Source organism: Shewanella sp. UCD-KL12 (assembly GCF_001957125.1).
GTDB lineage: Bacteria > Pseudomonadota > Gammaproteobacteria > Enterobacterales > Shewanellaceae > Shewanella.
In genome coordinates this window covers 173015-230685 of record NZ_MPHJ01000007.1, presented here as the reverse complement: position 1 = coordinate 230685, position 57671 = coordinate 173015, and the positions used below count along the sequence as shown (strand labels likewise).

The following is a 57671-nucleotide window of genomic DNA, read 5'->3' as shown; positions in this document are numbered from 1 at the left end:
TTAAAAACCCATGTGGTGATGAGTGAGTGGATTGATAATCAGGGTTAGCGAATTAGCCTTCCAAAAGCAGCTAATTTGCATTAACGAGTAGCAGCTCCCATATTCCTTTGACTACTTCTTCTGCCAAGGTGAAGTGAGTCTAACTGTTTAGCTGATAGAATCAGTCTCTCAGCCATATTCAATACCTTAGGATCGCTGCTCTCTTTTTGCATTGTTTGAGCATATCGCCTGCTAACTTGAATAGTCAGATGCTCTGCTTGGGAGAGCCCTCCATGCTCTAACTCCTTTATAAACAACAGCAGATAACAATCAAACAGAAGTAAGAACACAGACTCACTATGTAGATTATTTTTAACTAGTTGAAGCTTTTCTTTATCTTCAATCAGAGCAGCTATCACATGAGTGAGCGTTTCTATATTTGTTGCACCACTAAACAGCTCCCTTAACTCTAAGTCTTCAGCAAAGAACTCTCTAAGGTGCTTAGCAAATTCTGCCTTTTCCCATTGCGTGCCTACAGCAGCGATCACCCCCATGACATTTCCTTACTTAAATAAACGAGTGGCGACAGGGATAATGTTAAACTCTGAAGTTAATTCAGCTTGAAAATCCAATGCCAACAAAGCGATACCTTTATAAAAATCGGTTTGTGCATGCTCAACAGCTAGCGCTAAGCAGCGCCCTGACCAAGGCAGCATATGTTGCTGTATTAAGATCACCAAAGTGTCTTGCGCAGCTTTATTATCTGGCTCTGTGATTAGCTGACCTAACAACTGATCGATCACAGCATAAAAAAGGGCAATATGATCCAGTGGTTGCTTATGTGCTAACTCAAAGCTAATCCCGTTCGCTTTATAAAACGCCATCAAGGCAACGGTAGACTTATCATTCAGCAACTGCTCTTCACCTAGATATACTGAGCCCCACGGCATTGCTGCTGGCTCTCCTGGGCCAAAAAACAGCTGACCGTAATCCAGTTTTAACTCATTAATCTGCTCAGCGTTCCACTTTGCCAGAAAACCATTAAGCAGCGCTCTCCCCTGCTGATTCTCATTAGATTTGGTTAGTTCAGGCCAGGTCTCACCGAGTTTATTTTCAGCAAAACTGTCAATCGAAGCTTCACAGGGGTAATCCAATAAAACATTATGCAGCACTCGTGAAATAGCCTGCAGCTCTGAATAAGTATTTACGCTATCTGATATCACAATTACATCTCATTAAAAATGGCGCCCTATGGGCGCCATAAACAATTAAACTTCCGATAAGTTTAAGATCTGTCCTTCACCGCTGCCAGCTGGGCGGCCATTGACGTTTGCCTTGATAATCAAGTTAGGCGAAGTGATTGAAGGTGAAGGTAGCGGCGCAATATGCCCGTCACCATCGCCATACTTAGCACGCAGGTTATCCATAGTATCGAAATCCAGTGCTCGTAGTGGGCAAGACTCGATACATACAGGCTTACGACCATCGGCAATTCGTTCGAAACAGCCATCACACTTAGTCATCACCTTACGTTCACGATCTATTTGCGGTGCATCATACGGGCAAGCACGAGCACAGCTCTCACAGCCAATACACAGCTCAGAAGCTACATGTACTAGGCCATCTTCACGACGCTTATGCATAGCGCCCGTCGGACAAGCTTTAACACATACTGGCTCAGAGCAGTGGTTACAGCCAATAGACATATAGTAAGCAAATACGTTTTGCTCAAAACAGCCATTGTTACCTTTGGTCCACTCTCCGCCGCCATACTCATATACACGGCGCCAAGTTACGCCTTCAAGTGCAGGCAGGGTATTACCCTCTGGGTTGCTATTATTACGAATTTCATTGCTTTGACGGTCTTTGCAAGACACATGACATGCTTTACAGCCAGTGCACTTAGTGCTGTCTACATAAAAACCATATTGAGTTGGTTGAGTCATAATTAACGAGTCTCTTAAATCTTTTTAATGGCAACACGGTTGGTGTGCTGTGGATTGCCTTTAGCAACTGGGCTTGGCTGATAGCGAGTAAGTGTATTGATCGCCCCGCCTTCATCTATGATGTGACCTGTGCTGCCAACGGTATTGCCTGGGTTAAACCAAGCACCTTGACCTAATGCAAACACCCCAGGTGCCACACGTGGCGTAATACGGACCTTGACGGCAATCGAACCACGCTCGTTGTACATCTCAATTTTATCGCCAGAACTTAACCCGTTCTCAGCGGCATCCATTGGATTAACCCAAACGGCATCTTCTACCGCTTCACGCAGCCAAGGGACATTATGATAACTAGAGTGGGTGCGACCCTTAGTGTGATAACCCGCTAACTGAATAGGGTAATCGGTGCTAGTGTCTTCATCTTCATAACCATCCCAAGTGACTGTGTACTGAGGAATAGCTGTGATGGTGTCACCCTTAACGTCAGTGGTCGCCTCTTGATCCCAGTTAGCAGCGCGCCATGCAAGCTCGGCTGAATAGATCTCAATCTTGCCACTTGGGGTCGATAGGGCTGTTCCACCTTTGATATAGCTTTCTAGGGCAACATGATTGTCATTCATGTTCTTACGGAAGAAGCCGACCTCTTGCGCCTCTTTATAGGTCGCAGGGAATGCTGGTACAACGCCTAAGTTGTTGCTGTTATCTCTGGTCTTTTGATACAGCTCCTCAAGCCACTGCTCTTCGGTTTTACCTTCGGTAAACTCAGCTTCACAACCCATGTATTTAGCAATTAATGCTGCCGCCTCATACATAGACTTACAGTCCCACATAGGCTCAATCGCTGACTTCATCGCGGTGATATAACCCAGCGCACCTGATGCGTAGCTATCATTCACTAAGTCATTTGACTCTAACCAGCTAGTATCTGGCAGAATGATATCGGCAAATTTTGCCCCCGGCGTCATCCAGCAATCACAACTGACAATCAGCTCAACACCTGTTTCATCTTCTAAGATCTTAGCGGTGTTATTGATCTCGGCATGCTGGTTCAGCAGTGAGCTGTCTGATGCTGAGATGATGACCTTAATATTGGTACCTAGCGGCGCGTCTAAATCATCTGTACCGCGAACACCATGACTACGTGCCGTCATCGTTTCGCCGTTGTGGATAGCTTCAGACCAAGTAAAGAATGAGATGCTCTCTTTTACTGGGTTGCTACCTGCAGGAATACCTGAGCGTGACATACTGCTCATAAACGGTAGCTCACCGTTCGATGAACCTAAGGTACCTAACTTGCCTGTTAATACCGACAGCATATACAGAGCGCGCATGCTTTGCTCACCGTTAGCCTGACGGTTAACACCAGCGCCAACAACGATGTATGGCGCTTGAGCATTTTGTAGGTCGGTAGCAATCTGCCCAAACTGAGCCGCTGGGATACCGGTGATATTTTCTGCCCATTCAGGCGTTTTTAACGGCTGATCGGCGTATATACCCTGACTTAAAATATAATCACGATAGTTCTCTTCAGGCTTCATCACCTTAGCGTATTCTTGCTTAGTGGCATCACCGCTGGAAGCAAAAATCTCTTTTTGCTGCGCAATCGAAGCAGCATCGAAACCTACTGCATACTTATTGATGAAGTTAAGTGAGTTATTATCAACCCAACCTGAACTGATCATCTGGTAAGCAATCGCTTCAGCAAAGGCTGCATCGGTACCTGGACGGATTGGTAACCACTTAGACTCTTTACCTAGCATAGAATCTGTATAGCGAGGATCGAGCATCACCACTTTCAGACCGTTACTTTTCTGCAGTGCTTTAAGGTAGTCATAACCTTCGCCTGAACCCGACTGACGGATCTCACTTGGGTTATAAGCCACACCTAATAGGAAATCACTGTTTGCCAGAGTCACCGTCGATGAACCCGAAGTACTCCCCGTACCGAAGGTATGCTTAGCCGCTTCCATCTGTTGCGCCCAAGAGTAGTTTCCATAGGCATTAAGGCAACCGCCATTAAGGTTAAACAGACGGTTAAAACAGGCATTAGAAGCAAAACCATAGTAAGCACCCGAGCCGTAGCTGCGGAAAATAGCCTTGTTACCATGCTCAGCAATCACAGAGGTGAGCTTAGTACCGATAGTTTTAGCCGCTTCATCCCAGCTGATAGGGACAAACTTACCTTCGCCGCGCTTACCAACACGCTTCATCGGTGTTTTTAAACGATCGACGGCATAGGTACGCTGGCGCAATGAACGACCGCGAGCACAGGCTCGTACCTGATAAATATCATCACCATCTACGACGTCATGGTCAGTTTCAACGCGGGTGATAACACCATCACGACTAAACACTTTAACTGGACAGTTAGAGCCACAGTTAACCAGGCAAGATGACCAGGTGATCTGCTCTTCACCTACTGGCGGCTTTGGCGGTACAACATTGGCGTCATCTGAACTGGTTTTACAACCTGTTACGCTTGCTGCACAACCCATGGCTGCACTCATTTTTAAGAAACTTCTACGTTCCATTAATATTTCCTCTTACGATTGCTCTAACGCAACAAATAGCTAAACGACAACATCACTTGGTGCGCGTTATAGTCATGATTAAGCTCACCTAACGTGGTTAGCCCCGGCACAGTATTGGTCGCGACTTGAGCCGCATCTGTGTCGTAATAACGTTCATATTGATAACTCAGTTTCAATGCCATCTGCTTGCTCAAGGCATAGTTGGCATACATACGCACGCTGTGGTTATAGGAGAAGTAATCACCATATGGCTGGCTGCCATTAGTCGTGACAAGGCTGCCTCCGACCGAGGTGTCATTGATTGAATTGCTAAACAGGTAATCACCACCTAGGGTGAGTTGGTCCTGCATCAGGCCGCCATAACTAAAGCCAGCACCAATGTTGATAAACTCATCTTCGATATCGGCGTTCCAGTCTGGGCTCGAGAAACTCTGGCTACCGGCTTGTGCCGAGTTGATCCATTGCTGACCCGCAAAACCATACGCCGACAGATGTTTGCTCATCTGCAGGCTTAAGTTGATGTCGTAACCAAAATCTTCTGACTCCGTCAGACCTATCTCAGTAGCGTCATAATCATCTTTAGCGTAGCGGCCGGTAACGTCGATACTCACCCAAGAGAGCGGCGTGTGATTCACCTTTAGCTCGACAGCATTACGTTTACGATCCGCAAGGTAGTACTTACGCATCAGCGCATTATCTTCAGAGGAGGTAACTTGATTCACTTCATAGTCTGAGCCACCACGATTACCATGGCTGGCTTTTAGATTGACATTGAACTTGTCAAAGGCTCGGACATTCAGCTTGGCCCACAGGCTATCTTCATTGGTCTGCTCGCGTTCACTATAGGTACGATCAATCTCTTTGCGATCGTACCCCGCTTGTAGGCGGTAACCGCTGGCGATGCGATAACTGGCATTGACCTTATAAGTATTGCGTTCAATATCCTGTGGCACATTTTGCTTAAAGGCGCCGCTTAAACCGTTGTAACTATACTGCGCGAACTCCCATACTGAGCTTTGGTTATCTCGCTTGCTGTAATCAACACTACCGCCTAAACGTAGCCGGTTACTTAACATCGAAGTCACCGCAAACCGGCCATCTAAAGTATCTATCTGTCCATCCCAACTCTGCAGTGGGTTGCCACTCATCTGAATAAGCGCATCGTCCTGAATCATTCGCCCAGTCACTAAGCGACCGCTCATCACAGTGCGGTTGAGCTGATACTGACCCGAAAGAGACACCTGATGGGCCTCATTATCTGGCGTCGCTGAGTAGACATCATTCATGTGAGGAAGACTAAGATCTGTGATGTTATTACTGTAATAACTGCCGAAGTAGCTCAGCTCAGTTATCCAGTTATCACCAGTCAACGAAGCGCCAGAATCTAACTGCTTAGTCCTGGCATCGACAGGTAAGCCAAAGTTAACCGGGCTTGGGGCAACAAGACTCGTCGATTGATGGCCTGTTTTATCTTCCTGGCTATAGCGGATGAAAGTGTTATAAATCCCCTCCCCGTAACTGAAACCTATGGCAGACTTCTCACGTTTTAACGCCAGATCGAACTCATTGGTATAAGGGCTGGGAGTCAACATCCCATTGTTGTGCCAAAGCTGACTCTGCACATCGCCCGCCTGATAACTCTTAAGCGATTGATAATCCAGCTCCAGTTCATAGAGACCAGATTTGCCCACCTTGAGGTTGGCAAAGCCATTATCCATCCCCAACTGATGAGCTTGAACTTGGGCTTGATAGCCAGTTTCATTTTTATAACGGATATCACCACTTACGGCTGCAATTGCACCATCTTCAGCGGTTCCCAGAACATTACCAGCATGGATATCGTCCACAGAGTTGTAACCTGCCGAGACAGTCACCTCACCGTTGTAGCCATTGGTCGATACACAGCGTTTGCACTGATACTTATCCATGTTGAGCGAGTCAGTATTAGCATTACCAACACCGAAGTTTGTCGCCATGGCCGAGCTTGATACGGCTAGGAGCGACACTGTAATGATATTGAGTTTAAACTTCATGATATTGCTCCCTATTAACGCTGCAGCAGGCTGCCTGACGGATGATTAGAACCATGGATCTTGCTGTGGCAGTTTAAGCAACTCTTACCACCACCGAACGCATCCATTCCTGGCTCTTGCACGACTCTGCTGGCATGACCATCAGGAGCATGACACTGCTGACACAGCTGAGGTGCACGGCTATTAAGCATGCCTTCATTAACGCTGCCGTGAGGGTTATGACAGGTAACACAGTTCTCAGTTACTGGCGCATGCTCCCACAACACAGGGCCACGCTTTTCACTGTGACAGGAGTAACAGGTATCATTTATGGTTGGTTTATTCAGGGCGCTTTCACTCATAGAGCCATGAGGAGAGTGGCAATCGATACAGGTCATCTGGTTCCATTTCAAAGGATGAGATGAGCGCTTGTTCATATCGGCTTTCTCTTTGGTATGGCACGAAGTACAAGTGTCATTGACGCTGAGCTTATCTAGAGCAGGGTCTTTAGCGCTATGCACCGTATGGCAGTCGGCACATGCAATCTCTTCAAGGTTATGGGTACTGCTATGCCATGCCATCTGTTTAGGATCGTTATGACAACCTTGACATACACTATTTTGCGCGCTCGCTGATAACTTGCTTTGAGGACCAAAGCTAATCATCGGCTCTTTTCCACCTCGGTTATGCTTTCCTTGAGGGCCATGACAAGCTTCGCACTGTAAGCCAGCCATTGGTGACTGTTCATTGCTCATCTTGCCGTGGGTGCCATCAAAAATGGCCATTACAGCGTCGCTTTTTCGGTGACACATCAAGCAGGAATCAGCGCCTTTCGGTGAATATTCACCCGCCGAAAACTTTTCAACTAATATTTTTTCAAGTTGTTCACCTGGTAGATGATTCCAAGGAGTAGCATTTACGCTAAGAGATAAACACATAAGTGTGGCTACCCCAACTAATACCTTATTAAAGAAATGAGAGATCATTAATCGAACCTTACATAATTAACACAACAATTAACTCACCACTTGAATAGGAGCCAACCAGTTAAGATGATCAATATTCTAAGGTAAACAACTACTAATTTATGATTGTTAAATAGGTCAAAAATGAATTTGAGATAGGTTCAATGAATAAACAAAAACTGTGAACTTAAACAGGTTATATTTATAAACCATCAATATTCATCACATAAATCAAAACACTGCAACCATATGAATAGTAAGGTTATGCAAAAAAAATAAACGATGTGTAACGAGGGGATTGTTAATTTACAAGCATTAGTATGTTAAATGTTGAATTGTTACCAATGTAACTATAAACGATAAGCTTCAAACTTTTTAAAATTAATTATAAACTGCACTACTTGCAACTACACACATGCTTAGACAGTCAATATCTAAATAATACCTACAACTTAGATATAAGACATTTGAGAGAAATGTATATTTAGTTCTACATCTAAATAAACAAAAATATAATTAACCAAGTTCAATTATCCTTGAATAATCCTAATTATATAAAAAACCATATACAATACAATTAATGCATTTCACTTACCTCTTTAATATTTTAATTAAACAGACAACTCATTATTCCAACAAACCATCACATCACCTGCCCCTTAGTAAAAGTCACCGCTTAATGTTTCACTTAGCCTGATATTAGGGCTAATTATTTTCCTTTAAAGTGAATAGGGGTACACTATGACTACAAAATCTCAGGTATTTATCCATGCAAATCGAAAAGACAGCTGAACTGAACTTGTTATGGGGCACGCTTATCCTCGAAGAGCTAGCTCGCCTTGGTGTACAACACGTATGTATGGCTCCAGGCTCACGCTCAACGCCCTTGACGTTAGCTGCAGCAAAACAGATAAAACTCAAACAGCACCTGCATTTCGATGAACGTGGCTTAGGCTTTATGGCACTTGGCTTAGCCAAGGCCAGCCAAGCGCCTGTTGCGATAATTACCACCTCTGGCACTGCGGTTGCCAATCTTTATCCTGCGATTATCGAGGCATGGCTAACCCAAGTTCCTCTCATTGTCTTATCCGGAGATAGACCACCAGAGCTTATAGATTGCGGCGCGAATCAGGCGATCATTCAACCTGCTATTTTTGCTCAGTACGCTAAGCAGATAAACCTGCCGACACCTGAGGTATCAATTCGGCCAGAAGCACTACTCACGACATTAGATGATGCCATTAGCAATCAGACTCAACCCGTTCATATCAACTGTATGTACCGTGAGCCCCTTTATCCTTCGACTATGAGTGCCAACTTTACCAAGTACCTCAGCACACTTGGAAATTGGCAGCATGCCTCTCATCCTTACGTGCAATACGGCCACGCTAAACAGCAAAGTTTGCCGAGCCAGGATGGTTTAGCGCGTTTTGTCCACGGTAAAGGGGTGATCATCGCAGGAACCCTTGCGCCAGAAGAGTGTCCTGAAGCATTAGTACTCTTGTCACAAAAGCTTGGTTGGCCGCTATTAACAGATGCCCAGTCTCAACTGAGACAGCACCCAAGTGCCATAGGCAATATCGATCAGCTTCTGCATCACCCAAAAGCGAAAGCTATTCTGCAGCAGGCGGAGCGTGTGCTTATCTTTGGTGGACGCCTACTCTCTAAAAGGCTGATGACTTATCTTGCAGAGCAGAAGTGGAAGAGTTATTGGCAGGTATTACCTCATCAAACTCGTCTAGACCCCAGCCATAGTGCTAAGCAAGTATGGCATTGCGAGCTAGCAACATTCGCTTCTCAGCCTTGGCCACGTTCCTCTGAAGTGAATTGGGCGCTAGAGCTAATCCAACTCAATGACAAACTTGAGACACTGTTTCAGCAACAGATAGATAATGGTGAATTCGGTGAAGCGCTAGTCATTCGCACAATCGCAAAGGCTCAGCAAAAGACTCAACAACTCTTTATAGGTAACAGCTTACCTGTACGCCTATACGATATGTTTGCCCCAATCACTCCAGAGCAAGGTGTGACTTACACTAACCGCGGCGCCTCGGGTATCGATGGCCTACTAGCCACCGCTTCTGGTGTCGCCATGCATAAAGGGTTAGCGACCACCTTAGTCATTGGTGACATATCTGCACTGCATGATCTTAATTCCCTTGCTATAGCGCGCACGGTAGCCAGCCCTTTTGTGGTAGTCATATTAAACAATGATGGCGGCAACATCTTTAACCTACTGCCCGTTCCCGATGAGAAACTCAGAAGCGAATACTATCGACTCGCACACGGATTAGAGTTTGGCTATGGCGCAGCTATGTTCGGCCTGCCTTATAATCAGGTCGATGATATTGAAAGCTTTAAAGAAGCCTATCTCGATGCCCTTAGTTATGATGGAGCCTCAGTGATAGAGGTCAGCATAGCCCAAGATCAAGCGAGTAGTCAGATAGCTAAACTCGCCTCATGGGTTAAACAAAACTGATGCTATCTCTCTCCACTCATGGTGATTGCAATAATCCAACTCTAGTCATGCTACATGGATTTCTGGGCAATAAAGAGGATTGGCAACAACTGCTTCCAGAGCTGACTCAAACGTTTTATTGCGTCTGTGTCGATCTACCGGGTCATGGTGACAGCCCAATATTAAGCTTGAATACACCCGGTTTTGCGCAAGTAGCTAATGCAATACAGCAGACTTTGCTTCAACTTGATATTGAGTATTATCACCTACTGGGTTATTCACTTGGCGGCCGTATCTCTTTGCATATGGCAGAGCTATTTCCTCAACATCTCTTAAGCCTTAATATTGAATCAGCCCATCCAGGACTTATCTCTAGCAAAGATAAAGATATCCGCATCAAGAATGACAGCAAGTGGAACGATAAGCTGGCCTCGCAATCAATAGAGGTATTTCTTACCAAGTGGTATCAGCAAGGGGTTTTTGCTGAGCTCTCAGCCTCAGCCAGACAGTCACTTATAGATAAACGCAGTAACAATGATCCACAAGCTCTGCAGTCAATCTATCTGCCGACTTCACTTGCCGTACAGGGCGAACTTTGGCAAGTACCCAATCAGCTCTCAGCTCCTTGTCACTACTATGTCGGTAACGATGACAGCAAATTCTTAAATGTAGCCCTTAAGTGGCAAACGCAATCATCTATTAAAGTACACCAATTTAATCATGCTGGGCATAATGTCCATCTGGCAGCCCCACGTGAGTTTTGCCATCAACTGATAAAGCAACTAACCGAGAATGCTAAATGATCATCTCCTCTGCACAGCTTTACGCCTATAAAATTCCCTTAGATAGACTACTTCCTGTGGGTAAGCAGCGAATTGAAACGCGCAGTGGCTTAGTACTCAGTGTCGAAGCCACTCAAGTTGCTGAAGATGAGCACAATGAGGCCAATACACGCTCAGAGCAGGTTGAGATATCGCCTCTCTCAGGCATTGATATTGACGGCTGTCCACTTCAAGGGTTTAGTAAGGAGAGCCTACAGCTTGTCAGCGATAAACTTGAAAGCATGCTTGATGCCTTTATCGGTAAGCCAATCGCGCATCTGCTTGATGCTGCAGAAACTAGCCTTTATCCATCACTCGCATTCGGACTTAGCTTACTCCATGCAAAATTAGCTGGCCAACTTGATGGTCACAGCCTTCCATTGCGTAACCTCAAATCCGTGCCACTCATCTATCGCGCTGCTGACGAGGGTACAGAAACACTCAATGAACGCATACGCTCACTGCCTCTGCATACCCACTCGGTAAAGGTAAAAGTGGCTCAAACCTCATTAGAGGAGGAGATCAGGCTAGTTCATCAGGTGTTAGCCATAAGGCCCGATCTCAAGCTCAGGTTAGATGCCAACCGTGGATTTACCTTAGAGCAAGCCATCGAATTCGCAGCCTGTATTCCACTGGCTTCGGTAGAATATATTGAGGAGCCATGCATTAATCATCAAGACAATAGCGCGCTTTTCAACGCTATTGAAATACCTTGGGCACTCGATGAAACACTCAATGACCCAAGTTATCAATTTAGTATGCAGCCAGGTTTAACAGCGCTTGTTATCAAGCCTATGCTGCTAGGTACTATTGATAGATTACAAGCGTTACAAAGCCAAGCGGATCATCATGGTGTGCGTACCATTTTAAGCTCTGGCTTAGAGGGCAGTTTAGGCATTGAAGCTTTGGCTAAGTTAAGCCGCATCATCACACCAGATGAGCTGCCAGGGCTAGATACCTTAGGGGCATTTAGTCAAGATCTGCTTATTGACTCCGGAAAAGAGCGCCGCCTCACACTTAACCAGCTCACTGAAATAAAATCTGCTAAGTAATGGAGCGCTTATGAGTTACAGTGATTCACTCTCTCCAGTACATCAGGCAGCACAGGCGCACCCCAAAGCACTAGCTATTAACTGGCATGCTCAAGGGGCTCGAAAACAGCTAGATTATCGAACGCTCAGCCAATGTGTTATTTCTGTAGGCCAACAGCTCATATCAGCGGGACTGGCTCCTGGAGACAAGCTCGCTTGTATCGGCAAAAACTCAGCTGAATTGATTGTGCTTTATTGGGCCTGTATCGATCAAGGAGTGTTATTTTGCCCTCTCTCTCCGCGTTTTCCTTTAACCCAGATAAACCAACTCACTGAGAAGTATCACCTCAATGCGATTTGGGCACCCGAGCTAAACAGTGAACAGCTAACAGCCACTTCACTTCAATTATCCTTCTCAAGCCCGGCGCTTTTTAGCGAGAAAAAACCACAAGTCATCGATACTCAGCAGCCGGCAAATATTATTCTCACCTCAGGCAGCAGTGGCTTCCCAAAAGCTGCTGTGCACAGCCTAAGTAATCACATTGCCAGTGCTAAAGGCTCTCGTACATTAATCCCACTTCAGCTAGGTGACCATTGGTTATTGAGCCTGCCCATATTTCATATTGGCGGATTAGCCATAATCAATCGCTGTACCTTAGCTGGTGCAACTCTGGTACTCGAAGACAAGCACACCCCACTCGCCCAGCAAGTTTCACGAGATGATATCTCTCACCTCTCCTTGGTTTCAACTCAACTTGTTAGATTATTGGAGCAAGATGCCAGTAGCCTGAAAAGAGTCAAAGCCCTGCTGCTCGGTGGCGGTGCAATCCCGCAAAACCTACTTAGCAAACTAGCAGAGTTAGGAGTTGTCAGTTACACCAGTTACGGCATGACCGAGATGGGCTCACAGATCACCACAGGCTTTGCCAAATCAGACGGTAGCAGTGGCAAACTACTGCCAGGCCGCCAGCTTAAAATTGTGAAGGATAATATTCTCGTTAAGGGAGAAACACTATTTTTAGGTTATCTCAAGCCCGGTACCACTGAGCACACACTGATAGAACGGCCACTCGACGCCGATGGCTGGTTCAATACTAAAGATCGTGGTGAGTGGAATAGCGATGGTAACCTTCAGATCTTAGGTCGCAGTGACAACATGTTTATCTGCGGTGGGGAGAATATTCAACCAGAAGAGATAGAGGCGATTCTAAAACTGCACCCTCAAGTTGAAGATGCAATTGTCTTCCCTCAGGCTGATGATGAATTTGGCAATCTGCCAGCGGCAATCGTTAAAGGTAACCTTAGTGCTATACACGAGTATGAAGCGCTAGTCTGCCAACATGCTGCACGCTTTAAGCGTCCTCGCCACTATTACTCTTGGCCAGAAATTGAAAGCAACAGCCTAAAGGTCTCACGTAAGCAGGTAATAGAGGAAGTTTTAAAATCCCAGAAACTCGTGCCTAGGAACTAGGTTCTAGCCATTAATGTTCCAGACATAAATCCCCTCAATCGCTGTCCCTGCGATCGGGGATAAGTATATCCATATACAAAAAAACCTGCCGTGGCAGGTTTTAATTCAACTCAATCAAAAGGAAGGTTAGGCCTCCATTCGACCTTTAAGTTTATTCATCGCATTCTTCTCAAGCTGCCTGATACGCTCGGCTGATACTTGATAAGTTGCGGCCAACTCTTGCAGAGTTGTCTTATCTTCATTTAACCAACGCGCCTGCAAAATATGCTGACTACGCTCATCAAGGGTTTTAATCGCCGATAAAAGACGAGCTTGATTGCTTGCTTCTAAGTTATCTGTTTCAACTTGAGCTGCAAGATCTGATGAGTGATCTTCAAGATAAAGCGCTGGCGCATAATCTTGGCTATCATCATCACTATCACTAGTTAGGTCGAATGCTGGGTCTTGAGCAGCCATTCGTGATTCCATTTCGGTCACGTCAGCTTTTGAAACACCTAAGTTTTCAGCAACCATGCCGACTTCAGCATCACTAAACCAGCCAAGGCGCTTTTTCGATTTACGCAGGTTAAAGAACAACTTACGTTGTGCTTTAGTTGTAGCAACTTTAACTATGCGCCAGTTTTTAAGCACATACTCATGAATTTCTGCTTTGATCCAATGAACAGCAAATGAGACCAAACGTACACCCACATCAGGGTCGAAACGTTTAACCGCTTTCATCAGGCCGATATTACCTTCTTGAATAAGATCAGCTTGCGGCAAACCATAACCCGCATAGCCTTTAGCAACATGAACAACGAAACGTAGGTGAGACATAATAAGCTTTTTCGCTGCCTGCAGATCACCAGTTTCTTGCAAACGTTTCGCCAACTCATGCTCTTGATCAGCTTCCAACATTGAGATGTTGTGTGCCGAATGAACATAAGCTTCTAGGCTACCGCTTCCTTGAGGAACCACTAATGCCATTGATTGCGTTTGATTTGTCATTCACGCTCCTACCTTTCTAAAATCTTACTCGTCGAACAAAAAATATAACTTACAAGCTATTCACGGTTATAAAAGACAGAGCTTACAGCCTACTTATTACAACAACATGAAAATATTTGTAGCGCTGTCCTCTATTTTCTATGAGGACAAGCTGATGAACTATCGGTGATCCGACAACTTATGTCAATACACCTAAGTTGAAAAATAATATTGAGGTTTATTTTTGCCTCAGAGCAATAGACAAAGCAAATGAAGATTAGTTCATAAACTCTATCTGCCTAGAGAGCATCACTCATCGCAGGGCACACCTTTTAGCCCTGCAGTGATTATGAAGGCTCAATTGCTCTTAGGTGATGACGTACAGAGAGGTATGAGCCCAGCCAACCAAGAAAGGAAGCTAACCCAACCAACTGACCAAGTTCAACCAAAGAGAGGGACTGCATCTGTAACTGACTACCATAGAGACCCAGTAATTCAGCGAGAGCAGAATCAAGATACCAAACAAGCAGATTGATAATCACCCAAGCCAAGATACCACCTATGATACCGAACCAGATCCCGGTATACAGAAAGGGTCTTTGAATAAAGGCTTCTGTTGCACCAACAAGCTTCATCACCTCTATTTCAGTTCGGCGATTCATAATCGCTAATCTAATCGTATTACCAATGACTAACACAACAGCTAATACAAGTAGGGCTGCAATGGCCAATACCGTACGCTCTAACAGCCTAACAACAGCTTGCAAACGTTCAAGCCACTCAATATCTAAACGACCAAAGCTCACTTCGGGCTCCATCTCTAACTTTTTAAGTAACTCTCGAGCGCCTGTTGGGCTTGAATACCTTAAACTTGGGGTCACCATCACCACTGCAGGTAATGGATTTGAATCTAGATAGGAGAGTGCTTCTCCAAAGCCTGATAACGTCTGAAACTCCTCGAGCGCCTGATCTCGATTAATATAATTCACATCGCTGACTTCAGGATAAACTTTAATACGAGTAATTAAACTCTGAATCGTCCGCTCGCTCCTAGCTTCATCAATAAACAGGGATATCTCAGCGGCACTATTCCAAGATTGCGTGATAGTCTCTGCATTCTTAACCAATACTTGCAGCGCAGCCGGTAAGCTTAAACTCACCCCCAGTACGGCCATAGTCATTAGCGAAGAGATGGGGTTACGCCATAATTCGCCCATACTGCCCATTGCATGTTGAATATGACGAATAAAAAACATCACAATGCGACCCGATATAGGTAGCTTACTTCTGACTAATTGAGGCTTGCTGCTCATATTATTCCCTGTGTTCCATAAGGCAAATTGCAGTTAACGGCTAAGCGGGGCAGAAGGAGATGCAGTCAGCTCCTCTCCACCTAGCACACGCCCCTGCTTAAGGGTCAAGGTTCTGTATTTCATTCTAGCGATAAGACCAAGATCGTGGGTCGCTATCAATACTGTGGTACCCGCATCATTAAAAGTCTCAAACAGCCTTAAAATATCCATAGATAGCTTTGGATCTAAGTTACCCGTGGGCTCATCGGCTAATAGTAGAGGGGGTTTATTGACAATAGCACGGGCGATCCCTACACGTTGCTGCTCACCACCCGATAGCATGATAGGTTGATGACGCTCCTTGCCATATAAGCCCACCATATCGAGTGCAGCAAGTACGCGCTTTTTAATCTCACCATGAGAAAACCCCTCAATGACGAGTGGCAGTGCCACATTATCAAATACGCTTTTTTCCATCAGCAAGTGATGATTTTGGAAAATCATGCCGATGTCTCGTCTAAGAAACGGCACATCTTTACGCGAAAGGTTGGCAATATTATGACCGTTAATCAAAACGCGCCCAGCATTGGCGCGTTCGATAACAGTGATCAACTTGAGCAAGGTACTCTTACCTGCGCCTGAATGCCCTGTCAGAAATGCCATCTCACCTTTTTTAAGGTGAAAATTGACATCAGTTAAGGCTTTCTGGCCACCAGGGTAAACTTTACTGACCTGCTCAAATTGAATCATCTAGGTTTGCTGTCCGTTGTAATTATTAATGAACGACTTAGCTCACTTGGCTTGGTCTCTTCAAACTGGCCTATTTATTATCTTCACTCTCTTGAGTGAAAAGGGCCTCAACAAAATCATTTGCATCAAATGTACGCAGATCGTCAATTTGCTCACCGACACCTATGTGACGAATTGGAATACCAAACTTATCAGCAATCGCGAAGATCACGCCACCTTTCGCAGTACCATCAAGCTTACTGATCGTAATTCCTGTCACGCCTACAGCCTTCTTGAACAACTCAGCTTGGCTAATGGCGTTTTGACCTGTGCTCGCATCAAGGGTTAGCATCACCTCATGGGGGGCACTCTCATCTTGCTTCTTCATCACTCGAACGACTTTCTCAAGCTCATCCATCAAGTGACTCTTGTTTTGCAAACGACCAGCAGTGTCGGCAATCAAGATATCGACATTTCGAGCACGAGCAGCCTGCAGAGCATCAAACAGAACCGATGCACTATCAGCACCAGTATGTTGAGCAATAACAGGAATATCGTTGCGCTGACCCCATACCTGAAGTTGTTCTACTGCTGCAGCGCGGAAGGTATCCCCTGCAGCTAACATAACTGATTTCCCCTGCGCCTGATACTGCTTTGCTAGCTTACCAATAGTGGTGGTCTTACCCACACCATTGACGCCAACCATCAAGATAACAAATGGGCCATCACTGTTTTCAGGTACCAAAGGAATAGAAACAGGCTCTAATGTCTTCTGCATCTCTTCACGCAGCAGCTCATAAAGTGCTTCACCATCTTTTAACTGCTTACGGCTAGCTTGGTCTGTGAGGCTTTTAATTAAACGTGTGGTTGTTTCTACGCCCACATCGGCAATCAATAGCTGCTCTTCGAGCTCCTCAAAGAGATCATCATCAATCTTCTTGCCTTTAAACAGACCAACAAAGCCACTACCAATATTTTCACTGGTACGCTTTAAACCGCGCTTCAAGCGGGCAAAGAATCCCTCTTTAACAGGTTTTTCCTGAGGCTCAGGCTGCTGCTCAACATCTGACTCTGCGGCACTTTCAGCTTCAAGGCGCTCTGTCTCAAGGCGAGCAGCTTCTACTCTTTCGGCTTCAAGGCGTTCCGCCTCAAGACGGGCAGCTTCTACTCTTTCAGCTTCAAGGCGTTCCGCCTCAAGACGTGCAGCTTCCACTCTTTCAGCTTCAAGACGCTCTGCCTCACGGCGAGCAGCTTCTACTCTTTCAGCTTCAAGACGCTCTGCCTCACGGCGAGCAGCTTCTACTCTTTCAGCTTCAAGACGCTCTGCCTCACGGCGAGCAGCTTCTACTCTTTCGGCTTCAAGACGTTCTGCCTCAAGACGGGCAGCTTCCACTCTCTCGGCTTCGAGACGTTCTGCCTCAAGACGGGCAGCTTCTACTCTTTCAGCTTCTACTCTTTCAGCTTCAAGACGTTCTGCTTCAAGACGGGCAGCTTCCACTCTTTCAGCTTCGAGACGTTCCGCCTCAAGACGGGCAGCTTCCACTCTTTCGGCATCGAGACGTTCTGCTTCAAGACGGGCAGCTTCGAGACGTTCAGTCTCAAGGCGTTCTACTTCAAGACGTTCAGCTTCAAGGCGTTCGGCCTCTTTTTGTGCCAACGCATCTTGGTCTTGCTGATTATCACTCACCTCAGTTGCAACTGGAGTTGTAACTTCTGCTTCTGGCGCCTTTACTTCATCTTTCGACTTATCTTTGCGGAACCAGGAAAAAAAACCTTTCTTTGCCATGTGTACGTCCAGTGCTCAACTAACGATCAAAAAATTCTCTATCCCACTATGATTTTGGGATCTCTTTATGGCCGCTATTATACCCAATAGTGAGAAAAATTAACCTGCAGGCACAAGGTTATATGCAGCTAAACTGCACAAATTTTAAAGGATAGCCTGAGGTTTTCACTATTCTTGTAAGCTTTCGGGTAAAATAGCCGACTCAAATTAGCGAGACAGTCTATCACTTTCTCGCTTAGGGCAACATCACAGCTGCATCGGCAGGAAAAAATGGCAAAAAATAGACCCGCAAGCGGACAGGTCCGTATCATCTCTGGTCAATGGCGTTCACGTCGTTTACCTATACAAGACCTTGAAGGCTTACGCCCTACAACTGATAGAGTCAGAGAGACCCTATTTAACTGGCTTGCTGGCGATCTTGCTGGTGCCAGAGTCCTAGATTGCTTCGGTGGCAGTGGTGCACTGTTTTTCGAATCACTATCTCGCTACGCCAGCTACGGGAAGGCTTTTGAGCTGCAGGCTAGCGCCGCCGAGCAACTAAAAAAGAATCTTCAAACACTTAAGTGTGATCCAGCGACTGCAGAGGTCGTCAAGGGAGACACGCTTAAACTATTAGCCGTAGCGCCTAGTGAAGGTTTCGATATCGTTTATATCGATCCCCCTTTCAGAAAAGGGCTTGCTGAAAAAAGTATCCAACTGATCGATGAAAACAGTTGGCTGAATGAAAATGCCCAAGTTTATGTAGAAACTGAAAGTGAACAAGCTCAACTTCAGGTACCTGCTAATTGGGTACAGCTGAAAGAGAAAAAAGCCGGTCAGGTTATATACCGCTTATATCAATATCAGCCTTAAGCTACGAGTTACGAGTTACGAGTTACGAAAGAACATATCGATTAAGAGAGAAGTTTATGCAGTTTTTTATTATGGCAGGTAAGGCAGCAACACTATTTGCTTGGCTTATAATGGCTTACAACTTAATGGCACCTTTTACAGGTAATATCGCCGTTATACTTAATATCTTGTTAGCAATAACCATCTTCATGCACTGCTTTCAAGTTGTCATCTTCCATACTCTGTTCAAGTCACTTTTAACCTTAAAAAAGTCTGACTATTTTAGCGTATTCGCCTTCGGCATATTTAGCTTACTCAAGTACCGTAGCCAAGTAATGCAAAAATTAGCAAAGAGCAGCTAATTGTTTAGGTTCCTAGGTACTATTACCTAGGAACTAGAAACTTCTTCACTTAAGCCGCTTTTCTTCCTTGTATCAGCAAGGCGATAAAGTAGAGTCCGCCAACGATGGCCACCAAAGTACCTGCCGCAATTTGCGATGGATAAACTAGGTTTTGCCCTAACCAGTCTGAAAAAATCATCAAACCCGCTCCTATCATAGCTGCTACTGGGATCTGTAACTCCGCTCTTTTAGCACCTAGAATCACCGCCATATGGGGCGCAAGCAGGCCTACAAAAGCGACCGGCCCCATGGTTGCCGTCACGGCGCCACAAAGCAGTGCCACACAGCAGAGCAGTAATAAAAAGGCTTTGGGAACATTGAGCCCCCGCGCTTTAGCAAACTCTCGCCCGGTAGAGATAAGCGTTAACCAACGTACAGTAATCACAGCAAAACCAATGAGCAGCGCCACAGATGCGGTCAAGATCAATGCTGATAGTGGTGTCACACGGTAGGTCGACCCTGCAAGCCAACTTAAAATGGTATAAGACGTTTCATCACCTCGAGCAAGGGCAAACTGCACCATAGCCTCTATTAAAGCGGTTAAAGCAATACCGGTTAATATCAACATAGATGGCGCGTATTGATGGCGCTTACCTAAGATAAGTAACAAGCCAAGTACCGACATACTGCCAATAAAGGCAAGAGAGGTTGTCCCTTCGAAGATATTAAGCCCAAGGAAGATACTTCCACCAACGAGAGCTAATGTCGCTCCCGCTGAGATACCTAAAATATCCGGACTCGCTAACGGATTATAGATAAGCCTTTGCAATAGCACTCCAGCCACCGCAAGGCCTGCACCCGCTGCCATTGAGGTCAACAGCCTTGGCCAGCGCACTTCCCACCCGAAAGCATCGGGCAGTGAAAACAACCAAACAACCTCCTGTTCTACGGTTGCCTTAGAGATAAACAAAGAGATGATCGTGAGGACCAGTAAGCATAATGCCATCAAAGGCAGTGCCTTGGAGGCCATCTGATAACGGCTCTTAGGCAGCGACAGAGATAACTGATCTTGCGCCCCCATTTTTCGTCTGGTAAACCAGATTAGCGCAGGTGCACCAATCAAGGCTGCAGCGGTTCCCGAAGGCACAAGGTCGAAAGTGTAGACACTCATCAACATGGCTAAGGCATCGGTGGCGACCAGCACTAGTGCGCCAAGTAACATACTAAAAAACAGCTCATCTTTAGGCGTTCTAGCGCCTAACTGACGGGCAATATTAGGCGCTAATAGCCCAATAAAACTTATCACTCCAACTGCAGTAATTGAGGAGGCGACAAGCCATAATCCAATAGCAAATAGACCTAGAAAGGCTGGAATAATATTAAGCCCGCGAGCTGCTGCCCCCGCTTGCCCCATACGCAATAGAGATAATATTCGCGGTGCAAAGATAAAAATCAGTACTGCGACCGATAGCCTTGGCAATAACCACTGCACCTGCTGCCAGCCATTTTGCGCTAGATCCCCAGCGCCCCAGATAAACAAGTTTTTGGCATATTGATCGTTGAGCAAAATGATCGCTGTGGCTATTGCGCCCAGCAAAATATTGACCGCCATACCTGCTAACACCACAGGCAAGCCAGACATGTTACGAATGCCAGCAATTAAAATCACTAAACCTAGGGTTAACATGGCGCCCAGCATAGCGGCAAAAGAGGCATACTCACCTACCGCACTGGGGAAAAACACATTAACAATAACTAAGGCCAACCAAGCCCCTGAAGCTGTACCTAAAGTGAGGGGGGACACCAAGGGGTTTTGAGTCAGTTGCTGCATCAAGCTGCCCACTAGCCCTAGCATGCCACCAACTAGAATCGCCATCACGATGCGTGGAAGCTGAGATTCAACAAACATAATCTCATCAAAGTTGTTAGCCAGTAGTTGCCTTTGGGAGAAGTTTTTTAGCAACTCCCACTGACTCGATAAAGAGATCTGGGTATCCACCTGAGCCGAAATAGCCACAAGCAGAAGTAAGAGCGCAAAAGTACTAAAATAACGAATAATTTGGTCGCGTGGCATTATTGGGCTAACTCACCTTTGGCTGTTAATTGGCTAGATGCTTCTAGCTGTACGGGCGCTATCTCTAACAAGCTGCGCGTTAACGCTTGTGCCATATACTCAATCGAAATTGCTCCGCCGTAATTCCAAGCTGGCTCAATACTATTCATTCGTTTGCCTCGAACAAACGGCATCGCCTGCCACATGACACTCGACTCTAGTTCAGCCTCTTGTGCAAAAGGCTTAAAATAAAGCGCGATACCGTCATCGATATAATGTAGATCCTTAAGCCGTTTTTGCCTTGCCCCCCACTGAGTTCTACTCTGTTCAATGGCAGGTTCTATCCCAAGTAAAGAGAGTGCATATTGTGCCGTTGAATTATCACCAAACTGATAGATAGAGGTCATGCTAGCAAAACGAAAACTAGTGACTTTTGGCAAGTTGCCAGCATAAGCCTGCTCAAGTTGCAGCCTCATTTTGTCGATTTTACGCCCCATCTCAGCCAACCTTGCTTCAGCAAACTGTTCACGGCCTAACGCCTTAGCCAGCAGCTTAAAATTATCGATAGCCGCTTGAGCATTGTCATGATGTTCACTGTAGGTTTGGTAAAAAAGTACTGGCGCGATCTGTTCAAGCCGAGGCAGCAAGTCTAATTGCGGGGATGCAATAATGATAAGATCTGGCTTGAGTGCCGCTAGCCTTTGAAAGTTAGGCTCGACACGGGTACCGATATTTAACACGGAATCTGGCACAGCAGGTTTCATCACCCACTCACGATAGCCATCAATATCTGGCATGGCTATGGGGGTAATACCCAGCGCTAACACTTGCTCGGCAACATCCCAATTCAGGGCTGCAACTCGGGTGGGAATTTCTGTTAGCTGTTGTTGGCCACGGCTATCTTCAACAGTGATGCTAGCAAAACTTGAGTGGGATAGGAGTGACAATAGCGTCACGAGAGCAAAAGATGCCATTAAGCGAGTACAAGCTAACATACAACAGCCACTTTGTGGTCTTGCTCTGGATGGTCAATCAGTTTTACCGGGGTTGAATACAGATCCGACAGCAGCTGCTCATCTTGCAGCAGATCGACCTTACCTTGGAAAGCAACCTTGCCTGATTTAAGTGCCACTGTGTGTGTGGCATAACGCAGGGCTAAGTTGAGATCATGCAAAATGACGATCACCCCTTTACCAGTATTTTTATTCAGCTCACTCAATAGTTCCATTAATTGATACTGATGTTGAATATCCAATGCAGAGGTCGGCTCATCAAGAATAAGTAGATCCGCTTGCTGGGCAAGCAACATGGCCACCCAAGTACGTTGGCGTTCACCACCGGAAAGTTGATCTGCCAAGGTATCTTTAAACTGCTCGACGCCTGTTTCTCGCATCGCATCATTAATAATATCACTATCCTCTTTGCGCCAACGCCCTAAGGTGCCACGCCATGGAAATCGCCCTAACCTCACAAGTTCAGTCACATTTAAGCCAGCCACTTCAGGTAACTTTTGCGGCAAGTATGCCACCGTTTGTGCAAGCTGCTTAGGGGTAAAACTTGATAGCGCCTTGCCGTCCAGTTTTACCTGGCCAGATTCCGGTGCAAATTGATTTGCGAGCAAATTAACTAAGGTCGACTTACCTGAACCATTGTGCCCAAGTACGACGGTTAAGGCATGTGGGTCGATTGATAAGGCTTCAATATCCAAAATGGTGCGCTCACCACGGATAACTTTAACACCGCTTAATTGATACATTAATGGCTCTTCTGTTTTAGTCGCGGGCAGTTGTCACACACTTTGCCTGACTTAGTTTTATATACCGAGCAACAGCTAGTACGGCTCAAGGCTAACTTGCTATCCAGTTTAGAGATATATAGCGAAGATAGATGCTTTTCGGAGATGTTGAATGCTGTTAGCCACAATTTAGCATGATGTAGAATAAACTTATCTGACATCTGACAGTGCTGCTTTTGCACCTCAAGTAGCCTAGCTAAAATCGCATCGGCAACGAGATGCTGCACAAATCCTGGTCGACAGCGAACCCACAGATCTAACTCAGCTCTGTAGTGCTCAAACAGCTTAGATAATTGCTGGCCCGCCTGCAGAATAAGACACTCATAATCACCCTTGGCGCATTGCGTGTCGTCGAAACGAAAGCCTGCAACTAACCCCTGCTTACTGTGCTGGGACATATTACGTAGATCGGGCAGGGATTTCATATTATAGATAGCGACAAATGCCAGATAGAGCGGCTGCCACGTCAGCAAATCCCAACTACGGGTTAGCCAATATACCTTGCCAGCTTCTAATGTATTGCTTTGCAGATCACGATAGAGAGATTTAATCTCAGGCAGGTTAGACTGTTTGCCACTGATCATCCCCCTACCAGCACTACCAAGCTCCCCCTTTAGATAAGGTGTTGCCTGTTGGCATTGATCAAACAGTTGCTTCATTACAGCTTGGCTCACAACACTCTCCAACACGCGTTAGACTATATTGCTAAAGGGAGGTTACAGCTTAGCTGCACCTCCCAGGTTATGATGACTTAAGCAAAAAATTAAAAGTTATACTTAAAATTCAGCTCAATGTTTCTCTCGGCGCCATACCAGCAGTTCACTGAGTCATAGCAGGTGTAGTACTCTTCGTTAAACAGGTTATTGGCAACTAAGTTAACGCTAGCGCCCAGTAAGCTGCTACTCATCTGGCTAAGGTCATAGCCAAGTGACAGGTCGACTAAGGTGTATGACTCAACCATATCGGTATTCATAGCATCCATCTGCATCTCACCGACATACCTCACTCCGCCACCTAAGCGAGTGCCATTAAATAAGCCATCTTCAAAATAGTAGTTAGTCCAAAGTGATGCGGCATGCTTAGGAACATAGATTGGGCTCTTGCCCTCTAAGTCATTACCACTGTCTTTAGTGATCTCCATATCGATATAGGTGTAGTTAGCGTTAAGCTCAAGGTTATCTGTTACATACCAGTTAGCTTCAAACTCAGCCCCACGAGACTGTATCTCACCCACCTGCAGTTTATCGCCCCAAGGATCATCAGGATCGGCCATTAAGGCATCACTCTTAACGATATTAAACATCGAGACCGCTACCGTTTTACTCTGATCGTCTGACTGATACTTAACCCCTAACTCAAGTTGCTCACCCAGCTCTGGTTTATAAGTCGTCCCATCCTTTCTTGTACCTGCAACTGGCTCGAAACTAGTGGCGTAGCTGATAAAGGGTGAGAAACCACTTTCGAACTCATACATGGCTCCCACACGATAGGAGAACTGTTGATGATTTGCTTGGGTCTCAGAGTTACCATAATCGTCAGAGTATTCACTTGAAGAGCTGTAATCGTCGTAACGACCACCAAGAATAACGATAAGGTTATCGAGGCGCATCTGATCTTGGAAGTAACTACCTAACTGCTCAACTTCTACATTATCGACTGCGGTATAGCTTGATTGCAGCTGAGTTGGGTCAATCATATTATTGTTTGGATTGAAGATATTGAAGCTACCAAACTGGCTCGTCATACCAAACTCTGAGTAAGCTGAAGCACCGTCTAGCTTTTGATAATCGAGTCCAACTAACACATTATGCTCGACGCGGCCTGTAGTGAAGCTACCTGATAACTGGTTATCTATGGTGTAGCCCGTCGAAGACTCATCGGTGCTATAAATATTACGATCGAGCTCGCCAGTAACTGGATCAAAGTTATCTTGAGTATGGTAAGTATTCTCCTGATACAGAGTGGCATCCATATAACGGAAGCTCTGCATAAAAGACCAGCTGTCATTAAACTCATGATCAATCTTATAACCCGCTAACAAAAACTCACGCTCAAAGGTCGACCAGTTCTTGTCACCCGCAAAGGTTGAGGCTGAAGTCGAGCCAGCAGGGTTATCGTAGATCATACCTGATGATGGCAGCGATGAGTTCATCCCCATTGACGGATCGTTTTGATAGTAGAGGTTAAAGTTAATATAGGTGCTATCTGATACGTTCCAGTCAAGCGAAGGCGCAAATACAAAGCGCTCCTCTTCAGTATGATCGACCTGACCATCTTTGCTGCGCGCTAAAGCGATAACACGATAGGAGAAGTCGCTGTCGCCAATCTGCCCTGTGGTATCGATTGAAGCTTCTTTTAAGTTATGTGAACCAGTAGCAACGTTAACCTCAGTATTGCTATAAGCCTGTGGCGTTTTGGCAATCATATTCACCATGCCGCCTGGTGGCATAGATCCATAAAGGACTGAAGTGGGCCCTTTAAATACCTCAACCTGCTCCATCGCAATCGGATCTATCTGTGGCTGTAGATTCCAGCCATTCAGGTATTGAAGTACTAAGCCATCGTAGTAACTTTGGTTAACATCAAAGCCACGAATATTAAAGGTGTCATACATAGTCACCGCGCCACCTTTTTGCTCGGTAGTCACTCCAGGCACATAGCGTAATGCCTGATTTAACGACTTAACACCGCGCTCCTGCAGCAGCTCGCTATCAATAACAGTTACACCCTGAGGCGTTTCAAACGGAGTCAAAGAGGTTTTAGTTGCCGTATTTCGGTAGGCCTGACCTAGCACAGTGATGGTCTCCATTTTAGGGACCTCTATCTGCAAATCGTCAACCTCATCAGCACTGACACCTTGTGACAGTGTCAGTGATGCACCGATTGCGGTCGCTATAAGTGTGCGATGAAATACTTTGCTAGGTTTACTTGAGACCATACAGCCCTCTACTAATTCGGGTTATTCTTCTCATCAATAAGAGACAGTAAATGATGAGAATATAAATGAGAATGATTATCAGACGTGGATATTATAGTGTTTGAGCCAGAGAAAATTAACAATTTGGTGCATAGGAAGGGTAAATCTAAATAGAAGTGACCAGATCGGGACTGAAATCACAATTTTTTCTTAACGGGAAGCCAGTACTCCATTAAGGATCTCGGCTGATCATTATCCAGTTTCAAAGCTTTGCCATAATGCTCTAGCTCAAAACCTTCAACACCTAAATAGGCTGAATCAGGTAACCAATGACAGATTAACCACTCAACTATATGGCCAAAACCACTGACCTCGCCTTCATAGGAGACCACGGCGTATTCTTGTGAAGGGATAGATAAGCGATCAAACTCAATCACTTCAATATTCGAGCCTTCATGACAAGCCGAACGCTCAAAACCAGCCCAATAATTAAGCTGTGATTCATCGGCAAGCTGGATATGAGTATCCACAACACCGATTAAATCAGCAGAGGAGATATCGAGCCCCCCAACTTCATGATGAAATCGCTGCCAAGTTTCAGGCACTATGGTAGCAAAATCTGGCGCATCCGAGAGTAAGCCTTTAAATGGAGATGAAACGCCATAAAGCTCAAAAGCAGGCTTATGCTCAATACGAGTTTGCAAAAACGCCGTATTGAGTGCATGAGCCTCAACATCACCTGACAACTTAGCCAGTGGGTTTCTTAGTCCCACCCTTAGCCCTCGTAACTTGTACTCTCTTGGACTCGCACCAAAAAATTGTTTAAAAGCACGGCTAAAACTGACCTCAGAGTTAAACCCTAACTCATAGGCAATATCCAACATGCGCTCCTTACCCGCCAACACTCGCTCCGCAGCTAAGCTTAACTTAAGCTCACGCACGTACTGAGCAACGCTTTGCCCTGTATGGCTTTGAAATACACGTTGCAGCTGCCAGCGTGACCAACAGCTCTGCGCTGCAAGTTCCTCTAAGGAGAGCGTTTGGTCCAAATGCCCATGAATATACTCCAGTACCTTCTCTATACGGGAAAGAGGCGAATCAGTTGTCATTGCAGCCTCCTGAGACTTATTAAGTAAAGTGGAGTTAAGAGCGCGTAGTGAATAGCTATATTAACGCATATTGATACATGCTAATACAAACACCGATTGACTGATGTTAAGTCATGGTTCAGAAAGCCCCTATTGAATGCATCCTAGCCAAATATTGCAGGCATAAACCCCTTCTTTGGGCTTCCTGCCCTTCAGGGATAAATGCGTCCTTGCATAACGTCTATTTATACACATCCCTGCCAAATAGACATAGATGTTCCAGACATTAAAAAACCCCATTACCAGAGGTAACAGGGCTTCTACTTTTGATTCGCGTCGCTAGTTAATAGCGATAATCAAGCTATTGCGCAGTGGATTATCCCTTAGGGTAAACGTGAGCAACACCTTTATGGCAGTCTACACAAGTCTTACGCTTGTCAGCTTCTTTCTTGAAGTTACGCTCGTGCATACGCTTAGCCATCTTCTTCATAGTCTCTGGCTGGTTTTCGTAGATACGAGTATGACAATGAGTACAGTTTGCTGAATCAGTATCTTTAAAGTACTTAAGTGCTAGGTCAGCTTGCTCTTTACGGTTCTCATCCAACCACTCTTGCGTGTTGAAACCATCAATAGTTAGGTAACCGTATAGATCTTTAGATACGATGATCTTCTTCACTAGGTACTTAACAGGGTTATGTGGAAGGTGACAATCTTGACATTGTACAGTCACACCAGCACGACCTCCGCCGTGTGCAGATGCAAGCACTTCATCTTTTAGAGAGTGGTTGCTGTGACAAGACATACAGAACTCATCTGTACTTGTCGCGTGTAAAGTTTGTTGTGTAGCGAAATAGCCAACAACACCTACAACAACACCGACCACTAAAAGGGCTAGTATTGAGAATTTCGCGCTAGGTTTAAATAGTGCACGCCAGTTCATCACTCTTCTCCGTAAAATATGATTTTTTATTGAGTACCTAATGCTTAATGTATTGGCACTTATTTATTACTTCATCTCTATTGCCGCAAATTATAAACCAGAACCTACTCATTGATCTGGCTGAAATAGTACAAAATGAGACCTAGCTCTAACTCTATGTTGTGAAATAGAGAAAATTGCACTTAGTTCAAATTATATTCACATAAGCTAAAGTTAGCGGAAAGCCACATCCATAGCAAGGTAATAGGTGTAATTGACTGATAAAAATGATTTTTTATATCTATTTAGATATTTTTCAGCCCTATTAAACTATTTATTGACCTCAATCATGAAAAAAAATTAGAAAAGTTGAAACTTTTTTTATGCACGCTGGGTCTATTAAGTCATCACACTATTCATTTAGCGAATTAAGAGCAGAAATGACAAAGCAATTAGCACATTTGGTATTAATCATCTCTCTGGTTGGGCAGTTTATGCTTACACCGGCGATGGCTATGCCGAGCTTTTTGCATGCATTTACCCACGCTCAGATGTCGCAAATGGATCATGGTGATAATGCGATGAAGACGTTAGAGCCTGCTTTACAACAGAGTCCCACACCTAACGCAATTGAATCGATCTCAGATACCGATATTGTCATGCAACACGGTGAAAAAGATTGTGACATGGTGGTCTCAAATATGAGCGCCAACAATAGCGATATTCTGATCGACTGTGATGCCTTATGTGAAATGATGGGCGCAGGTGACTGTATTTCCCACTGTGCAAGCGCTACAGGTATTTTACTACAGGCTCAATTCGATATTTCATCACCAGAGTCAGACGGCAAAGTGCAAACCCTATCTTGGTCGACTCAAACAATAGATCCTGTTCATCCAAATCCCCCTCCAATTTGGCAAGCATAAAGATCCTTTAATGCTCTGCGCTAAGCACAATTTATAGCGCACAAAAATTCAATGTTATTTTTGCTTGAAGTCTGAGTGCTAGATCTTTCTATCTATGCTTGTTGCTCTACATTACCAAGAGCTCATAGATATTGATTAAGCATATAACTCTGACTCGGCACCGTTCAAATTGGAGTCTATTATGAAAACATTTATCACAGCTATTGCCCTAACCGTTGCTAGCCTTACAGCTTTTTCATCTACAGCCACTGCTGCCAGCGTCTCATTTCCAGATTCATTAGCAGTAACAGGCATTAATGGTGAAAGTCAGTTAGGTACGCAGCAGATCCAGCTAGCCGATGGAGAGAACCTTATTGAGCTTAAGTATCATGACATTTTTGAGGTCAATGCCGATGACTCTGGGGCTTGGGTGAAGTCGGCCCCTCTTTATTTGATCTTAGATACTGATGAGCAACTGCAATATAAAGCAATGACTCCCGTTATAGACACTGAAGATGAAGCCTATGACTTTATCAATAATCCAGTGATCACACTTAAAGGTGCGCATGGGGAAAGCAAAGATGTCGCCTTGTTGACTCACCACCAACTTATGGCGAAACTTCTTCTCGCGAAAAAGTAATTACACCTTGAGCTAAGCCATTTCAATAATCACATAATATTGGAATGGCTAGTTCGGTATAAAATGCGTGGGCCTGAGTTTAAACAGGCAGAATAATTCAATTATCACGTGAAATATCAGTCGATAAATGTGAATTCTGTCAATGCACTATTACTCACTCATGTTAGACTAGCTACAATTCATTATTGGAAGTTTTATGTTTTCGTTCTTTCGCCGTCATACATTAATAGCTTTTACCCTGCTCGCTATGTTGAGCCAAGGGTTGCTATCTAATGGCTCTTTGATGATAGGAAAAGCGCAAGCCCATGAAGCTATGATGACTGGTTCACACCATTCACAGATGATGAGTATGAATGATGGAGCTACATGCCACACGTCACAAGTTGATAATTCCTCCCCTTGCTGCGACTCCGAGCAGATCGACCGAGTGCTTCCCGACGAAGCTCAGAGCTGTTGTAACGGCAACGGATATTGCCAGGGTGATTGTAATCATTGTCTTGTGATCTCAGTGACAGGTACTCTATTTGAAACTAAACCTTGGCCAGGTTTTAGTCCCTCAGAGTTAGCTATGGCCACTCAAATGCCTCATTTTCATTCAATCTCGATCTCCAAAGATATCCGCCCCCCCATATCATAGCTAGAACAAACAGGCGCTTTTACGCCCTTGATTTGTCAGTTCAATGAACTGCTTACGATATACCTTTAAACAATTATTTTTATCGATCCAATTGATATGACTAGCTTTAGTGAGCTTTTAGGTGCTTTGTCAGACAAACGACCTATTTTCATCACTTATGCCTGCTAATCGTTGAAATTGCATTTATATTTGCCGTTATTTGTTTATGTTCTTGTTCAGATTCATGCTGTTACAGCTTGATATGACAATGCTTACCTATACGGCCATCTATATGATGGAGTTTATTAATGAAAACCCTTATTAGTTTAGTTTTATCAGCATTTATCTTTATCTCAATTGCACCTGCAGCGACTGCCGGTCAACATGAACATACACAGCATAAAGATCATGCTCAGCACCATGATATGAAAGCAGATTATGATTGCCCTATGCACCCTGAAGTGACAGGCAAGAAAGGCGACACTTGCCCTAAGTGCGGCATGAACTTAACAAAAGTTGAGTCTAGCCACAGTAAGCATAAAGCAGGATGTGGAGAAGACTGTAAGTCTTGCCCAAATCATGCTGGCAAGCACACAGCTAAACACAGTGCAGATACTCACGCATGCCCGATGAATCCTGCGATCACAGGAAAAGCAGGGGATACTTGTCATAAGTGTGGAATGAACCTAGAGCCTATGCAGGCAAAAGCTGATACCCACGCCTGCCCTATGAACCCTGCGATCACAGGAAAAAAGGGTGACACTTGCCCTAAATGTGGAATGAACCTAGAGCCTATGCAAGCTAAGGCAGATACCAAACCAACGGTTCACCACAAGCACTAATATTGAGTGGAGATGAGGCATTATGAGTCAATTTGAAATGAACAGTAAACGTACCAAACTAGCCTACCTGCTCAGTCTATTTATGATAGTCACACCGCAGTTAGCTCATTCGCAACCTTTAGTAGCAATAGCAGCAAGTGAACATGCAGGACACAGCCACAGCACAGGCTCCGAGACATACTCTTGCCCTATGCACCCTGAAGAAACCAGTCATGAACCAGGCAGTCGCTGCCCTAAATGTAATATGTTTCTCACTCTTGATGAGGCCAGTAAGCAGCAGGACCATAGCCAGCATCAGCATGATCAAGCTACTGAGCAGAAAACCTATGTCTGCCCTATGCACCCTGAAGAAACCAGCCATGAGCCAGGTAGCCGCTGCGCTATTTGCAACATGTTCTTAGTCGAAGAGGAGGAAGAGGAGACTGGTCAAGCTACTGAGCAGAAAACCTATGTCTGCCCTATGCACCCTGAAGAAACCAGTCATGAACCAGGTAGCCGCTGTGCTATTTGCAACATGTTCTTAGTGGAAGAGGAGACTGGTCAAGAGCATAGTCAGCATGATCAAATGGCCGAGCAGAAAACCTATGTCTGCCCTATGCACCCTGAAGAAACCAGTCATGAACCAGGTAGCCGCTGCGCAATTTGCAACATGTTCTTAGTGGAAGAGGAGGAAGAAGAAAGTGGTGAAGTGGATCACTCAGCACATGAGCACCAACCCCAAGCAACGACACCTGCAGACAAAGTATTTAATAGTGCTAAACCTGCCTCGCTCGATGATGGTGGAACGATCAAGTACGTATGCCCAATGCACGCACATATTATCAGTGACGTCCCCAGTACCTGCCCTATATGTGGTATGAACCTAGAAAAAGTTGAGGTAGGTGGCAGTAATAAAGAGATTCAAATTGATGTCTCAGGCGGCATGCAACAGGCGCTGGCGCTTAAAGTTGCCAAAGTAGAGAAAGATACCCTCTGGAAGTTTGTTCGAACTGTTGGCCAGATCGACTATGACGAGAGCCAAATCAATCATGTTCATGCCAGAGTTAATGGTTGGATTGAAAAATTAACCATTAAGTCTGTCGGTGACAAGATCACTAAGGGTCAGCTGCTTTATGAGATCTATTCACCTGATCTGGTCAATGCACAAGATGATTTTCTGTTAGCTCAAGACTCCCTAAGACGTGCTGGAGGCAGCGGTGACTATGAAGAGCTACTCAGAAAAGCGGGCCTTAGATTAGAACTTCTCGGGTTTAACAAAGCGCAGATAAAAGCTTTGGCAAAATCTAAGAAAACACAGTATCGCGTACCTTTTTATGCCAAAAACGATGGCATAGTTAAGCAGCTAACTGTCAGGGATGGTATGTATATCCAACCTTCTACAGAAGTGATGTCGGTTGTCGACCTATCAAAAGTTTGGGTTATCGCAGATGTTTTTGAAAATGAACAAAGCTGGTTAGCCGTCGGACAGAAAGCCGAAGTTTCTGTGCCCGCTATGGGGTTTAAAGGGATTGAAGGAGAGATTGATTATATCTACCCCGAACTGGATCCTGTAACACGTAGCCTACGGGTCAGAATTGTAGTGCAAAATAATGATATTGAGCTTAGACCAAATACCTTAGCCAAAATTGATATCTTTGGCGGCCCGAACGAAGACACCTTAGTGATCCCACAAGAAGCACTAATCCAAACGGGTAAAGAGAACCGCGTGATTGTGAAGCTAAAAGATAACAGCTTTACAGCCCGTAAAGTCACTGTCGGCATGTTAAGCCAAGGCAAAGCTGAGATTATCGACGGTCTACAAGAGGGTGAACGCGTAGTGACTTCTGGTCAGTTCCTACTCGATTCTGAAGCCAGCCTCAAAGGCAGCTTAATGCGCCTTAGCAGCGGCCACCAGCATTAGGAGGAGTTGATTATGCATAACAATAACCAAGCCTCCAAATGCAGGCTTACGCTTAGCAATAAGGTAAGAGCAAACAAGCTAGTTCAAGGGGGCTTTACTCATGCTTAAGAAGATAATTGAAGCCTCAATCAAGCAGAGGCTTATGGTGTTAATTGTCACCATAATGATCACTGTGTGGGGTGTACAAGAACTTAGGAACACCCCTTTAGACGCACTGCCTGATCTCTCGGATGTACAAGTAATCATTAAAACGCCATTTCCTGGCCAAGCACCTCAACTGGTTGAGGAACAAGTTACCTATCCGTTATCTACCGCTATGCTAGCTGTACCTGGCGCAAAAACGGTTCGTGGATATTCTTTCTTCGGGGACTCTTATGTCTATGTGATTTTCGAAGATGGTACAGATATCTATTGGGCTCGCTCACGTGTGCTCGAATACCTGAATCAAGTCAGCAGCAGCCTGCCACAAGGTATTCAACCATCACTAGGTCCTGATGCATCAGGTGTCGGTTGGATCTTTGAATATGCCTTAGTGGATAGATCCGGAAACTTAGATCTATCACAGCTAAAAAGCTTACAAGATTGGTATCTAAAGCTTGAGCTGCAAAGCGTTGCAGGCGTATCAGAAGTCGCAACGGTTGGTGGTATGGAGCAAACCTATCAGATCGTTATCGAACCCGATAAGCTCGCTATCTATAAACTTGATATTGCAGCGATTCAAACGGCAATATCTAAGTCTAACACTGAAGCAGGCGGCTCGGTCATCGAGATGGCTGAAGCCGAATATATGGTTAGGGCTAAAGGTTATCGCCAAACTTTAGATGACTTTAGAGAGATCCCTCTTGGGATCACCAGTCCGTCTGGCACACCGCTATTGCTAAAAGATGTAGCCACTGTCCGTAAGGGACCAGCTTCACGTCGCGGCATTGCTGAGTTAGATGGCGAAGGCGAAGTGGTTGGCGGCATCATAGTGATGCGTTATGGCGAAAATGCCTTAGCAACAATTGATGCGGTTAAAGATAAACTTGAGCAACTTAAATCAGGCTTACCTGAAGGTGTGGAGATCATCCCTACCTACGATAGATCGAATCTCATCGAAAGCTCGGTCGAAAACCTATTCCATAAGGTTGTCGAAGAGATGTTTGTTGTCGGTCTAGTCTGCTTGCTATTCCTGCTCCACGCACGCTCAACACTTGTCGCAGTCATAACGCTACCGTTAGCCATACTGATCGCATTTATCGTCATGAATAAGATGGGGGTAAACGCCAATATTATGAGCTTAGGTGGCATTGCGATCGCTATTGGTGCCGTAGTCGATGGTGCGATTGTCATGATCGAAAACATGCACAAGCATCTGGAGCATTTCGAGCAGGAAAACCAACGTTCGCCGAGCAATAAAGAGCATTGGAAGCTAGTATCTGAAGCATCCATTGAAGTCGGGCCTGCACTGTTTTTCTCTTTGCTTATTATTACACTCAGTTTCGTGCCTGTTTTTGCATTGGAAGCACAAGAGGGTCGACTATTTAGCCCACTGGCTTACACCAAAACCTTTGCTATGGCAGCTGCAGCAGTGCTCTCTATTACTTTAGTTCCTGTACTTATGGGCTTCTTTATTAAAGGAAAGATCCCTAAAGAAACCAGCAACCCTATCAGTCGTTTACTCATTGCCCTATATAAACCGGCTTTGACTCTGGTACTTAAGTTTCCAAAAATGACCTTAGTGGTGGCATTAATAGCATTGATGAGCGCTTGGTATCCTGTTAGTAATATGGGCAGTGAGTTTATGCCTGAACTTGAGGAGGGCGATCTCCTCTATATGCCAACAGCACTCCCAGGCATCAGTGCCAGTAAGGCCGCAGAGATACTGCAGCAGACTGACAGACTGATAAAAACGGTCCCTGAAGTTAAGCGTGTCTTTGGTAAAGTCGGGCGTGCAGAAACGGCAACCGATCCGGCACCGCTTACTATGCTTGAAACCACCATAATGCTTAAACCAAGAGATGAGTGGCGTGAGGGCTTCACATTGCAAGATGTGATTGACCAGCTGCAGCAAACAGTAAAAGTGCCAGGACTCACCAACGCTTGGGTTCAACCCATTAAAACCCGTATCGATATGCTATCAACTGGGATAAAAACCCCGGTAGGCATTAAGATAACCGGTGCTGATGTCAATGAACTCCAAAACATAGGGACCGAAATCGAGGGGATTTTAAGTAAGCTACCCAATACAAAATCAGCCTATGCTGAACGTGTAGGTGGTGGTCGTTACATAGATATCACTCCAAAGCTCGATGTTGCATCTCGCTATGATATGACCCTCACAGATATCCAAGACGTTGTCCGTTATGCCATTGGCGGTATGACGATTGGTGAATCTGTTCAAGGGGCTGAGCGTTACCCAATTAACTTACGTTACCCTCGTGAACTTAGAGACAATATAGAGAAGCTCAGAGAGTTACCTGTGATCACTAAAACAGGGCACTATCTGCCACTTCGAAACTTAGCCGACATAGAGATCACCGATGGTGCCCCTATGCTCAAGAGCGAGAATGGTCGATTAATTTCTTGGGTTTTTGTCGATATTGAAGGTACCTCAATTGGTGAATACATTGAAGAAGCGAAAACAGCTCTGAATGAGCAGTTAGTGGTTCCACCAAGGTATAGCTATGGCTTTGCAGGTCAATATGAATATATGCAGCGAGTCGATGCTAAATTGCAGAAAGTGATCCCTATGGCATTAGGCGTTATCTTTATCCTATTGATGATGACTTTCGGCTCAACACTACAAGCAAGCATGATCATGTTTAGCCTTCCCTTTGCTTTGGTTGGTAGTACCTGGTTGTTGTACGCACTAGACTTCAATATGTCAGTGGCAGTCGCTGTGGGTATGATAGCCCTCGCGGGGGTGGCTGCCGAGTTTGGGGTCGTCATGCTGGTATACCTCAACAATGCGATTAAGCATCGAAAAGAGACCGGTACCTATAGCTCTGTGACCGACCTAAAGGATGCCTTGATTGAAGGGGCTGTGATGCGTATTCGCCCTAAAGCCATGACAGTCGCGACCATCTTTTTCGGGTTACTGCCTATTATGTGGGGAGCAGGAGCCGGTAATGATGTGATGCAAAAAATTGCGGCCCCAATGGTGGGCGGCATGATAACAGCACCACTGTTATCACTGTTTGTGCTACCAGCCCTCTACCTGCTGGTTTACTCTCGTAAACTCGATAAGTCCTAATGAGCTAATCACTAAAACACCCGGTAATTGCCGGGTGGTTTTAAGACAAGCCATGCTCACTGTGAACTTTCACTCGGTAAGACTATAACTGGAAGCGTTCAACTGAACTCGTTAATGAGTGAGCAAGCTTATTCATCTCTTCACTTCGTGTTGCCATAGCTTTAGCTTCTTCACCATTCTCACTTGCGGCATCTGCAGCTTGATTCATGCTCGATACAATATTCTCACTATCGGTTAGCTGCACCTGAATCACCTGAACTATGCTTTTACTCATCTGCTCAATTGCGCTCAAAGAGTTGTCCATCAGCTCAATGGCTCGACTAAGCTCCTGGCTTTGAGCGACACACTCCGATGCCTGGGACTGCCCACTGTCAATGGCATCTACCGCACTAGCAGTCTCTGTTTGTAATGCTGTGATTGTTACCTGAATCTCCGCCGTTGACTCTTGGGTTCGCATCGCTAGCGTTCTCACTTCATCAGCCACAACCGCAAAGCCTCGCCCATGCTCACCCGCTCTAGCGGACTCAATGGCCGCATTAAGGGCTAATAGGTTAGTCTGCTCAGCAATAGAAACTATCGTATCTAATATCCCACCAATATTTTTACTATGGGTACTCAGCCTAGCCATCACGTCAACAGCATCAAGCAATCTTTCTGAAAGTTGAGTGATCCTGTTGCTGTTTGCATCTGCTATCTCCTTAATTTCATGGCTATGCTCTGAAGCTTCTGACACATTACCTGATGCAGTATCCGCCTCATCTCTCACCGTATTTGAGCTAACAGACATCTGTTCAGCACTGAGTTTTACCTCTGTTATACGGTCTATCTGCATATTGGCAGCTTCAGAGATTCGCTGACTTTGCTCACTGTAAGACACTGCGGCAGTATCGAGAAGGTGAGCATTTTGTTGTATCTCATTAAGTAGCTGAGTGAGATCTTGGGCTAGGGTATTAATACTATCGATTAAGGTGCCAAATTCATCATCACTATCCTTCTTCATCCGCCGACTAAGGTCACCACTGGCAATTCTAGCCAATGCTTTATTCACCCCACTGAGGGGGTTAAGCATAGCTCTGGTGGTAATGTATGAGATAAAGCTCGCCATAAGAATAAAGACCCCAGCGAGTACTACAGCTAAGGTCTCTCCAGTAACAATCTCATCTTTTGCCGTTTGTTGAAGAGAGGAAAAACGAGTATCGGCTAAAGTGAGTAACCCCTCTAGTTCGCCCAAACTGGCAGAAAAATCCTGCTGCACGCTACTATAGGCTTCACTGGATTGCGCTGTTTGCGCAATAACCTGATTTTGAAGTTGATACAGCTCACCAGGTTGATCAAGATAGTGGAAAATAATGGCTAACTTCTCACTAGCCTCACTGATGCTTGCTTGACTAGCTAGTGGCTCAGCCTGCCTTTTAAGGTAGTCGAAATTACTATTAAGGTTGCTTATCAGAAAAGCCATATCCTCTTTATGAGCCGAAATAGAGTCTAAGCTATCGGCTCTGGATAAGCCCGACATCGTATTTCCCATTGTAAACAGCATATCATCTAGGCGTGTACCTGTGCCTACGACCTCATCGAGTAATCTCTGCTGCTCACTCGGTACTGAAATCAGCTCTAGATCTAACATGGCATTACTAGCGCTAAACCTTGCTTCCTCAAAACGCTCATAATGATGCATAAATAGCTCTTTTGACGAAATGATTGCTAGTTTAGCTCTGAACATCTCATCACTGGCACCGGTGAAATCATTAAAGTAGCTTTCTGACTGCGCTATGGCCGTTAACATATTTGGTTGATCAGAAACCTTATGTTTAAGCTTGGCTGCATCTTCAGTAAACGCTTGCTGCAGTGTCGTAAACTCCTGCTGACTAGCCAACAGCTCTGAGCTGCTTTTTTGGGTGTTAGCAACTGAGACGATTTTTACCATATGCAGTATTTTGAGCTGTAGGCTATTACTCTGCTTTTGTACTGGAACGGCTAATGTTTCAATATCAAGATTAGCGCTACTAATCTGGCTCAATGATTGATAAAAGAAGCCTGTTGCAGCAAGAAGCAGCACACCAATGGCACTAAAGCCTAAGATTATTTTCTGCCGGATTGAAAGCTGAATCATAACCAGAATCCATCTGCCCATACTGAGTAGGTAAACTCTTTAAAGTTTAGCAGGGAATAATAATTCCAATTACTTTATACCAATCGATATAAAGATGAGGTTATTCAGTGGGAGTTCAACGCGCGCTAGGCAAGACAGGAACAAAAGTGAAGAATTGATAAAACTGCAATGGCGTAATCAAATATACGCCATTGATGATCTGATTTAATTGGATGAACTGCCAGAGTGGGTGCCACTTTTCATAAATGCTTCAGCCAACTGCTCCTCAGCTTCACGCTGCGCTCTCGTAGTACAACGCTTTGAAGGTAGTCGAGAACCAGTCACCCTTACCTTGTCACAACGGTAGCCATCATTTTGAGAGCCCGTTTTAGCTGATGTCACCTCCTCTTCTGAATTCGTCACTCCAGAACTACAGCCGACTAACAACACAAGGCCTGTGGTTAATAGTACAACTTGAATCTGCTTTAACATTTTTTTCCCCTTATGAATTTAAATCAATGCTCTAGCCTCTCTCAGCTAGCATGGCTACTTGGATAAATGTAGAGAAGGAGCCAAACTAGCAGAAGAATAATCAAGCGACAAATACACAAGATGTTGAAAATAAGCAATTTTAGCTTTCTAATTAATATTTCTTATCTTAGGCACAGGAATAAAAGCAACGTTTAAATTGCTTTAATAGTAGGCAATACTTCAGCTATCCACTAAAACAAAACTTTATACCGAATAGCACCCAGTAATAGGGAATAATGTTCCCCCCAAAAATAGCCATTAGCTCCTTGTTAGCTAATTAAGAAGATACCTAATGTCACAATAAATGCGTTATAAACGCTATTAAAAAGCTGTTTTCAAATCTATTTAGCTTGCAAGGTTATCACCGAGAAGAAGCCTCCCTGAGGATCATTGATCACTGCAAAACGTCCAACTCCAGAGATATCTGTTGGCGGCACACAAGCTTTACCACCCAGCTTTACAGCTTTCTCTACTGTCTCATCACAGTCATCAACCGCAAAATAGAGCATCCAATGAGGTGGTATCTCACCCCACTCTTCTGTCATCGCAAGCATACCTCCAACAGGTGCACCATCAACAAGCCACTCGGTATACTCTATCTCGGGCATGTCTCCAGCTTGGACTTCCCAGCCAAATACCTTAGGGTAAAATGTTTTTGCTTGCTCGCTGTCTCTTGTCGCTAGCTCCACCCAACATAATGTGCCTGACGAGTCTCTATATTGAGAGCCAATATGATCGCCCGCTTGCCAAACCGCAAACTTTGCTCCTTCAGGATCACTAAAAAGTGCCATCTTGCCTGCAGAGCCCACATCACAAGGACCCATCACAAGTGTTCCACCTTCTGCTTTAACCCTATCAACAGTTGCATCAACACTCTTTACAGCAAAATAAATTAACCAGTTCGTCGGCACTCCCTGCTCAGACATCTCTTTTGGCATCTGATACGCAGCGCCAATGTCACCACTATCATCATTGCTGCCTATTGAGAACATAGTATAAACACCATCAGGAATAGGCATGTCTTGAGTTTGCCAACCAAATAGTACGGCATAAAAGGTTTTTCCAGCCACAGCATCCTGACTAGCGAGTTCCACCCAACATGGCTGACCTTGCAGATATTGTTGCACTCTCATAGACACATCCTTGAATTGAAACAGAGAAACCAAACCAATAATTGATTTTAGTTAAGCTTGTTTTCTAATTTCTGTCTATGCTGAATGGGGAAGAAGTTTGATTTTTGGCAATATGTTTGAATTTAAATCACTATTACTACGATTAGCTGCCTGAAGAGACTCTTTAAGGAGTCACTTAACTCAGGATGAAAAAGTAACATTAAGGATGACACCATGGCATTGACTAAAACTCAGATCCAACTTGTTCAAGATTCATTTTTGAAGGTTGAACCCATTTCAGAAAAAGCAGCAGAGATCTTTTATGATGCCCTATTTGCCATTGATCCCTCTTTAAAAACTATGTTTCGCAATGATATGAAAGTTCAAGGGCGCAAACTGATGACTATGCTGAAAGCTGCTGTTGATGGATTAGATGATCTGGAAGCTTTAGTGCCAGCTTTACAGCAACTTGCTCAACGACATAATGCCTATGGCACCAAGAAAAGTCATTTTACCCCTGTAGGAAACGCCTTGCTATATACGTTAAAAACAGGCTTAGGTGATGCCTTTACCACAGAGGTGAGAGAAGCATGGGTATCTGTGATTCATACCGTTGCTGATACCATGAAACCAGAAATTACCGCTTAATGATTAAACTAGTATTAATAGAAAAATAAACTCAATATACTGCTTTATCGATAGCAGAAAAATGTCGACTTATTAAAAGCAACTTAGCCTCCAGTGTGCTGGAGCTTGCACATGGTGAAACCTATATTTCATCGAACAGCTAATTATAAGATCACTATTGAGGTTTGTTTTGTCATCTTTTTTACATGGATGCCGTTATTTCATCCTGCCATTGTTTATTACTCTTCTGTCGCTCACTCTTATTAGAGTGACCGAAACAAATTGGCAGGAATGGAATGACATTATTGCTCAACTCCCGTACTGGCTGCTGTCGATTGCAGCAGCAATGGCATTGCAATTTAATCGTAGTCGATTAGCCTACCTCGCTCTGTTATTGTTAACGTTTTATGCCAGTCAGCATAATCCTATCCCCTTATTTTCTCATTTGACTTACTACAGGGATGAAATTTTTATCGGCGGTACCTTTGTTATCACTTGGTTTGCCTTTATCAAAGATCGTGGACTGCTCTCATCTCACGGTGTAATCAGACTACTGGGAATTGCTTTTTGCATGGCGATGGGCGTCGCTTGGTTGGCAGGTCTCAAGCATTTTCAGACACAAATAACCACATTGTCACCGATAGAGTTACCACTCAAATTTCAAATATTGCTGCCTTTATATATTTGCTTTGCGCTGGTATTTAGCCGCGCCCTTTGGCGAGCAAACTTAGTCAACACCTCCATACTAACTAGCTTAGCAATCTGGAGCTTCTATTACTTTAAACCTGACTATCTACCTCTGGCCGTATTGTTATCTTCTCTTGCCGTTATCTATCTGTTTACTATTTTAATAGACTCCTACTTCCTTGCTTACAGGGATGAGCTGACGGGGTTAGCATCACGACGGGCACTGTATAATTTGGTGCTCTCTCTTGGACGCCGCTACAGTGTCGCCATGCTTGATATTGACCACTTCAAAAAATTTAATGATACCTATGGCCATGATGTTGGCGATCAAGTACTAAAGCTGGTTGCAGCAAAACTTGCGAAAGTCACCGGTGGCGGTAAGGTTTTCAGGTATGGTGGTGAAGAGTTCACTATCGTTTTCCCACGTAAGAATGCCGAATCAGTACTTGATGACTTAGAAGACGTTAGAGAAGCGGTTGAAGATTATCGTATCGTTTTACGGGATGATAAACGTAAGCAAGCTAATAATGCCCAATCTAAGGCGAAGCGTAACAAAGCTAAAAGTGGGGCTAAAAAAACAGTTAGTGTCACTATCTCAATCGGGGTTGCTGAACGTGAGGGAGGCGAGTTGTTCGATCAAACCATGAAACGAGCAGATGAAGCCCTCTACCGTGCCAAGAAAAAAGGCCGTAATCAGACCTGTCTTTAAGCACGATTAGAAAACAAAATAGCGAGAAAATGAAAAAAGACTCCACGCATAAACGTGGAGTCGACTCATCATTTAAAGGTTAGATTGAGTAAAAATAGTAGATCTGCGATTTCATTCTTATCACGATCCCTCTGATCACATCTAAGAATGCCAGAAAAGCAATTGGCTTCTCCCCTGATATCCAAGCCAGCCCCACAGAGCCGACAGGGATATCGTAATCATCAGCTTCATGTAACTTAAGACGAACAAAGTGATGCTTGTTATTCATATTTTGGCCGGTAGTCTGACGAACATTATCATCACGAGCAATCAAACTTCCCTGCGCCTCTCCAGTCGCCTCGATTATCCCTTCGACTTCGGCATTAAACACTTTTCCTGGGTATACCGCAGAAGCAAATTCAGCACTTTGACCAATTTTAACATTACGAATGGCCTGATGATTTACCCGCATTAAGACGTACTTTTCATTGGTATACATCTGAATTCGTGGCATAACACCTACAAACTGCCCTTCGCGCATGATGAAGTTAGTCACATAACCACTAGCAGGTGCATAAATCTTGGTGCTATCTAGATCCCACTGCGCTTTCGCTACATTCTCAGCCTCACCTTGTAAGTCTGATTCTCGACTCTGAATGGCCAACAAGGCTTTATCTATATCAAGCTTCGTCGTGTGAGCGGCAAGATTGGCTTTTTCAACCTGAGCGCTATATGTATTAACCCGCGCTTGAGCTATATCAACAGCGTTAGTTTGCTCATCTAACTGACTTTTGGTGATGGTATCCGGCACCACTCGATTTTGCTCGACAAAACGCGCTAAAGTCTTCTGCTTCCACTTTAAGTCTTGAGTCCCTGCAGAAAGTTGGCTTTCACTGATCTCAATATCTGTAATAGCAGCCTGATGCTCTTTCTTAGCGAGGCTAACATCCTCATTAGCAAGCGCTAGCTCAAGTTCAGCAGACTGCTTCGCTACCACAGCTTTATTCAACGCTATCTGATAAGGCTCGCCATCTAACTCATAAATAAGCTGACCAGCCTCAACCCGCTGATTCGGTTTCACATAGATATGTTTTACCTGCCCCTTAATCTGACTAGAGGCTGGCCTCAGTTGAATATGCGGCGACTGAACCAATGATCCCCCAGAAAGATCCATAGGTGTGTAGTTCAACAAGCCCACCCAAACAAACAGTAACCAAGCACCGCCACCAATATATGAAAAGGCTTTACTAAATTTATTCCAAGGCATACCTACAAGACGAAGTATGTAGATAAAGAGTGCCCATACTGCTAACCCCTCAAGCATTGACATTCTCCTCTTTGCTCTGAGCTACAGATGGATTTGTAGCGTGCTCTTCTCGCCAAATATCCCTTATTCGCCTTAACGCTTTCTCACCATCAACAAAAGCGACAATGACTGCCACTACCCATACCCAGTGCCAGATAAACCCTATCCAGGTAAGCGCGGTGATAAGCCCAATCTGCTGATGCTTCTCTTTGTGGGCTTTATTGATTGGCAGTTCATGAATTTTCCAAAACCCTATGGCCATTGCGGCGACTGTTGCAATCATAACAACAGCAGCGACGACATGAAGGGCGTCATCCACCCCAGTATCGACAAATGGCATACTGACTAAACTCATACTGCAACACCTCTGGTTCGTTCAACTAAACCTATATCAAGCAGGTCATCGCAACGGCGAGTATTTACAAATGGCATACTGACTAAACTCATGATGCAACACCTCTGGTTCGTTCAACTAAACCTATATCAAGCAGGTCATCGCAACGGCGAGTATTTACAAATGGCATACTGACTAAACTCATGCTGCAACACCTCTGGTTCGTTCAACTAAACCTATATCAAGCAGGTCATCACAACCGCGAGTATCGACAAGTGTCATACTGACTAAACTCATGCTTAAAAACCTCTGTATATCAAATCAAGCACTACGCAAATCAAGTTATAACTCATCAATTTTTGAGCCTATGAAATGACTGGAGCTTGCGGATGGTTGTAAAAATTTGTAACCAGTTTGACCTCTGTGTCATTTCTAACAAGATTTACAGTCAACTTGTATCAAATGGGCGCGCATAATGATTTAATTAAGCCAAACATAGTCAGTGAGTTTTAGAGATGAAGTTCAATACCTCTTTTATCAGAAGCTGTTATCTGCACAGTTTCTTTCTAGGCATCGAGCAGCGGTATGCAATTACGCCCCATACATTATCGATCCCACAATCTCTGATCGATGAACCTATGTCACTCATCCCCTTCTCTGAATTATCCCGCTGGATCGAGCAGATTGAAGTGTTAACTCAAGACGAAAATATGATGGTGAAAATTGCTGATTATCTCTGTTTCTCAAAACTGGATATTCCGGGCATTAATTTTCTTGGTGGTCCCGATCTTGCGATGTCTGTCAGGCGTATTAACTACGCGATATCAAGCTTTCACTCTGGGGCCAGCTATTACGTCATTCAATCAGGAAAGATAATCAAATGGTGCTACAGAAACCCATATGCATTCGATAAACAAAAAAGCCATGATTCACTGCGAGTGGCTATCTTTATCTTCAATGCGCTACGACATTTTCTTGGCCAAGATTACCAGCCCTTGCAGATCCACATTAGCGGACCTGTTACTAACAAATTGGAAACTGAGGCACTATTTGGCTGTAATGTCATTTGGAATGCAGCTCAAACAGAACTTTGGATTGATACTCAAGCTTTAGTTATGCAGTCTATTCAACCGCAGCCCGAGCAGAAAAAGCTGTCTTTATCGATTGCTGAACTTGAACAATATCTAGATATGCCCCAACCCCACGATACGCCTAAAGTGCTGTTTGAAATGGTTAATTACTCTCGATATTACGGACTTCCAAGCGTAGATAGGGTTGCAGAGCTCTTTAATACCTCTAGGCAGCAACTCCAAAGGGGATTGCAAAAACACGGCTTTAACTTTAATAATTTATCCGGTTACATCCTGAGTAACCAAGCCATAAAGTATATGCTTGAGAATAAAAGTATTGAGGAGATCACCTCTCTATTAGGCTATGCCAATAAGCAAAGCTTTAGTAAGGCTTTTAAGCGCTCACGTAACAGCACACCACAGCAGTATTTAGAGTCAATAAAGTCTAGTTAGCGCAAGTATTATGACCATAAATACACCGACAATAAAGGGAGGGGAAAACAGACTGGGGCGAATGTTGTAAGAGCAAAGCCGATGCACGGCTTTGCTCTCGATCAGGTGTGATTATCCGAAAGCAGGCAATAGATCGGCCATCACCAAGAGATGACATGCACCGGTGACAATACCAAATAAAATAACTATCGCAATAACAGGAGTACCGCCTGGTACTTTGAAGCCATCTGAATCAGGGAACATTTTTCTCGATTTATGCGCCATCATAGCAGGTACGATTGCCGCCCAAATGGTTGCTGCTAACGCAGCAAAACCGATAGCAATCAAAAAGCCGTTTGGAAACAGCAGCCCTAACACTGTTGGTGGCAGGAAAGTCACTGCAGCCGTTTTTAAACGTCCCATTGATGACTCATCAAAACCAAACAAATCAGCGAGATAGTCAAATAATCCTAAGGTCACGCCAAGGAACGATGAGGCTACGGCTAAATTGGCAAACAGGGTCAACATACTGGTCAGCCAGTCACTGGCAATCGCACCAGACAAAGCACCAACAAGGACGCCCATATTACCACCCTGAGCGATGATATCGACAAACTCACTTCTGGCGATATTTCCCATAGTCGCTACCAACCAGCAAAGGTAGATAACAAATGCGATTAAGGTGCCTAAAACGATTGCCTTGATGATAGTCGAAGGATCTTTACCATAGTATTTAACTAAGCTAGGTACGTTGCCATGATAGCCAAAACTCACTAAACCGAAAGGTAGAGCTGCTAACATATAGGGCAGATATGTCGCTTCGCCATCAGGGGAAAATAGCTTTACGGTATCGATATCAACCAACAGATTTCCAATCGCAAGGAAGAAGGTGATAATCATACCGCCAAGCATGATAGTGGTGATCCTATCGACAGCCTTTGTACTGATAAAAACAATAAAGGCTAAACCTAAGGCAAAGACGAGCCCGGCAATGCTTTGTGGTAGCTCGATACCAGCAGCTTCTAGGCTATGGTTAACAATCGATCCACCGCCACTGATGTACGCATAAGCGAGTATGTAGAGTACAAAGGCAATAGATAAGCCATTAACAATACGCCAGAAATTACCTAAGGTTTCACGTGTTAAGGTGTCGAAGCTAGCACCAGGTTTAAAGTGCAGGTTAGTTTCAAGTAACAACAAGCCTGACACCAACATGCAAAACCAAACGCCTATCAGCATAGCCACTGAGTAGCTAAACCACATTCCGGCACCAACAACGGGCAGAGAAAACATTCCTGCACCGACGGCTGTTCCGGCGATGATCACTGCTCCACCAAGCAAAGAGCGACTCTGTGTGCCACTCTTGGCAGCATTCATATGATTGGCCATTAAGTCTGGCTCTCCAACTTAATAAGCGTTTGTAGGTTTCTCAACATTAGGCTTTGTGCTCCGCGGCTACACTATCTTCAATTGTTTGTCTTACTGATGAACGAAGCAAGCCATTTGCACGTAATCTAATCCTTTGAACTTCATCTCGTTTTTCACTATCTAGAATATATCCAAGCTCCTTCAGTTTGACACTTAGGGTCCCGTATAACTTCTTATCGTAAAATTCTGGGGCCGTTATACCATGTAACGCGCCGAGTCTTTGTGCCAATTTGTGACTTTCACGCTCTAGTTCTGAGCGCTCCATCTTAGGACAGACATCCAGCAAGTTAAAAATAATTGCATAACGTTGCAAGGTTTCACTCACAGTACCAGCGAGTAAAAGTAGCTGATTAATCTTATCTTCTACAGGAGCAAAACTATTCCCCTCTGTCAGCAGTCCTTGCGCAACGAACAGGTCTAGCACCTGATTCACATTAGCTTCAACATCTTCAATCCCCATAAAGAGCTCAGCTTGGAGAAGAGGATAGAAATCATTAATGGTGTCGACGATCTCATCTCTTGAAAGATGCTCATGCTGAGTCACGCAACTGGCAACCAGTGACGGCACGACGAAAAGATGAATAATATTATTTCGATAATAGGTCATCGCCACAGCTATACTCTCATCGATAGAGATGATATCACCGAGTGGATCACTATCGAGCTGAATCTTCTTAAGCTCTAGCCCCTGCTGAACGAGATGTTTACCATCCCCCTCTGGTACTGATGTGTACGAGGTATAAGGCAGATCTTTGAGTAAACATAGGTAGAGGTCTAACTGTTTTTCCAACTGTTTTCTTTCGAGCGCATGTTGCTCAGATGCAAGTAAAACTAGGCTGGTCAATGTTACTGAGCTTACTGCTGCCGCATCATTGATATTAGTCATCACTCGATTTGCTAAGGTATTAACTACTGGGGTTAGCCATTTAGGCTTCTGCTCAGGATCATTAGCAACCTCACCTCTCCAATCAGGCACTTGCTCGTCGAGATAATTGTGTAGCGTAATAGGTTGACCGAAATTCACATAGCCTTGACCAAAATTACCTAGCTTACGAATGGCACCAAAAACTTGCCATACCGATTCTTTCTTTTTCTTCTTACCACTCAGTTCTTTATGATAAGTCGCAACTTCCATGACATGATCATAACCCAGATAAACAGGCACTAGAGTAACTGGACGCTCCACTCCTCTAAGTACACTATTCAATGTCATCGCAATCATGCCAGTCTTAGGCGCTAATAGACGACCAGTACGTGAGCGGCCTCCTTCGGTGAAATACTCAACCGAATAACCTTTGGTAAATAACTGATCTAAGTATTCACGAAATACTGCGGTATAAAGCTTATTGCCCCTAAAACTACGACGAATAAAGAATGCGCCACCACGTCTAAACATGGGACCTGCTGGCCAGAAGTTAAGGTTTATACCAGCGGCAATATGCGGTGGCACCATGCCTTGGTAATAAAGAATATAGGAAAGTAGTAGGTAATCCATATGGCTACGATGACAAGGCACATAGATGATCTCATGACCATCGTGATGCAACTTTCTGACCTGTTCAGCACCTTTGATATTGATACCTTTGTAGAGTTTATTCCACAACCAAGTCAAAAATCGTTCAGCGATACGCACTAAGCTATCTGAATAATCTGCGGCAACCTCATCAAGATACTCCATAGCTTTAGCCTTAGCTTCCGCTTCAGAGATCTTCTTATTGCTCACCTCCTCCGCAATCGCTTTTTGTAAGCTAGGGGAGTTGATCAGATCTTTAAACAACAACTGTCGATTAGGAAGAACAGGACCTGTCATCACTTTTCGCTGACGACTAAAGTGGACTCTAGCTACGCGTGCAAGCTTATGGGCAATCCGCTTGTCGGTGCCATGTTCATCAGCCATATGGCGGATAGACACTGCATCTGAAAATTGTACAAAGTTGTGACGCCCTAAAAAGAGGATCATAAGGCACTTGCGTAACCAAGTAGGATTCTGACGCTCAAGCACTGCAGCTTTCATTGTGTCGTCCTCCTTACCGGGAGTACGTCCCCAATACAGGCTGACAGGCACGAGTTGAATATCAAGCTCAGGCTTCTCTTTATGCACTTTCAATAAGTCCATAAAACTGTTCAAAAAGAACTCATTGCTCTCTCGGCAGCCAAATAAAGGTTTCGCCCCCTCTAGACAAACCACTCTAGGTGTAGATTTATTATCCACCTCAAGTGCGTCATAGGGACTGGGAAGGCCGTAGTTTGCAGTAATTTCGCTTAAAGCAGCGATATCACTGAGCGACTCAGTCTTCATCACATAAACAACTGGCTTTTCAGGATCGAGGTTAAGATCTGCGAAAGGTTCATGGGGCACAACGATAGTGTGCACCAGCTTTTTCTGGATCCAGCGTAATGATTTATACCAAAGAGAATCTTTTTTAGACATTTTCTTATGCAATGTGAGCCACCTTAATAGCCGCATAGAATACCAGATAAAGAAGAGATAGCCCTAATGTCATTAACAAAAGCCAATTTAAGTCATGCTATAGCGGCATCCCTAAGGATAGTCACTGTTTTAAATTGCAGCCTTTCAAACATAAATATCGAATTTGGCTCATAAATAATTAAAGTTGATAAAATTTGGTTAATCCTTGCACTGCAAAAAATACTGTATATACTGACAGGTACTGTATAGAAAGACAGGATTCATCATGAGACCTTTGACACCAAGACAAGCCGAGATCTTAGAGCTTATTAAGCGCAACATTTCCGATACTGGCATGCCGCCAACCCGCGCAGAGATAGCAAGACGTTTAGGTTTCAAGAGTGCAAATGCCGCAGAAGAGCATTTAAAGGCGCTAGCCAAAAAGGGCTGCATTGAAATTATTCCTGGCACCTCACGCGGTATTCGCTTAACTCAGGAGAGTGAACCAGAAGAGCAAGGTCTGCCCTTAATAGGCCAAGTTGCTGCTGGTGAACCCATTCTTGCTCAAGAGCATATTGAACAGCATTACCAAGTCGATCCTAATATGTTCCGTCCTAGTGCTGATTTTCTTTTGAAAGTTCGCGGCGACAGTATGAAAGATATTGGCATCTTAGAGGGTGATCTTCTCGCCGTGCATAAGATTGAACAAGCAAGAAACGGACAAGTGATTGTTGCCCGAGTCGAAGACGACGTCACCGTTAAGCGTTTTGAGAAAAAAGGCAGCATTGTATACCTGCATGCAGAAAATGAAGATTATTCACCAATTGTTGTCGATCTAACCAGTCAAAGCTTAAGCATTGAAGGTTTAGCCGTAGGTGTTATCCGCAACGGAAGTTGGCAGTAAATTGATAAACCCACTCATGTCAAAAGGAGGTCAGTAATGAAAACCCTAATAGGAATTAGCCCCAAACATCCTGGTTTATGGATAGATACTGCTGACCAATTACCTGCTGCGAAAGAGTGTACAAGCATTACCACTATGACAACACATACCCAAGGTCGAGAAGAGCTAAAAAAAGTCAGTAATCAGCTCGCCAGCCTGAGTCATCAAGGGCAATGGATAGTCCTGATAAGCCCCCCTAATATTGGCTATAAAAAGCTGCTAGCCGAAGCTGGAGTCAGAATGGATCGGGTACTTTTAGTCCATGCTAAAGATGAATTTGAAACCCTTTGGGCGATGGAAAAAGCTTTGACCAGTGGGACATCAAGCGCAGTGATCAGCTGGACGCCCTCTCTAGATACACGTGATAATCGACGCCTTCAATTAGTCGCAAAGAGTGCCAGAGCCTTAGGTATAGTTATCGAAGATGCTCAGACCCATGAACAGGTGATGCACAATACTGATATAGATGTGAGACAAGCTAGCCTGTTTGCGGCGCTACACTAAGCCTCTTTAATTCAAAGTAGCAGTACATCGTAAATATGGTAATTTAAAGTCCCCCTTGGGGATTTTTTCCCTTCAACCTGCTCAGTCCTAATCTCACCTAAACTCACCTTCTTGGCTAAAATTAAATATACACTCTGGCCATTATCAGCTTAATTTTTCTACATAACTTTTAGAAATTGATCTTGATCAAGATTTAAACACCAAGTAAGTTAGCAGTTATAACAACGATATTTTGTTATATCTAAAACGATTTTGTTGTCAGCTAAGTAAAGACCCTGCTTGTTGTATAAAAGCTAGAAATTTACCTCGCTGAAATCGGGCCTGATATATTCAGCCGTAGGTGTGAGCGTGGTTAAGTCTGGCAAAAATAAAGCCATATAAACAACAATATTTAAACCACCACTACACTTTGAAGTCATCGTTGCTTTTTTGGGAACTGAAGAGTTTACATAGAGCAGAGACTTACTGTGTGACTCTTCTTTGTCTTGTTGACAGAGGAGAAGTCTAGTGAAGCAATTGTTGTATTGTGTGTTGGCGTTAATATTTTCGCCTGCACTTTTTGCATCAGAAATGCCGCTTAATATGACAAAGGGCGTAACGGAAATTAGTGGGGAGGTTTATAACCTTCACATGATCATCCTTTACATCTGTTGTGCTATTGGCATCGTTGTTTTTGGCGCAATGATTTATGCCATGATCAACCACCGCAAATCAAAAGGCGCAGTAGCCGCCAACTTTCATGAAAGTACTAAAGTCGAGATTTTGTGGACTGTGGTACCTTTTATTATTCTTATAGGCATGGCAATTCCAGCAACCAAAACATTGATTGCAATGGAAGATCCAAGCGATGCTGACTTAACTATCAAAATCACTGGCTCACAGTGGAAGTGGCATTACAGTTACTTTAACCAAGACGTTGAGTTTTTCAGCTTGATGTCGACTCCTCGTGAACAAATTGAGGGAACGCAAGAAAAAGGCGAACACTACTTACTCGAAGTAGATAAGCCGCTCGTGCTGCCTATCAATCGAAAAGTGCGTTTTCTAATGACCTCAGAAGATGTGATCCACTCTTGGTGGGTTCCTGCTTTTGCAGTCAAAAAAGATGCTAACCCAGGCTTTATCAACGAAGCATGGACCAAAATAGATAAACCCGGTGTTTATCGAGGTCAATGTGCTGAGCTTTGCGGCAAGGACCATGGTTTTATGCCAATTGTGGTCGAAGCGCTATCAGAGGCCGACTTTGATAAATGGCTCATCGCGCAAAAACAAGCTGCCAACAATGCAGAAGCCGAAGCAAAAGCTGCGCTATCTCAAACCTTGAGCATGGACGAGTTAATGACTCAAGGAGAGCAAGTTTACTTGTCTCACTGCGCCGCATGTCACCAACCCAACGGGGCTGGCTTACCTGGTGTATTCCCGTCTCTTATCGGCAGTCCTGTCATCAAGGGGCCTGTCTCTGACCATATCAATATTGTGGTAAATGGTAAGTCAGGTACGGCAATGCAAGCCTTTGCTAAACAACTTACTGCGACAGAGATTGCTGCAGTTGTGACCTTTGAGAGAAATGCATGGGGAAATGACTCAGGTGAGAGCGTGCAAGCAGCGGATGTTAGTGCTGGTGAAAATGCTAACCCCGATGATGTAGGCGCAACTCCGACGACCTTACCCGCCAACCTACCAGAAACCCAAGCCGTTGAAGCAAAGGGAACTGAAGCTGTTGAAGAGGCAAAAGCGGTTGTGTTAGATGACTTAACCATGGACGAGTTAATGGCCATGGGTGAGAAAGTCTATATGACCAGTTGCGTAGCATGCCACCAGCCAACTGGTGCTGGTATGCCACCGGTTTTCCCTTCATTAATCGGTAGTCCTGTCATCACAGGTCCAGTGTCAAATCACCTAGATATTGTTATCAAAGGTAAGCCTGGCACGGCAATGCAGGCATTCTACTCTCAGTTAACACCGCAACAGCTTGCTGCAGTGGTGACTTATGAGCGTAATGCTTGGGGAAATAACTCTGGTGATGCCATTCAAGCTTCTGACGTTGTTGGTCACGGAAAGTAGGGGATAAAAATGAGCACAATTACTCAAGATTCACCTGTCGCTCACGACGATCACCATGATGACCATCATCATGGTGCTCCGAAAGGCATTATGCGTTGGATATTAACTACCAACCACAAAGATATTGGAACCCTGTACTTATGGTTTAGCTTCATCATGTTCCTGACTGGTGGCGCAATGGCTATGGTTATTCGCGCTGAGCTATTTCAGCCGGGCCTACAGTTAGTCGAACCTAACTTTTTTAACCAAATGACCACAGTACATGGTCTTGTTATGGTGTTCGGCGCCGTTATGCCCGCCTTTACAGGTCTGGCAAACTGGTTGATCCCTATGATGATTGGTGCGCCAGATATGGCACTGCCTCGAATGAATAACTGGAGCTTTTGGATCCTACCTTTTGCTTTTGTGATTTTACTGAGTTCACTGTTCATGGAAGGTGGCGGACCTAACTTTGGTTGGACTTTCTACGCGCCGCTATCGACGACATATAGCCCGGACAGCACAGCTTTATTCGTTTTTTCCGTGCACATTATGGGCATAAGTTCGATTATGGGCGCGATTAACGTCGTGGTGACCATTGTCAATATGCGTGCCCCCGGCATGACGTGGATGAAGTTGCCGTTATTTGTCTGGACCTGGTTAATTACCGCCTTCCTATTGATAGCGGTGATGCCGGTGCTTGCTGGCACGGTGACTATGGTGCTAACGGATAAATACTTCGGTACCGCGTTTTTTGATGCGGCAGGTGGTGGCGACCCTGTGATGTTCCAGCATATATTCTGGTTCTTCGGTCACCCTGAGGTTTACATCATGATCTTACCCTCTTTCGGCATTATCTCTGCAATCGTACCAGCATTCAGTCGTAAGCCTTTGTTTGGCTATGCTTCTATGGTTTACGCCACCGCGAGTATCGCTGTACTGTCGTTTTTGGTGTGGGCACATCACATGTTTACCACGGGGATGCCGGTGTTTGCCGAACTCTTCTTTATGTATTGCACCATGTTGATTGCGGTGCCGACTGGGGTGAAGGTGTTTAACTGGGTTGCGACGATGTGGCGTGGCTCAATCAGCTTTGAAACGCCAATGCTATTTGCCGTCGCGTTTATCATACTCTTCACCATCGGGGGCTTTTCAGGCCTAATGTTGGCGATTACTCCAGCCGATTTCCAGTATCACGATACATACTTTGTGGTAGCCCACTTCCACTATGTACTGGTGACTGGCGCAATATTCTCCATTATGGCGGCTGCTTATTATTGGCTGCCAAAATGGACCGGGAATATGTATAGCGAAACGCTGGGCCGTTGGCATTTTTGGTGTTCTGTTATCTCAGTAAATGTATTGTTTTTCCCTATGCATTTCCTTGGTTTAGCAGGTATGCCTCGCCGTATTCCTGATTATGCGATTCAGTTTGCTGACGTAAACCAAATTGTATCTATCGGCGGCTTTGCCTTTGGACTATCACAATTTATCTTTTTAGCGGTGGTACTCAAGTGTATTCGTGGGGGTGAAAAAGCCCCAGCTAAACCTTGGGAAGGTTCAGAAGGACTCGAATGGACCATTCCAAGTCCAGCACCTTACCACTCGTTTACAACACCACCAGAGGTGAAATAAAGATGAAACAGGTCCAGGGAAAATCTAATCGTAAACTTATAGGCATGCTCATTCTTGGCGCTGTCGGTATGTTTGGCTTTGGATTTGCTCTGGTACCTTTATATGATGTGCTTTGCGACACTTTAGGTATTAATGGCAAGACTCAAAGTACTGCCAGTGTTTATAAGCCCATCACGGTAGATACAAGTAGAACGGTAACCGTTGAGTTTATGTCCCAAATACAAAGCGATATGCCTTGGGAATTTAAACCGGAAATGAATACCATGCAGGTGCACCCAGGCGAGTTAATACGAACTCACTTTGTTGCTAAGAATTTGTCGGCAGAACATATTGTCGGCCAAGCAATACCGTCGGTCTCTCCAGGGTTAGGCGCCGCCTACTTTAATAAAACTGAGTGCTTTTGTTTTAATCAGCAAGTGCTCAAACCTACTGCCAGTGCAGATCTACCACTCATCTTTTATGTGGACCCTGAATTACCGGATTCCATTTCAACCTTGACCCTCTCTTACACCCTCTACAACATCACAGACAAAGGCTATGTCGACAATGTTGCAGAGTAAGGAGCCGCAAGATGAACACGTTATATCACCCTTTTAAAGTGCTAGCACCGCGTGCCGGGCCGATTATTGCCGCTGTCGATAATGAAGAGCAAGGAGCCACAAGATGACAATTAAGCACGAACCTTATTACGTACCCGCCCAAAGCGCTTGGCCGATTATTGGTGCCATAGGTCTATTCCTCATCGCCTTTGGTGCTGGTAGCTATGTCTCTGAATTGAACACAGAAGGCGGCATCGGCGGTTATATTCTGTTAGCGGGTATCGCCATTATCATTTTTATGATTTTTGGCTGGTTTAGAACAGTGATTGCAGAATCAATGGCTGGACTGTACTCCAAGCAGATGGATCGTTCATTTAGACAAGGTATGAGCTGGTTTATCTTTTCAGAAGTGATGTTCTTTGCGGCCTTTTTTGGCGCGCTATTTTACGCCCGTATGATCGCCATACCTTGGCTAGGTGGTGCATCAAATAATGCCATGACTCATGAGGTACTTTGGCCAACATTTGAAGCCGTTTGGCCATTAGTCACCACACCAGATGGCACTACAACCGAAGCGATGGGTTGGACCGGATTACCACTCTATAACACGCTAATTCTACTTACCTCTTCAGTTACATTGCATTTTGCACATGTCGGCTTAGAGAAAGATAAGCGCAAAGCATTGACCCTATGGCTGGGGCTTACAATTCTGTTAGGCATTGGATTCCTGTTCCTGCAGGTAGAGGAATATGTACACGCCTATACTGAAATGGGGCTAACGCTTGAGTCAGGGATTTACGGCAATACCTTCTTCTTACTCACAGGTTTTCACGGTATGCACGTTACCTTAGGAACCGTGTTTCTTATCGTATTGTTCATGCGAGTGCTTAAGGGGCATTTCACCCCTAAACAGCATTTTGCCTTTCAAGCAGGTAGTTGGTATTGGCACTTCGTTGATGTGGTATGGCTATGTCTGTTTATCTTCGTCTACGTACTATAGATAAAACAAAATAATGCATTAATAGGGCCTGGGGTTAGGCGTGATAATCCCAGCCCCTAAAGCGAGTAGCAACAACATAACCACCAATACCGAAAAGAGTACTCGGCGACCTAAAAACTGGCTCATCGGGACTTTATTTTCACCCTTAACCATCACAAACAAGGCTCGCGCTAAGTTAACAAGTATGAATAGTAGTAGCAGTACTAAAACCAGTTTAAAAACAAATAGTGCGTTCATTATGATTCCTCGAGTCCGTGGGGCGGCCGCATGGTTTTTTATTGTGCTTTCTACTGTGATAGTGTTTTCAATTTTGGTCAAGCTAGGTTTTTGGCAGCTCGAACGTGGCGAGCAAAAGCAACAATGGCAAGCAGCTCTTAGTGAACGTCAAGCAAGTGCGGAATTCGATTATTCACAATTACTAGCACTGCCTAAAACTGAAAACCCCACTGGTTTTAGACTAACCACTCAAGCTACACCTGCTATGCAGCACATTTTTTTACTTGATAACCAAGTACTCGATAGACAAGTTGGATATTTAGCTTATCAGGTTTTTGAAATCAGCCCGACTCAACCTTGGCTGCTCGTAGAGCTTGGGTTTGTTGCTGGAGAGTATGACCGCGCAGTGCTGCCAAGTATCGAACCCGTTAATCAGCCTCTGGAGCTTAAAGGTCGGGTATATCAAAAAGAGAGCAACCCAATGAGCTCTCAATTAATGGCTGAATCGGGGTGGCCTAAACGCATTCAAAACCTCAACCTTGAGCAACTGTCACTGTTAATAGATCACCCACTCGCCAGTAGCGTATTGCAGCCAAGTAATCTACCTAACGACACCCTGCCACACCCTTGGCAACCCATCCCCTTGTCAGCCCAGAAGCATCAAGGCTATGCGGTTCAATGGTTTAGCATGGCAGGCGTGTTTGGATTCATTATGCTTTATTTGCTTTTTCGCAAACTAAAACAATAAGATAAGTAATTTAACTTTATACCAACATCGCTATTGCTAACCCAGAATAGACCATGTAGGTTAGAAAATATGCGTCCTAGCCGTTCCGGGGTGCACTGATATTAAGTTGTTCACGATTACCAATCGTTTTGCATAGCTGTAATGGTAATGCAGGCTGACACAAGCTCAATGAGGTGGTGCAGCCACAAAGGTAACGTGATACCCAAATAATACAGAGGAGATAGAATGAACTCCCCCAAAAAGAACGGCAAAAAAACGCTGCTATTACTACTACTGGCCTTTGCTGTACCAGTTATCGCAGCCAAGCTGATTTTGAGCTTTGGGCTGTATAATGGCGGCGCAACCAACAAGGGTGAACTACTTGATGTAGGAATAAGCTACCCAAGCCTAGATATGACCAACCCTCAACCTAAAGAGTGGCAACTGTTATATCAGCTCCCGGCAGTTTGCGATAATAGTTGCCTAGATAGACTGTATATTTTGCAACAAAGTCATATCGCATTAGGCCGAAATCAGGACCGGGTCCATACTATTATCATGCTTGATCAAAACAGTGATATTTCAGCACTGGCCTCATTCGACTTTGTCACTGCAACCCCTACAGCTGCACTCAGTCAGCTACTTAAAGACCAAAAGTTTGTCATCGTTGATCCATTAGGCAGCATGGTCATGAGCTACCCAATCACCACAAGTCATCAAGCACAAATCATGCAGGGAAAGTCGATAGTGGCCGACCTTAGAAAGATGCTTAAACTGTCGAGGATTGGTTAATGGATATCAAACCTCTTCTTAAAGTGACGTTAGTTTTCACCCTTTGTGTGATATTGATGGGGGCCTACACACGCCTTTCTGATGCGGGGCTTGGTTGCCCAGATTGGCCGGGGTGCTATGGCATGCTAAAAGTCCCGAGTGCAAGCCACGAGCTCACAGCAGCTAAAGATGCCTTTCCAGAACACACGGTAGAAGCAGAAAAAGCCTGGCTTGAGATGATCCATCGTTATATTGCCGGCACCTTAGGGTTAATGGTGCTAGTCATCTTAATCATGTGCTTACGCAAAGCTGATGCGCCAAAAAAACTACCTATGTTTATAGCAGCATTAATCGTATTCCAAGCCGCGCTAGGCATGTGGACCGTCACGATGAAACTGATGCCAATCGTAGTTATGTCACACCTCATCGGTGGCTTTGCATTGATATCGCTATTGCTACTGCTCTACCTAAGAACTAAGCCGTTACGAATTCCCGGTGGTGATAGCTACG

At 44.6% G+C, this 57671-nt stretch carries 50 protein-coding genes (2 of these 50 running past the window's edge); 25 read left to right on the top strand and 25 right to left on the bottom strand.

The genetic code is table 11. The annotated features are described in order from the left end of the window. Positions 1-48, top strand: partial view of an Lrp/AsnC family transcriptional regulator gene (locus BM736_RS14505; protein WP_076413534.1) — the final stretch only. It extends 381 nt beyond the left edge of the window; the window shows 48 of its 429 coding nt (coding positions 382-429); its start codon lies beyond the left edge, outside the window; its stop codon occupies positions 46-48. Positions 49-80: 32 nt separating this feature from the next. Here BM736_RS14505 and BM736_RS14500 read toward each other — a convergent pair whose 3' ends face one another. The 6 genes from BM736_RS14500 to BM736_RS14475 are packed head-to-tail and all read right to left on the bottom strand — an operon-like array spanning position 81 to position 7406. Then, complete coding sequence (locus tag BM736_RS14500; RefSeq protein ID WP_076413432.1) at positions 81-533, bottom strand: hypothetical protein; 453 nt, start codon at positions 531-533, stop codon at positions 81-83. A gap of 9 nt (positions 534-542) precedes the next feature. Beyond that, positions 543-1202: a molecular chaperone gene (locus BM736_RS14495; RefSeq protein WP_076413430.1), complete on the bottom strand. Its 660-nt coding sequence runs from the start codon at positions 1200-1202 to the stop codon at positions 543-545. Positions 1203-1247: 45 nt separating this feature from the next. Then, a complete protein-coding gene (locus BM736_RS14490; protein ID WP_076413428.1) occupies positions 1248-1925 on the bottom strand; it encodes a DMSO/selenate family reductase complex B subunit in 678 nt (225 codons plus the stop codon). A gap of 14 nt (positions 1926-1939) precedes the next feature. Continuing rightward, positions 1940-4456 carry a DMSO/selenate family reductase complex A subunit gene (locus tag BM736_RS14485; RefSeq protein WP_076413426.1) on the bottom strand — a complete coding sequence of 839 codons (2517 nt, stop codon included), beginning with the start codon at positions 4454-4456 and terminating at the stop codon, positions 1940-1942. A 23-nt stretch (positions 4457-4479) separates the two neighbouring features. Next, entirely contained in the window at positions 4480-6489 is a 2010-nt protein-coding gene (locus BM736_RS14480) for an MtrB/PioB family decaheme-associated outer membrane protein (RefSeq protein ID WP_076413424.1), read from the bottom strand. Positions 6490-6503: 14 nt separating this feature from the next. Beyond that, the gene (locus tag BM736_RS14475) at positions 6504-7406 is read right to left on the bottom strand and encodes a DmsE family decaheme c-type cytochrome (protein WP_076413532.1); all 903 of its coding nucleotides are present in this window, start codon (positions 7404-7406) and stop codon (positions 6504-6506) included. Positions 7407-8202: 796 nt separating this feature from the next. Here BM736_RS14475 and menD point away from each other — a divergent pair. The 4 genes from menD to menE are packed head-to-tail and all read left to right on the top strand — an operon-like array spanning position 8203 to position 13214. Continuing rightward, a complete protein-coding gene (gene menD, locus BM736_RS14470; RefSeq protein ID WP_076413423.1) occupies positions 8203-9912 on the top strand; it encodes a 2-succinyl-5-enolpyruvyl-6-hydroxy-3-cyclohexene-1-carboxylic-acid synthase in 1710 nt (569 codons plus the stop codon). Continuing rightward, a complete protein-coding gene (menH, locus tag BM736_RS14465) occupies positions 9912-10694 on the top strand; it encodes a 2-succinyl-6-hydroxy-2,4-cyclohexadiene-1-carboxylate synthase (protein ID WP_076413421.1) in 783 nt (260 codons plus the stop codon). Before menD ends, menH begins: the two co-directional genes overlap by 1 nt. Beyond that, positions 10691-11764 carry an o-succinylbenzoate synthase gene (gene menC, locus BM736_RS14460; RefSeq protein ID WP_076413419.1) on the top strand — a complete coding sequence of 358 codons (1074 nt, stop codon included), beginning with the start codon at positions 10691-10693 and terminating at the stop codon, positions 11762-11764. Before menH ends, menC begins: the two co-directional genes overlap by 4 nt. 10 nt (positions 11765-11774) lie before the next feature. After that, positions 11775-13214, top strand: a complete 1440-nt coding sequence (menE, locus tag BM736_RS14455) for an o-succinylbenzoate--CoA ligase (RefSeq protein ID WP_076413417.1) — start codon at positions 11775-11777, stop codon at positions 13212-13214. Between the two features lie 126 nt (positions 13215-13340). On the opposite strand, the gene rpoH is transcribed toward menE, so the two are convergent. From rpoH to ftsY, 4 genes are all read right to left on the bottom strand, one after another. Continuing rightward, entirely contained in the window at positions 13341-14201 is an 861-nt protein-coding gene (rpoH, locus tag BM736_RS14450; protein ID WP_076413415.1) for an RNA polymerase sigma factor RpoH, read from the bottom strand. A gap of 326 nt (positions 14202-14527) precedes the next feature. Continuing rightward, positions 14528-15493 carry a permease-like cell division protein FtsX gene (gene ftsX / locus BM736_RS14445; protein WP_076413413.1) on the bottom strand — a complete coding sequence of 322 codons (966 nt, stop codon included), beginning with the start codon at positions 15491-15493 and terminating at the stop codon, positions 14528-14530. Positions 15494-15526: 33 nt separating this feature from the next. Beyond that, positions 15527-16222 carry a cell division ATP-binding protein FtsE gene (ftsE, locus tag BM736_RS14440; RefSeq protein ID WP_076413412.1) on the bottom strand — a complete coding sequence of 232 codons (696 nt, stop codon included), beginning with the start codon at positions 16220-16222 and terminating at the stop codon, positions 15527-15529. Between the two features lie 70 nt (positions 16223-16292). Further along, positions 16293-17987 (bottom strand): signal recognition particle-docking protein FtsY, encoded by a 1695-nt coding sequence (ftsY, locus tag BM736_RS14435; protein ID WP_076413410.1) that lies wholly within the window; start codon positions 17985-17987, stop codon positions 16293-16295. 270 nt (positions 17988-18257) lie between these two features. Here ftsY and rsmD point away from each other — a divergent pair, with 270 nt between their 5' ends. Together rsmD and BM736_RS14425 are read left to right on the top strand one after the other, a co-directional pair. Next, positions 18258-18839, top strand: a complete 582-nt coding sequence (gene rsmD, locus BM736_RS14430) for a 16S rRNA (guanine(966)-N(2))-methyltransferase RsmD (RefSeq protein WP_076413408.1) — start codon at positions 18258-18260, stop codon at positions 18837-18839. Positions 18840-18895: 56 nt separating this feature from the next. Beyond that, positions 18896-19180 (top strand): DUF1145 domain-containing protein, encoded by a 285-nt coding sequence (locus BM736_RS14425; protein WP_076413407.1) that lies wholly within the window; start codon positions 18896-18898, stop codon positions 19178-19180. A gap of 49 nt (positions 19181-19229) precedes the next feature. Here BM736_RS14425 and fhuB read toward each other — a convergent pair whose 3' ends face one another. The 7 genes from fhuB to BM736_RS14390 all read right to left on the bottom strand — a co-directional run bounded on the left by fhuB (position 19230) and on the right by BM736_RS14390 (position 27952). Beyond that, positions 19230-21233 carry a Fe(3+)-hydroxamate ABC transporter permease FhuB gene (gene fhuB / locus BM736_RS14420; RefSeq protein ID WP_076413405.1) on the bottom strand — a complete coding sequence of 668 codons (2004 nt, stop codon included), beginning with the start codon at positions 21231-21233 and terminating at the stop codon, positions 19230-19232. Beyond that, the gene (locus BM736_RS14415) at positions 21233-22207 is read right to left on the bottom strand and encodes an iron-siderophore ABC transporter substrate-binding protein (RefSeq protein ID WP_076413404.1); all 975 of its coding nucleotides are present in this window, start codon (positions 22205-22207) and stop codon (positions 21233-21235) included. The genes fhuB and BM736_RS14415 overlap by 1 nt, the downstream gene beginning before the upstream one ends. After that, the gene (locus BM736_RS14410) at positions 22201-22968 is read right to left on the bottom strand and encodes an ABC transporter ATP-binding protein (RefSeq protein ID WP_076413402.1); all 768 of its coding nucleotides are present in this window, start codon (positions 22966-22968) and stop codon (positions 22201-22203) included. The genes BM736_RS14415 and BM736_RS14410 overlap by 7 nt, the downstream gene beginning before the upstream one ends. Continuing rightward, positions 22968-23681, bottom strand: coding sequence for a siderophore ferric iron reductase (locus BM736_RS14405; protein WP_076413401.1), 714 nt, complete (start codon positions 23679-23681; stop codon positions 22968-22970). The genes BM736_RS14410 and BM736_RS14405 overlap by 1 nt, the downstream gene beginning before the upstream one ends. 89 nt (positions 23682-23770) lie before the next feature. After that, a complete protein-coding gene (locus BM736_RS14400; protein WP_076413399.1) occupies positions 23771-25945 on the bottom strand; it encodes a TonB-dependent siderophore receptor in 2175 nt (724 codons plus the stop codon). A 176-nt stretch (positions 25946-26121) separates the two neighbouring features. Beyond that, positions 26122-27033, bottom strand: coding sequence for an AraC family transcriptional regulator (locus BM736_RS14395; protein WP_076413397.1), 912 nt, complete (start codon positions 27031-27033; stop codon positions 26122-26124). A 355-nt stretch (positions 27034-27388) separates the two neighbouring features. Further along, positions 27389-27952 carry a NapC/NirT family cytochrome c gene (locus BM736_RS14390; RefSeq protein ID WP_076413395.1) on the bottom strand — a complete coding sequence of 188 codons (564 nt, stop codon included), beginning with the start codon at positions 27950-27952 and terminating at the stop codon, positions 27389-27391. A 419-nt stretch (positions 27953-28371) separates the two neighbouring features. Here BM736_RS14390 and BM736_RS14385 point away from each other — a divergent pair, with 419 nt between their 5' ends. The 6 genes from BM736_RS14385 (at position 28372) to BM736_RS14360 (ending at position 36069) form a co-directional block, all read left to right on the top strand. Continuing rightward, positions 28372-28857: a hypothetical protein gene (locus tag BM736_RS14385; protein ID WP_076413393.1), complete on the top strand. Its 486-nt coding sequence runs from the start codon at positions 28372-28374 to the stop codon at positions 28855-28857. Positions 28858-29038: 181 nt separating this feature from the next. Continuing rightward, positions 29039-29476, top strand: coding sequence for a DUF2057 family protein (locus BM736_RS14380; RefSeq protein WP_076413391.1), 438 nt, complete (start codon positions 29039-29041; stop codon positions 29474-29476). Positions 29477-29672: 196 nt separating this feature from the next. Next, positions 29673-30113 (top strand): hypothetical protein, encoded by a 441-nt coding sequence (locus BM736_RS14375; protein ID WP_076413389.1) that lies wholly within the window; start codon positions 29673-29675, stop codon positions 30111-30113. Between the two features lie 287 nt (positions 30114-30400). Beyond that, positions 30401-30934 carry a heavy metal-binding domain-containing protein gene (locus tag BM736_RS14370; RefSeq protein ID WP_076413387.1) on the top strand — a complete coding sequence of 178 codons (534 nt, stop codon included), beginning with the start codon at positions 30401-30403 and terminating at the stop codon, positions 30932-30934. A gap of 22 nt (positions 30935-30956) precedes the next feature. Continuing rightward, complete coding sequence (locus BM736_RS14365) at positions 30957-32834, top strand: efflux RND transporter periplasmic adaptor subunit (protein WP_076413385.1); 1878 nt, start codon at positions 30957-30959, stop codon at positions 32832-32834. A 100-nt stretch (positions 32835-32934) separates the two neighbouring features. Then, on the top strand, positions 32935-36069 hold the full coding sequence (locus BM736_RS14360; RefSeq protein WP_076413384.1) for an efflux RND transporter permease subunit: 3135 nt from the start codon (positions 32935-32937) through the stop codon (positions 36067-36069). An 82-nt stretch (positions 36070-36151) separates the two neighbouring features. Here BM736_RS14360 and BM736_RS14355 read toward each other — a convergent pair whose 3' ends face one another. The 3 genes from BM736_RS14355 to BM736_RS14345 all read right to left on the bottom strand — a co-directional run bounded on the left by BM736_RS14355 (position 36152) and on the right by BM736_RS14345 (position 39825). Continuing rightward, positions 36152-38182 (bottom strand): methyl-accepting chemotaxis protein, encoded by a 2031-nt coding sequence (locus BM736_RS14355; protein WP_076413382.1) that lies wholly within the window; start codon positions 38180-38182, stop codon positions 36152-36154. A gap of 204 nt (positions 38183-38386) precedes the next feature. Then, the gene (locus tag BM736_RS14350) at positions 38387-38653 is read right to left on the bottom strand and encodes a hypothetical protein (RefSeq protein ID WP_076413379.1); all 267 of its coding nucleotides are present in this window, start codon (positions 38651-38653) and stop codon (positions 38387-38389) included. Positions 38654-39033: 380 nt separating this feature from the next. Beyond that, positions 39034-39825, bottom strand: coding sequence for a VOC family protein (locus BM736_RS14345; protein ID WP_076413377.1), 792 nt, complete (start codon positions 39823-39825; stop codon positions 39034-39036). Positions 39826-40038: 213 nt separating this feature from the next. Here BM736_RS14345 and BM736_RS14340 point away from each other — a divergent pair, with 213 nt between their 5' ends. Both BM736_RS14340 and BM736_RS14335 read left to right on the top strand, forming a co-directional pair. Further along, complete coding sequence (locus BM736_RS14340) at positions 40039-40452, top strand: globin family protein (RefSeq protein ID WP_076413375.1); 414 nt, start codon at positions 40039-40041, stop codon at positions 40450-40452. 169 nt (positions 40453-40621) lie between these two features. Next, positions 40622-41827 carry a GGDEF domain-containing protein gene (locus tag BM736_RS14335; protein WP_076413373.1) on the top strand — a complete coding sequence of 402 codons (1206 nt, stop codon included), beginning with the start codon at positions 40622-40624 and terminating at the stop codon, positions 41825-41827. A 79-nt stretch (positions 41828-41906) separates the two neighbouring features. Here BM736_RS14335 and BM736_RS14330 read toward each other — a convergent pair whose 3' ends face one another. Together BM736_RS14330 and BM736_RS14325 are read right to left on the bottom strand one after the other, a co-directional pair. Then, positions 41907-43130, bottom strand: coding sequence for an HlyD family secretion protein (locus BM736_RS14330; RefSeq protein WP_076413371.1), 1224 nt, complete (start codon positions 43128-43130; stop codon positions 41907-41909). Next, positions 43123-43467: an MFS transporter gene (locus BM736_RS14325; protein WP_076413369.1), complete on the bottom strand. Its 345-nt coding sequence runs from the start codon at positions 43465-43467 to the stop codon at positions 43123-43125. Before BM736_RS14325 ends, BM736_RS14330 begins: the two co-directional genes overlap by 8 nt. A 494-nt stretch (positions 43468-43961) precedes the next feature. Here BM736_RS14325 and BM736_RS14320 point away from each other — a divergent pair, with 494 nt between their 5' ends. Beyond that, the gene (locus BM736_RS14320; protein WP_076413367.1) at positions 43962-44969 is read left to right on the top strand and encodes an AraC family transcriptional regulator; all 1008 of its coding nucleotides are present in this window, start codon (positions 43962-43964) and stop codon (positions 44967-44969) included. Between the two features lie 111 nt (positions 44970-45080). On the opposite strand, the gene mtr is transcribed toward BM736_RS14320, so the two are convergent. Then, on the bottom strand, positions 45081-46337 hold the full coding sequence (mtr, locus tag BM736_RS14315; RefSeq protein WP_076413365.1) for a tryptophan permease: 1257 nt from the start codon (positions 46335-46337) through the stop codon (positions 45081-45083). Between the two features lie 46 nt (positions 46338-46383). Beyond that, positions 46384-48807, bottom strand: a complete 2424-nt coding sequence (gene plsB / locus BM736_RS14310) for a glycerol-3-phosphate 1-O-acyltransferase PlsB (RefSeq protein ID WP_076413363.1) — start codon at positions 48805-48807, stop codon at positions 46384-46386. Between the two features lie 265 nt (positions 48808-49072). On the opposite strand from plsB, the gene lexA reads away from it, so the two are divergent. The 6 genes from lexA (at position 49073) to BM736_RS14280 (ending at position 55447) form a co-directional block, all read left to right on the top strand. After that, positions 49073-49690, top strand: a complete 618-nt coding sequence (lexA, locus tag BM736_RS14305; protein ID WP_076413361.1) for a transcriptional repressor LexA — start codon at positions 49073-49075, stop codon at positions 49688-49690. Between the two features lie 36 nt (positions 49691-49726). Then, positions 49727-50233 carry a cell division inhibitor SulA gene (locus tag BM736_RS14300; protein WP_076413359.1) on the top strand — a complete coding sequence of 169 codons (507 nt, stop codon included), beginning with the start codon at positions 49727-49729 and terminating at the stop codon, positions 50231-50233. A gap of 507 nt (positions 50234-50740) precedes the next feature. Continuing rightward, complete coding sequence (gene coxB, locus BM736_RS14295) at positions 50741-52294, top strand: cytochrome c oxidase subunit II (RefSeq protein ID WP_076413357.1); 1554 nt, start codon at positions 50741-50743, stop codon at positions 52292-52294. Positions 52295-52303: 9 nt separating this feature from the next. Next, a complete protein-coding gene (gene ctaD / locus BM736_RS14290; protein WP_076413355.1) occupies positions 52304-53908 on the top strand; it encodes a cytochrome c oxidase subunit I in 1605 nt (534 codons plus the stop codon). Positions 53909-53910: 2 nt separating this feature from the next. After that, entirely contained in the window at positions 53911-54468 is a 558-nt protein-coding gene (locus BM736_RS14285; RefSeq protein WP_076413353.1) for a cytochrome c oxidase assembly protein, read from the top strand. Positions 54469-54571: 103 nt separating this feature from the next. Then, on the top strand, positions 54572-55447 hold the full coding sequence (locus BM736_RS14280) for a cytochrome c oxidase subunit 3 (RefSeq protein WP_076413351.1): 876 nt from the start codon (positions 54572-54574) through the stop codon (positions 55445-55447). Positions 55448-55465: 18 nt separating this feature from the next. Here the strand turns inward: BM736_RS14280 and BM736_RS14275 are convergent, their stop codons facing one another. After that, the gene (locus BM736_RS14275) at positions 55466-55684 is read right to left on the bottom strand and encodes a DUF2909 family protein (protein WP_076413349.1); all 219 of its coding nucleotides are present in this window, start codon (positions 55682-55684) and stop codon (positions 55466-55468) included. A 1-nt stretch (position 55685) separates the two neighbouring features. Here BM736_RS14275 and BM736_RS14270 point away from each other — a divergent pair, with 1 nt between their 5' ends. The 3 genes from BM736_RS14270 to BM736_RS14260 all read left to right on the top strand — a co-directional run. Beyond that, positions 55686-56411 (top strand): SURF1 family protein, encoded by a 726-nt coding sequence (locus tag BM736_RS14270; RefSeq protein ID WP_076413347.1) that lies wholly within the window; start codon positions 55686-55688, stop codon positions 56409-56411. Positions 56412-56636: 225 nt separating this feature from the next. Further along, on the top strand, positions 56637-57182 hold the full coding sequence (locus BM736_RS14265) for a hypothetical protein (protein WP_076413345.1): 546 nt from the start codon (positions 56637-56639) through the stop codon (positions 57180-57182). After that, positions 57182-57671, top strand: partial view of a heme A synthase gene (locus tag BM736_RS14260; RefSeq protein WP_076413343.1) — the 5' portion only. The gene runs 494 nt beyond the window's last position; 490 of the gene's 984 nt are visible here — the first part of the coding sequence; it begins with the start codon at positions 57182-57184; its stop codon lies beyond the right edge, outside the window. Before BM736_RS14265 ends, BM736_RS14260 begins: the two co-directional genes overlap by 1 nt.

Bases quoted from the DNA above. Each gene is read 5' to 3' on its own strand.
- BM736_RS14500 (WP_076413432.1), bottom strand. From the start codon at position 533: ATGGGGGTGATCGCTGCTGTAGGCACGCAATGGGAAAAGGCAGAATTT.
- BM736_RS14490 (WP_076413428.1), bottom strand. From the start codon at position 1,925: ATGACTCAACCAACTCAATATGGTTTTTATGTAGACAGCACTAAGTGC.
- BM736_RS14485 (WP_076413426.1), bottom strand. From the start codon at position 4,456: ATGGAACGTAGAAGTTTCTTAAAAATGAGTGCAGCCATGGGTTGTGCA.
- BM736_RS14480 (WP_076413424.1), bottom strand. From the start codon at position 6,489: ATGAAGTTTAAACTCAATATCATTACAGTGTCGCTCCTAGCCGTATCA.
- BM736_RS14475 (WP_076413532.1), bottom strand. From the start codon at position 7,406: ATGTGTTTATCTCTTAGCGTAAATGCTACTCCTTGGAATCATCTACCA.
- menD (WP_076413423.1), top strand. From the start codon at position 8,203: ATGCAAATCGAAAAGACAGCTGAACTGAACTTGTTATGGGGCACGCTT.
- menH (WP_076413421.1), top strand. From the start codon at position 9,912: ATGCTATCTCTCTCCACTCATGGTGATTGCAATAATCCAACTCTAGTC.
- menC (WP_076413419.1), top strand. From the start codon at position 10,691: ATGATCATCTCCTCTGCACAGCTTTACGCCTATAAAATTCCCTTAGAT.
- menE (WP_076413417.1), top strand. From the start codon at position 11,775: ATGAGTTACAGTGATTCACTCTCTCCAGTACATCAGGCAGCACAGGCG.
- rpoH (WP_076413415.1), bottom strand. From the start codon at position 14,201: ATGACAAATCAAACGCAATCAATGGCATTAGTGGTTCCTCAAGGAAGC.
- ftsX (WP_076413413.1), bottom strand. From the start codon at position 15,493: ATGAGCAGCAAGCCTCAATTAGTCAGAAGTAAGCTACCTATATCGGGT.
- ftsE (WP_076413412.1), bottom strand. From the start codon at position 16,222: ATGATTCAATTTGAGCAGGTCAGTAAAGTTTACCCTGGTGGCCAGAAA.
- ftsY (WP_076413410.1), bottom strand. From the start codon at position 17,987: ATGGCAAAGAAAGGTTTTTTTTCCTGGTTCCGCAAAGATAAGTCGAAA.
- rsmD (WP_076413408.1), top strand. From the start codon at position 18,258: ATGGCAAAAAATAGACCCGCAAGCGGACAGGTCCGTATCATCTCTGGT.
- BM736_RS14425 (WP_076413407.1), top strand. From the start codon at position 18,896: ATGCAGTTTTTTATTATGGCAGGTAAGGCAGCAACACTATTTGCTTGG.
- fhuB (WP_076413405.1), bottom strand. From the start codon at position 21,233: ATGCCACGCGACCAAATTATTCGTTATTTTAGTACTTTTGCGCTCTTA.
- BM736_RS14415 (WP_076413404.1), bottom strand. From the start codon at position 22,207: ATGTTAGCTTGTACTCGCTTAATGGCATCTTTTGCTCTCGTGACGCTA.
- BM736_RS14410 (WP_076413402.1), bottom strand. From the start codon at position 22,968: ATGTATCAATTAAGCGGTGTTAAAGTTATCCGTGGTGAGCGCACCATT.
- BM736_RS14400 (WP_076413399.1), bottom strand. From the start codon at position 25,945: ATGGTCTCAAGTAAACCTAGCAAAGTATTTCATCGCACACTTATAGCG.
- BM736_RS14395 (WP_076413397.1), bottom strand. From the start codon at position 27,033: ATGACAACTGATTCGCCTCTTTCCCGTATAGAGAAGGTACTGGAGTAT.
- BM736_RS14390 (WP_076413395.1), bottom strand. From the start codon at position 27,952: ATGAACTGGCGTGCACTATTTAAACCTAGCGCGAAATTCTCAATACTA.
- BM736_RS14385 (WP_076413393.1), top strand. From the start codon at position 28,372: ATGACAAAGCAATTAGCACATTTGGTATTAATCATCTCTCTGGTTGGG.
- BM736_RS14380 (WP_076413391.1), top strand. From the start codon at position 29,039: ATGAAAACATTTATCACAGCTATTGCCCTAACCGTTGCTAGCCTTACA.
- BM736_RS14375 (WP_076413389.1), top strand. From the start codon at position 29,673: ATGTTTTCGTTCTTTCGCCGTCATACATTAATAGCTTTTACCCTGCTC.
- BM736_RS14370 (WP_076413387.1), top strand. From the start codon at position 30,401: ATGAAAACCCTTATTAGTTTAGTTTTATCAGCATTTATCTTTATCTCA.
- BM736_RS14365 (WP_076413385.1), top strand. From the start codon at position 30,957: ATGAGTCAATTTGAAATGAACAGTAAACGTACCAAACTAGCCTACCTG.
- BM736_RS14360 (WP_076413384.1), top strand. From the start codon at position 32,935: ATGCTTAAGAAGATAATTGAAGCCTCAATCAAGCAGAGGCTTATGGTG.
- BM736_RS14355 (WP_076413382.1), bottom strand. From the start codon at position 38,182: ATGATTCAGCTTTCAATCCGGCAGAAAATAATCTTAGGCTTTAGTGCC.
- BM736_RS14350 (WP_076413379.1), bottom strand. From the start codon at position 38,653: ATGTTAAAGCAGATTCAAGTTGTACTATTAACCACAGGCCTTGTGTTG.
- BM736_RS14345 (WP_076413377.1), bottom strand. From the start codon at position 39,825: ATGAGAGTGCAACAATATCTGCAAGGTCAGCCATGTTGGGTGGAACTC.
- BM736_RS14340 (WP_076413375.1), top strand. From the start codon at position 40,039: ATGGCATTGACTAAAACTCAGATCCAACTTGTTCAAGATTCATTTTTG.
- BM736_RS14330 (WP_076413371.1), bottom strand. From the start codon at position 43,130: ATGCTTGAGGGGTTAGCAGTATGGGCACTCTTTATCTACATACTTCGT.
- BM736_RS14325 (WP_076413369.1), bottom strand. From the start codon at position 43,467: ATGAGTTTAGTCAGTATGCCATTTGTCGATACTGGGGTGGATGACGCC.
- BM736_RS14320 (WP_076413367.1), top strand. From the start codon at position 43,962: ATGAAGTTCAATACCTCTTTTATCAGAAGCTGTTATCTGCACAGTTTC.
- mtr (WP_076413365.1), bottom strand. From the start codon at position 46,337: ATGGCCAATCATATGAATGCTGCCAAGAGTGGCACACAGAGTCGCTCT.
- plsB (WP_076413363.1), bottom strand. From the start codon at position 48,807: ATGTCTAAAAAAGATTCTCTTTGGTATAAATCATTACGCTGGATCCAG.
- lexA (WP_076413361.1), top strand. From the start codon at position 49,073: ATGAGACCTTTGACACCAAGACAAGCCGAGATCTTAGAGCTTATTAAG.
- BM736_RS14300 (WP_076413359.1), top strand. From the start codon at position 49,727: ATGAAAACCCTAATAGGAATTAGCCCCAAACATCCTGGTTTATGGATA.
- ctaD (WP_076413355.1), top strand. From the start codon at position 52,304: ATGAGCACAATTACTCAAGATTCACCTGTCGCTCACGACGATCACCAT.
- BM736_RS14285 (WP_076413353.1), top strand. From the start codon at position 53,911: ATGAAACAGGTCCAGGGAAAATCTAATCGTAAACTTATAGGCATGCTC.
- BM736_RS14280 (WP_076413351.1), top strand. From the start codon at position 54,572: ATGACAATTAAGCACGAACCTTATTACGTACCCGCCCAAAGCGCTTGG.
- BM736_RS14275 (WP_076413349.1), bottom strand. From the start codon at position 55,684: ATGAACGCACTATTTGTTTTTAAACTGGTTTTAGTACTGCTACTACTA.
- BM736_RS14270 (WP_076413347.1), top strand. From the start codon at position 55,686: ATGATTCCTCGAGTCCGTGGGGCGGCCGCATGGTTTTTTATTGTGCTT.
- BM736_RS14265 (WP_076413345.1), top strand. From the start codon at position 56,637: ATGAACTCCCCCAAAAAGAACGGCAAAAAAACGCTGCTATTACTACTA.